The sequence below is a fragment of the Reyranella sp. CPCC 100927 genome (assembly GCF_007859315.1).
GTDB lineage: Bacteria > Pseudomonadota > Alphaproteobacteria > Reyranellales > Reyranellaceae > Vineibacter.
In genome coordinates, this window is the sequence record NZ_VOHA01000017.1 from 1 (window position 1) to 55,922 (window position 55,922).

Sequence of the window (55,922 nt, forward strand, 5' to 3'; positions counted from 1 at the left end):
CGCGCGCCCGCCGGGCCGCGCCCGGCCGGCGGCCCGGCAGCCCAGCCGATCCTGGCCACCGGCATCGACAAGATCATTGCCGTCGCCTCCGGCAAAGGCGGCGTCGGCAAGTCGACGACGGCCGTCAACCTCGCCCTGGGGCTGGCCGCCCTGGGGTGCAAGGTCGGCCTGCTCGATGCCGACATCTACGGCCCCTCCATGCCGCGCATGCTGAAGGTGACCGAAAAACCCGATTCCAAGGACGGCAACAAGCTGCTGCCGATCGAGCGCTTCGGGCTGAAGACCATGTCCATCGGCTATCTCGTCAGCGAGGAAACGCCGATGATCTGGCGCGGCCCCATGGTGCAGAGCGCACTGGAGCAGATGCTGCGCGACGTCGAATGGGGCCAGCTCGACGTGCTGGTGGTCGACATGCCGCCGGGCACCGGCGATGCGCAGCTGACCATGGCGCAGCGCGTGAAACTCACCGGCGCCATCATCGTGTCGACGCCGCAGGACATCGCCCTGATCGACGCCCGCAAGGGCCTGAACATGTTCCGCAAGACGGCCGTGCCGGTGCTCGGCATCGTCGAGAACATGAGCTATTTCCTGTGTCCGCACTGCGGCCAGCAGTCCGACATCTTCGGCCATGGCGGCGCCGAGCACGAGGCCGAGCGGCTGGGCGTACCGTTCCTGGGCGCCGTCCCGCTGCACCTCGACATCCGCATCCATTCCGACGACGGCCACCCGATCGTGGCCGCCCAGCCCGACAGCACCCACGCCCGCATCTACCGCGACATCGCCCAGCGCGTGTGGGGTGCCTTGCAAGGCGGCCCCCAGCGCGCCGCGCCCAGGATCGTGATCAAGTGACCTTTTCACCTCTCCCGCAAGCGGGAGAGGAAGGGGCCCATCGTGCGCAGCACGATGGGAAGGTGAGGGCTTCAGGATTCGGCACCTCGTACTTATCCCCTCACCCGCCGGGCGCTGCGCACCCGTCGACCTCTCCCGCTTGCGGGAGAGGTGAAAAACCATCACCCCTTGCGCTTCACGGCGCGCCGTTTACGCAGTTTGCCCTTGGCGCGGGCCTTGCGGGCCTGATCGCGGGCGCGATCGCGCTTCTTGGCCGGCGGCTTCTTCGGCTCGAGCTTCAGGGGCGCCAACGTCGCCGGGCCGATCATGCCGTGCACGCCGATCATGGCGCCGGCGATGGTCTCCAGCGCCAGGAAGCGGCGCTCCTCGACCCAGCCGGGCAGTTGCAGGTGCAGTGCCAGTTCGCGACGGAAGCCGAAGGGATTGTAGTACTCAGGATCGCCGACCAGGATCACGCGGCTGATGCCCAGCACGCGGCAACGCGCAAGGCCGTGCCACATCAGCGCCTTGCCGTAGCCCAGGCCGCGCAATTCGGGCGCCACCGCCAGTGGCCCCAGCAACACCGCCGGCCATCGCCCGTTGATCAGGATCGGCCAGAAGCGCAGCGACGCCACCAGCTTGCGCTTGTCGTCCAGCGCCACGAAGCTCAGATCGCGCAGCGGCCGCACGCCCTCCCGCAGCTTGTAGACCGTCTTCTGCATGCGGTCGGGGCCGAAGGCGGCGGAGACCATGGCCTCGATTACCGCCGCATCGCTGCGCCGCTCGCGCACGATGCGCATCGGCTTTTGTGCCAGTTCGACCACGGATACCCCCTCCTGGCTGCCCGTCACCCCGAGCACCTGGCTGTCACCCCGAGCGCAGCGAGGGATCTTTCGATGCAGGCGCACCGGTGCGTCACTTGCAGAAGATCCCTCGCTGCGCTCGGGATGACAGTCACTGTGCTCGGGATGACAGAAATCCTAGCGCTCCAGGACCGTCATCAGTTCGCGCCACTCGCGGGCGCTGAGGCCGGAACTCTTCTGGTCGACCGCCTCGCCGGCCAGCAGCTTCTTCACCACCGCCAGCCCCGTGCGCGACAGGTTGGCGCCGCCCATGCGGTACTCGAGGAACGCCTCGTAGCACAGCGGCGTCCAGCGCTTGAGCGTGTCGATCATCACGTCGGCATAGGCGCGGATTTCGTACTGGGCGTGCGCATCGGCGCGCAGCGACAGGAAGTGCATGAGGTTGTGCAGGTCCGTCTTCCAGTACCATTGGGTATAAAAGTTCAGCGACAGGTTCATGCGCGCCAGTTCCCGCGCCAGGCCGGAGCGCTCGGGATCGAGCGGCGCCCCGTCGTCACCCTCGTTGAGCATTTCCATGTAGTGCTCGTAGACCAGCGCCGAATCCTTCTTCAGCATCTCAAAGACGCGTTCGGCTTCGCGGCCGGCGAGCACCGCATCGCGGCCCTGGCGGTTCACCCTGCTCTGTGCCGCCAGATGCTCAGGCCGCGGAATGTAGAACTCGTTGTCGAGGATCGAATAGCGCGCGGAGTACTCGTTGACGTTGGCGGTGCGGTGGCGGATCCACTGGCGCGCCACGAAGATCGGCAGCTTCACGTGGTACTTGATCTCGCACATCTCGAACGGCGTCGTGTGACGATGCCGGATGAGATAGTTGATCAGGCCGCGGTCCTCGCTGACCTTCTTGGTGCCGCGGCCGTAGGAGACGCGCGCCGCCTGCACGACGGCGGCGTCATCGCCCATGTAGTCGACGACCCGGACGAAGCCGTGATCGAGCACCGGCAGGGCCTGATAGAGGATTTCCTCCAGCGCCGGGGCCACGGCACGGCGGGTCGGCGCGGTTTCGCTACGCAGGCGCTCGATGTCGGCGGCCTGGTCAGTCGAGAGGGGCATGGCGGCGTCCGTTGTTCTTTTTGGCGGCGCCGACTGTAGGGATTTGGACCGCGGGCGTCCACGCCCGCCTTCGCTCGCAGCGAAGCGAAGAGCGAATAACGCAGTCGGCGCCAAGGCGCCGATGCGCGCGTGGACGCGCGCGGTCCGAAAGCACCTACGTAATATGCGCGCCGCGTGTTTCCACGTAGACGGCGTAGAGCGACTGGCTGCCGGTCATGAACAGCCGATTGCGCTTGCTGCCGCCGAAGCACACGTTGGAGCAGATCTCCGGCAGCTTGATCTGGCCGATGCGCGCGCCGTCGGGGGCAAAGATGTGCACGCCGTCATAGCCGTCGCCGACCCAGCCGGCGCTCGACCAGATATTGCCGTCCTCATCGCAGCGGATGCCGTCGGCGAAGCCGGTCTTGCCGTTCCACTCCATGTTCACGAACGTCTTGCCGTTGGTGAGCTTGGCGCCGTCGATGTCATAGACCCAGATCACGCTCTTGGCCTTGTCATAGTGCGACACGCCGGTGTCGGCGACGTAGAGCTTCTTGTAGTCGTGGCTGAAGCACAGGCCGTTGGGCTTGAATGGCTCGTCGGCGACCTTGGTGATGGCGCCGCTCTGGCCATCGATGCGATAGACCGCCTCCTTCTGGATCGGGCTTGCCGAGTTGGCGCTGGCCGCCAGCCGGTTGCCTTCATACTCCATCAACGAGCCGTAGCCCGGGTCGGTGAACCAGATCGAGCCGTCGTTGGGATGCACCACGGCATCGTTGGGCGCGTTGAACTCCTTGCCGTCGAACTTCTCGGCCAGCACCGTGGTCTTGCCGTTGTACTCATAGCGCACGACCTTGCGCGTGCCGTGCTCGCAGGCGATTTGCCGCCCCTGGAAATCGAATGTGTTGCCGTTGGAGTTGCCGGAGGGATAGCGGAAGCGGCGCGCGACATGACCGTCTTCCTCGAGCCAACGCAGCTGCTCGTTGTTGGGGATATCGCTCCACAGCAGGTAGCGGCCGACGCCGTTCCAGGCCGGCCCCTCCGCCCACATCGTGCCGGTATACAGCCGCATGATCGGCGTGTTGCCCAACTTGTACTTGAAGCGCTTGTCGAGCGGCACGACGTCGGGCTCCGGGTAGCGCACGGGCGGCGCGTCGGGTCCGAAATTGCGCGCGAAGGCCTGCGGCGCCATGGCGGTCGCCGCCGCCAATGCCGATGCCGCCGCCAGGAATCCGCGGCGATCAACGCCCTTCCTGGGCGCCGGCTTCCTGCCGCCGGTAAGGTCGATGAAGCGATTCGGTTGAACTCTTTCCATCGGACGTTTCTCCCTCTTGTCTGTCGTCGGTGACATCGACGCGACCGCGCAATCGCACACGGAGAAGCTGAACGCCGCAGGACGCGGAAGCATGATTCTTCCGATGACGATGATCGCGGCGGCGGCAGTCTAGGGTGGATCGCGGGCCAGGGCACGCTTCAGTGTTTTTGCAGTCGACCGCGCCCGCGGCATCGGTGATCGAAAGAAGGGAAAACGCGCGTCTTCAAATCTGCCGCCCACTCGCCTATATAGAGCAGGTCGGGAAACCGACTATGGCGATAAACGCCGCGTGACATAGGCGGATCGGACCCGGGGGCGGTACCCGGCGCCTCCACCAGTTTCACCGGTCCCGTTCATCGGGACCGGTTTTACGGGGGCGAAACAGGATCGACGGACGCAGTAAAGGCGCGGTTTTTGCTCGGCATGGTACCGCCGTTACCGGGCCAAACCACAAGTGCCAACGATAACGACGTTGCACTCGCTGCTGCCGCCTAAACAGCGGACGTAAGCGCGGTTCGGGAGGGCACCGGGCAACAGAAGCCCTCCCACTGCTCCTGCCAGCGTCAAATGCCTGCCATGTCCCAGTTGTGAACAATCGCTCATCGCGCTAGTGTGAGCGCAGAGGGATCATGGTGGACAATCCGGGCAGCCGGTCGACGGGCCGCGGCCTCCATTTCGGAGCGCTGCCGGCCGGGTATCCGTTGGGCCAATACCGCTTTCAGAGCGTGCTGGGCGTTGGCGGCTTTGGCATCACCTACCGGGCGATGGACGACCGTCTGCGCCGTCCTGTCGCCATCAAGGAGTTCCTGCCCAGCGATTTCGCCGTCCGCGTCAATGGCGTCCAGGTCCAGCCGCGCTCGCCGTCCGACCAGGAGATGTTTACCTGGGGCCTCAAGCGCTTCCTCGACGAGGCGCGCGTGCTGGCGGCACTCAACGACGCCCCCAACATCGTCCACGTCTACGACTACCTCGAGGCCAACGGCACCGGCTACATGGTGATGGAGCTGGTCGAGGGCGAGCCGCTGGACAAGATGCTGGCCCGCATCAACAAGATCTCGCCGCCGACGTTGCCGCCGTTGCTGCAGTCGCTGCTGCGCGGCCTCGAGGCCGTGCACCGCGCCGGCTATCTGCATCGCGACATCAAGCCGGGCAATGTCCTGGTGCGCCCCAACGGCGAGCCGGTGCTGGTCGATTTCGGTGCCGCGCGCATGTCCATGGGCAAGCGCACGCAGATCATGACCAGCATCTATTCGCCGGGCTATGCGCCGCCCGAGCAGTACGCCTTCGGCACCGCCGAGGCCAACAAGCAGGGACCGTGGAGCGACCTCTACGCACTCGGGGCAACGCTCTACCACGCCATCACCGGCTCGGCGCCGGCCGACTCCGTGCGGCGGCTGGCCAAGGACAACTATGTGCCGCTGACGCAGGCGGCGGCCGGCCAGTACCCGCCGGGGTTTCTCGCCGCCATCGATTCGGCGCTGTCGCTGCCCGTCGAGCGCCGTCCGCAATCGGTGCCGGCCTGGAGCCAGATGCTGTTCGGCGACAGCCGCGCCGCGCCGTATCCGCCCGGCGCCATGTCGGGGCCGGCCAGCCAACGCGGCATGTACGCGCCCGGGCCGGCCAGCGCACCCGGCGCCTTTGCCCCCGCTGGTTCCGCCTGGGGTGGCGCTGGCGGCGCGTACGGCAGCGCGCCACCAGGCCAGGGCTTCGATGCGGCGGTCGCTTCCCGCAGCGGCGCCTACGCACCGCCGACAGGACAGACACCACCGCCCTTTGCACCATCGTCGTTCGCGCCCGCGCCGGCAGCACCGCCGCCGCACAGCCGGCCGCCGGCGGCGCCACCGGCCAAGCGCAGCGGTGGCGCCGGCCTGTGGATCGCGCTTGGCGCGCTGGTCGTGCTGCTGCTCGCCGGCGGCGCCGGTGCCTACTATTACCTCTGCGTGCTGAAGACCTCGTGCGGCAGCACCGACGAGGATCCGTCGGCCTGCTATGAAGACCTCGCGCGCGCTCGTGCCGAGATCCAGCGCATCCTGGCGCGGATGCCGGGCCAGCCGGCCCCGTCATCGACGCCCAACCTCTCGTGCAAGGAAGAGCTGGCGAAGGCCAAGGCCGACCTGGCGCGACTTCAGGACCTGGAACGCAGCAAGCCGACGACGCCTCCGGTCATCACACCCAGGCCGCCGGATCCCAAGCCGACCGTCGACCCGCAGCCGCCGATACCGCCGCTCGAGCCCAAGCCACCCGTGGTGGAACCCAAACCGCCCGTCGTGGAATCCAAGCCACCGGTTGTCGACATACCGCCGCCGGTCGAGCCCAAACCGCCCATCGCCGATCCCAGGCCACCGGTGACACCGCCGGTCGACCCCAGGCCGCCGGCGCCACCGCCTGTCGCCGAACCCAAGCCGCCGCCCGTCGCGCCCAAACCGCCGGTCACGCCGCAACCGCCGCCGCCGACCGAGCCACCGTCACCCTTCGCCGTACATGAAGGTCGCTGGTTCGGCTCCGCCAATCTCATGCGCGAGCAGGCGGCGGGACGTTGCGCGCCGGTGTTCACGCTCAACGGCATGGTGCGGAACAACACCTTCTCGGGGACATCCAGCGCGCACGGCGCCACATCGATTCGCATCCGCTCGCGCACCAAGCGCGTAACCGACATGTCGCTGCCGGGTTTCACGGTAAAGTCGACCAATGGCACGTTCGACTCCTTCACCTTCGAGACGTCAACCGGCTGCATCTACGCCGTGCGCATGTTTCGCCAGTGAGAAGGTTCGCGAACGCGCAGCGACAGCGTGTTGACAGGAAGGGCGGTGCCGTCCGATTGTCACCCGTGCGCCGCGGAGGGCGCGTGTCGACCGGCGAGCAATGACGGATAAATTCCAGTACGAGACCTTGGTGGATGAAGCGCTGCGCGGCGTGGTGCGCCGTGTGTTGACGCACGCCGCCGAGCATGGCCTGCCCGGGACACATCATTTCTACATCAGCTTTCGCACCACCGAGCCGGGCGTCGAGATGCCCGACTATCTGCGCGCCAAGTACGCTGACGAGATGACCATCGTCCTGCAGCATCAGTACTGGGGCCTGGAGGTGACGGAGCAGACCTTCGAGGTGACGGTGAGCTTCAACAAGCGCAACGAGCGCCTGAAGGTGCCGTTCGCCGCGCTTTCCGCCTTCGTCGATCCCTCGGTGCGCTTCGGCCTGCAGTTCGAGAAGCGTGGCGGCGGTGGCGCACAATCATTGCCCGCACCGGACAAGCGGCCGGCGCTGGTGGGACCGGCGGCAGGCGCACCCGGCGATGGCAAGCCGACCGCCGAACCCGCACCGCCGCCCGAAGCCAGTCCCGACGCCGACGCCGACAAACCGGCCGAGGAAAAGGAAAGCGGCGCCAAGGTCGTCACGCTCGACGCCTTCCGCAAGAAGCCCTGAGGCCCGGGAGCGCGGGCGTCTCGCCCGCATCTTTATGAGCGGGCGGGACGCCCGCGCTCCCGGGTACCCTTGACGCTGCGGCGAAATCATAGTCTTACCGCGACCGGCCCGCCCCCGGGGCCCGCAGCAGAGGAAGCCGCCATGGTCGCGTTTGCCTACCAGGACATGTTCCCGCTTGGCGCCGATGCGACGCCGTATCGCAAGCTCACCTCGGATTTCGTCGGCACCACGACGCTGGCCGGCCAGGAGATACTGACAATCGCGCCCGAAGGCCTGACGCAGCTCACCGCCGCGGCCTTCCACGACATCTCCCACCTGCTGCGGCCGGGTCACCTCAAGCAGCTGCGCAACATCCTGGATGACGCCGAGGCCACCACCAACGACAAGTACGTCGCACTGGAGCTGTTGAAGAACGCCAACATCTCGGCCGGCGGCGTGCTGCCGATGTGCCAGGACACCGGCACTGCCATCGTGATGGGCAAGAAGGGCCAGCGCGTGTGGACCGGCGGCGGTGACGAGGCCGCAATCGCGCAAGGCGTGTTCAAGACCTACACCGAGACCAACCTGCGCTATTCGCAGGTGGCGCCGCTCTCGATGTTCAAGGAAGTGCAGACCGGCACCAACCTGCCGGCGCAGATCGAGATCTATGCCACCGACGGCGACGCCTACAAGTTCCTGTTCGTCGCCAAGGGCGGCGGCTCGGCCAACAAGAGCTTCCTCTACCAGCAAACGCCGGCGGTCCTGAACGAAGCATCGCTGCTGAAGTTCCTCGACACCCAGATCCGCACCCTGGGCACCGCGGCCTGCCCGCCCTATCACCTGGCCATCGTCATCGGCGGCACCTCGGCCGAACTCAACCTGAAGACGGTGAAACTCGCCTCGACGCGCTATCTCGATGACCTGCCCAGCGAAGGCAACAAGGACGGCGTTGCCATCCGCGACCGCGAGATGGAGCAGAAGGTGCTGGAGCTCACGCGCAAGATGGGCATCGGCGCGCAGTTCGGCGGCAAGTATTTCTGCCACGACGTGCGCGTGATCCGGCTGGCGCGCCATGGCGCCTCGGTGCCGATCGGGCTCGGCGTCTCGTGCTCGGCCGACCGCCAGGCGCTGGGCAAGATCACCAAGGACGGCATCTACCTCGAGCAGCTCGAAGCCAACCCGGCGCAGTACCTGCCCGAGGTCGAGCCGGCACAGCTGTCGGGCGAGGTCGTGCCGGTCGACCTCGACCAGGGCATGGCCCACACGCTCGCGACTCTCACCCGGCATCCGGTGAAAACGCGCGTCAGCCTCACGGGCACGCTGATCGTGGCGCGCGATTCGGCGCACGCCAAGCTCAAGGAGCGGCTCGACCGCGGCGAAGGCCTGCCCGACTACTTCAAGCAGTTCCCGGTCTACTACGCGGGTCCCGCCAAGACGCCGGCCGGCATGCCGTCGGGCGCGTTCGGCCCCACCACGGCCGGGCGCATGGACTCCTACGTCGATCTGTTCCAGGCCGCCGGCGGCTCGATGGTGATGCTCGCCAAGGGCAACCGCAGCAAGCAGGTGGTCGACGCCTGCAAGAAGCACCGCGGCTTCTATCTCGGCTCGATCGGCGGCCCGGCCGCGATCCTGGCCAAGAACAACATCCGCCATGTCGAGGTGCTGGAGTATCCCGAGCTCGGCATGGAAGCGATCTGGCGCATCAAGGTCGAGAACTTCCCGGCCTTCATCGTCACCGACGACAAGGGCAACGACTTCTTCAGCGAGCTGAAGATCTGAGGCTCCCGACGGGACGGATCATCATCGCGCCGCACGCGTGGCGTAGCGCAGCGCCACGACGATCGCCAGCACCACCAGCGCCGCGACGTCGATCCATGCCACGCGATCGATCTGTGCCGTCGTTGGCGCGTGCGCGCGCCATAGAATGATGAACGACAGCTTGCTGGCAACGGCCGCCACGATCAGTGGCAACCGCACGTCTGCCTGCGCCGCTGCCCACAACAGACCGGCGCCGACCAGCGCCAGCAGCACGGCGCGATGGCGCATCAGCAGCGCCAGGCTGTCGCCGGCGATGTCGATGCCATAGAGCTGATGCAGACGGGCCGTGCCCAGCACACCCAGCAAGGGCAGCAGATTCACCAGTCCGACAATGACGAGCAGTGCCTGCGCAAGACGTTCCATGACGAGTGGGCTCATATGCCACCTCCCGGTGCACCTTGACGGGCGGTATCCACGGTGGACAACTACCCAGGAGGTAAAGGCGGTGCGATGTCCGACTTCGTCGATTACGTGCGCGACCAGCTGCGCGACATCGGACCGTTCACCGTGCGTGCGATGTTCGGCGGCCATGGCCTCTACTGGCGCGGCTTGTTCTTCGGCCTGATCGCCGCCGACACGCTCTATCTGCGCACCGACGCGCGCAATCGCGACGACTACGTCGCGCGCGGCCTGTCGCCGTTCAAGCCGTGGGAGGACCGCAGCGTCACCCTGAAGGCCTACTATCCGGTACCGGAAGACGTCCTGGAGGATCCCGACACGGCGGGCGCCTGGGCGCGCGCGGCCATCGACGCGGCACAGGCCGCCGGTCCGCCGCCGTCAACCGCGCGGCGAACCACTCTGCGGCAGAGCGACGAGGCAGCGCCACGCCGCGGCCGCACGCCGCGACCGAGTGCCAAGCGGTGATCGCGCGCCGCCGCCTGTTGCAGGCGACGGCGGCGGCGGCCACCGCCATGACCGTTCGCCGCGCGATCGCTCGACCGCGCCCGCGCACCTACGTGCTCATCCATGGTGCCTGGCATGGCGGCTGGTGCTGGCAGAAGGTCGCGCCGCGCCTGACCGCGGCGGGCCACCGCGTGCTGGCGCCGTCGCTGCCGGGCCTGGCCGAACGCGCTCACCTGCTATCGGCCCGGATCGACCTCGACGCCCACATCGACGACGTCGTTGGCCTGCTCGATCGCGACGATCTGCGCGACGTCGTGCTGGTTGGTCACAGCTACGGCGGGTTGGTGATCACCGGCGTCGCTGACCGCGCCACGGCGCGCGTGGCGCACCTGGTTTATCTCGATGCCGTGATCGTCAACGATGGCGAAGCCTGGAGCGCGACGCACAGCGCCGCACTCGTGGCGCTGTGGGCCCAGCGCGCCGCGCCGTCGGGTGGGCTCAGCGTGCCGCCGATCGAGGCGGCTGCCTTCGGCATCCGCACCGCTGCCGATCGCGCCTGGGTCAATCGCCACCTCACGCCACATCCCTATCGCACCTACACCCAGCCCTTGCGGCTGGCGCGCCCACCAGGCGCCGGCCTACGCAAGACGCATATCGCCTGCCGTGGTCCCGGCGCTCTGTCGGCAGCGGCCCGGCGCGTGCGCATCGATGCCGCCGACGGCTGGCAGGTCCGCACGCTCGATGCCGCGCACGACGCCATGGTCACCGCACCGGCAGCGCTGGCCGACCTGCTGCTGGCGCTGGGGTAACGTCCCTTGCGCAACCCCCGCCGCGCGGGGAAGATGCGCCATGAACCTCGCCAAGCAGCACATTGACGTCGGCCTGTTCAGCAATCGGCGCGAGGCCCAGCTCGCCTTCTGGCAGGACACGGTCGGCCTGCCCTACGACCATCTCGGCAAGCTGGGCGGCGGCATGCAGCAGCACCGCCACCACATGAACGGCTCGATCCTCAAGATGAACCACGCGCGCGATCCGCTGCCGGCGGCGCCGCCCTCGGCCATCACCGAGTTGCTGATCGCGCGCGACGGCATCGACCGACCGCATCATCTCATCGATCCCGACGGCAACCGGACCACCCTGGTCCACGCCGGCTGCGAGGGCGTGACCGGCATCGGCGTGGTGCTGACGGTCAACGACCGCGAAGCGACGGACCACTTCTATCGCCACGTGATGCAGTTCGAGTCGCCGCGCGACGGTGTCTATCGCTGCGGCGACTCGCTGTTGATCGTGGCGGCGCAGGGCAAGGTCGAGCGCTGCGACGAGTGGCGGGCGCCGGGCTTCCGCTACATCACCGTGCAGGTGTGGGATTGCCTGGCCGAGCACGACGGCATCCTGGCGCGCGGCGGCACCGAGGGTCGCGCGCCCATCGTGCTGGGCGACACCGTGCGCTATTCCTTCGTGCGCGATCCCGATGGCACCTTCATCGAGATCTCGCAGCGCGCCTCGCTCACCGGCGGCACGCTGTGATTCCACGCTGTCATCCCGAGCGCAGCGAGGGATCTTTTGAAGATGGCGTGTGGTGCATCAAAAGATCCCTCGCTGCGCTCGGGATGACAGCTCGTCAGACGTTCTAGATCCGCGCGCCCGTCACACGCCAGGATTCGACACGGTCGTTGACGAACTCGACGGCCACCGGCCCGCGCGGACCCGACCAGGCGCGGTAGCGCGAGTCCTTCGGCTTGCCGTCCGGCGGCGACGTCGTCATGCCGCGGCAGCCGGTCAGTTGGGCAACCTCGTCATTCGTCATGCCGCGCCGCAGCTGCGCGTACGTATTGTCATCGAAGCCGCAGCCGCCCACCCAGGCACAACTGGACAGGACCGTACCGCCCGCGATGAGGATCATTGCGCCTGCCACAGCCCGTACCCCGATGCCCTTGCCGTGTCGACCGAGCGCCGCTCCGGCAGAACGCAAATTTGACATATCGCTCACCTATTTTACCGCCATTGATCGCGACGAGCACCTGGGAGATTGCAGGGCAATGACGCCTTTCCAGAGAGTTTCGGACCGGAGTCTGACACGTATTCTCCCCGGCTTCACCGCGGCATGGAAGATGGTACGGCGCCTGGCGGAAGTCTGCGCGCTGCTGGTGTTCGGTCTGGCCGCGACGAGTGCCGGCGCACGGGCGCAAACGCCTGAGGTCATCTGGTCGGGAACCAGCGCCGGCTTCGACGTGCAGTGGACCGACAGCGACATCACGGTCCGCCGCGGCCAACAGCCCGTCTTCTCGGCGCGCGCCTGGGCGGAAGCTGGCCTCGCCCATTTCATCGCCGTCAACCGTGCCGCCGGCCGCGCGCAGCCACCGGACTGCACCCTGCTGCGCAGCATCCGCCTGCTCGCGGTGGTGGGTCCGATGATGAGCCTGGAGGACCAGTTCGAAATCAACTGCCGCCGCGAGGCGCATCCCGGCGGCATGGTCCGGCTGATCACCGTCAACCTGGCCGCGACGGGATCGCTGGCGCAGGCGGGGCCAGACGCCATCGGCCGCGTCGACACGCGCCAACCCGGACGCGCGGTGTTGCTGAGTGATCTGTTTTCCGAGGCCAGTATTCTGCCGGCGCTGGCGGGCGCGCCGCCGCTGCGCGACGTGCTGCGCCGCGCGAAGCGCGAGCCGGCAACGCTGCCGGCGCTGATCGACGCCGTCGCCCACGCCATGAGCGCGGGCGACGGGTGCTACACCGTTCCGCCCGATCTGCTGGCCAGCTTCGCATTCCATCGGCTGGATGCAGACCGCGTCGTCATGCGCCTGGGCCTGCCCGGCGGCGGACCCTGCCGCCTGAACCTGACCACGGCTGATGTGTCGTTCGCAGCGCCCGAGACGTTGGCATCCGCGCTACGCAAGGCCGCCGATCGGCAGGAAGGCTTCCTGCGCGACCAGGCCGCGCCTGGCCGCAGCGCCGTGATCGAACTGCGTTCCGGTCACGGCGGCCGCTGAGCCCCGAAGCGCGGGTCTCGCGTTGTCTATGACCGCTTGGGGATATCGAGGCCGCGTTGCACGGCCGGCCGCGCCAGGCCGCGCTCCAGCCACACGGGAACGTGCTTGAGGGTATCGTACGCCACCAGCTCGCGCGCGCCATAGAAGCCGACTAGGTTGCGCACCCAGCCCAGCAGGGAGATGTCGGCGATCGTGTAATCGTCGCCCATGATCCACGACCGGCCGTCCAGCCGCGTCTCCAGCACGCCCAGCAGCCGCTTGGACTCGTCGCGGTAGCGCTCGAGCGGCCGCTTGTCCTCGATCTCGCGGCCGGCGAATTTGTGGAAGTAGCCGACCTGGCCGAACATCGGCCCGACCGCGGCCATCTGGAAGAACACCCACTGCAGGGTCTCGTAGCGGCGCGCCGGATCGTTCGGCATGAGCTTGCCGGTCTTGTCGGCAAGGTAGACCAGGATCGCACCCGACTCGAAAAGGCCCAGCGGCTTGCCGCCCGGCCCGTCGGGATCGACGATGGCGGGGATCTTGCCGTTGGGATTGAGCGACAGGAATTCCGGCGTCCAGCTCTCGTTCTTGGTGATGTCGACCAGGTGCGGCTCGTAGGGCAGCCCGATCTCCTCCAGCATGATGGATACCTTCACGCCGTTGGGCGTCGGCAGGGAATAGAGCTGAAGGCGATCGGGATGCGCCGCGGGCCAGCGCTGGGTGATCGCAAATGCGGAGAGATCGGCCATGAAAAGGCTCCGGGATCGCTGAGGGAACGTGCGGCGCGATCTATAGCCCGGTTCGCCAGCCGTCACCATCCTGCGGGCAGGTTGTCTCCTGGCACCCGCGCGATCCCTTGCATTGCCGGGGACAACGCCTCATGCATCGTCATCGGTGGCAACAGGCGCCGGCGGCAGCGCAGGCCTCTGCCGTCCCGGCGGCAGAACCGTGTTGACGAACGCGACGACCGCAGCCATGTCGTCGCACGCCTGCGTGTGCACCCCATCGACAGTCACCACGAAACCACCATCGGTCTGCCGGATGTCGAGGGCGCGGCCTGGTGTCTGGCCCCCCGGTATCTGGTCCATGGTGCCGCTCCGCCTGACGCTGCCGACCCTGCGACGCGCCTGTTCCATCGGTATTCCCCAACATTCAGGATGCGCCAACGCGCTTGTGCCGTTCAGGCTGGTCACCGCCGGCTTTCCTCGAAAATGGCCCAAAGCACCACGCCTGTCGTCAGCCATCTGAACGATGCGCCGTGACCATCGTCATGAATTCGCCACGCTCGCTTCATTGGTGGCGTGACGGTGCCCGCGCAGCACGGAGATTCATCGCGGTGAACATTTCCATCGTCCTGCCCAGCCTCGTTCTGCTGGCCACGCCGTTCACCGCCGGGCTCCTGCACCGGCCGTTCATCGTCATCGCTCCCTTGGCCATCGTGTTCAGCGGCGCGTTCATCGCCGGCAAATCGGGCGCCTGGCGACTGGCGCTGGCCCGCAAACCGGTTGCAGCCATCGCCCTGGATCTGCTGGTCACCCTGATCGTCCAGGCGATCCTGACCGCGGTACTCTATGCCATCGGCTACGGGATTGCGGCCCTTGTCGCCGGCGCCACGCCACCGGCCGGTGTCGACGCTACCGATGCCGCCCTCGTGAGCGTGGCCGTCGTCGCCGCGGTGCTCGGCGGTTTCTTCAAGATGAAAGCCGACGGTATCGCCGCTGCTGCCACGCCCGCCGGGGACGCTGGCGACGGCCCGGACGCATCCGGCATCGGCGACGGCGATCCCTACGCGCCGCTGATCGTCGAGACCGTCGAGCTGGGCGCCGACACCATCGTGATGCCGGTTCGCATCTTCGCGCTTGCCCGGAAGTTCGCCGATATGCCCGATCCGGCGGAAACGATCCGGGTCCTGCAGGCGACGGCATTCGATGACGACAGCATGTTCGTGCGCCGCATGGCGTATACGGCGCTGCGTTTCATCGGCCGCTCCGATGTCGCGACGGTCGATGTGCCCGCCTTGATCCTGCGGGGTCTCGATGACCCGCATCCCTGGGTCCGCTACGATGCCGTATGGGCCGGTGATGTCGCCGGCCTGCGCGACGAGACGTTCCAGGCCAGGCTGGCGGCGCTGGCGGGCGATGCCGATCCGGCCGATACCGCCGCGGTGCCGGCCAGCGACGCCGCGGCGCAGTTGCGGATGCGCGCCGCCAGGACGCTCGCCAAGCTCAAGGCCGGATGACCGCAGCGACGCGCCGATCAGAAATCGAAAGCGCGCTGCGCCGGCGGCGGCGGCGCGAGATGAACGCCCTCCAGTTCGAGCATCTTCATCTTGGTCGCCGCGCCGCCCGGCGCGGAGAACCCGCCGATCTTGCCGCCGGCCGCCAGGACCCGGTGGCACGGGATGATCAGCGGCACCGGGTTGTGCGCCATGGCCTGGCCGACATCGCGCGCGACCTCGGGCCCGGCACCGAGTTCCTTGGTCAGGGCGCCATAGGTGGTGGTGTGACCCCAGCCGACCCGGCGCGCCGCGGCATAGATCTGCGCGAAGAACGCATCCTGGCCGTCGAGATCAAGCGTGACGTCGGCAAAATCCGTCACCGCGCCCGCGAAGTAGCGCTTCACGGCGACCACCACGTCGGCCACCATCGGCGGCGGCGTGCCGGGCTCGGCGTCCGGCGCCCGCCGGCGCACGGCGCGTTCGGTCGCTTCGGCGGTCTTGTCCGGCAGCCGCAGCGACGTGATGCCCGCCTCGCTCCAGGCGATGCCGCAAAAGCCCAGCGCCGTTTCGAAGACGGTGTAGCGCTGCGTATTCCTGTCCATGGCACGGCCTTTCGCTTCGGGCCCGACGCATAAATCGTAACGCCGGCGCATCGATTCAAGCCGGCTGCGGCCGCGCCGGCGGCGGCCTATGATCGGACCGTCGCTGTCGTTGGGGGGGCCGCATGAAGGACCTGATCCCGTATCACGGTTTGCCGGCCGCCGTCGAAGACGCCCTCGCCGCGCTTGAGGCCGCGCCGCAATTTGACGGCCATGACGCACATTATCGGACGCTCCTGCAGGAGCGTGATCGCCGCATCACCGCGTTCCTGCTGCCGGTCCTGCCGGCGGCTGCCCTGGGCCTGCTGCTGATCTGGGCCATCCAGTTCGTCGGATGGCTGCCCGACAGTGCGCCGTGGGCGTATGCGTTCGGTCCGATCCTGTTTGTCGGGCTCGTCATGGCCGTGGTCCGGCCCAATGCCGCCCGCGACGATGCCAGGATCGGCACCGTGATCCGGAAGTGGCGCAAGGCTGCCCGGGCGCAGGGCATCACCCGTTAACACTGCAGATCGGACGCGATGTCCCCAGGCTGCGATCCGCCGGCAACGTTTCCGGTCGTGATGCGTTCATCGTCGTGCCGCAGGCACCTGCACGAACGGACTCCCATGCCGACTTCCGGTCATCGCCTGAACATCGAGCGCTACGACGATCAGTACGTCGTGACCATCGACGGCAGTCGCCGACAGGTCTGCGGCGATATCCAAAGCGTCGTCGCGCTCGTCGACGCCGTGTTGCGTGGCACCGAACCGCAAGGCTCGGCCGAGCCGGTGAGGAACGGTCACACGCGGGACGGCCACGGCTGACAGGCTTCCGGATTCAGCACGGCTTGCTGATCTGTGCTTGGCCTGACCGTGTCGCGCCGCATCGACGCCGACAGGCCCGAAACGCGTGGGATCCCGTTCGCGGCCGCAACCGTCAGCGGCACTATCAGAACGGACAGGGCACGTAGACAAGATCGTTTTCCGAGCGGGCCATGTCGATCAGCCGAGCCCGGGTGAAGGTGCCGTTGTTGTGGTGCCAGAGGCTGGCGACCTCATCAACTGCCCGCTCGTTCACACGGCTGCGCCCCAGGCTCACACAAACATGGGCTGGTGGGTTGCCGCGCACGAACACGAGATCACCCGGTTGCGGGATGAGCCCGTGCCCAAGGCTTACCGGAACGGCGGAGTCATACTTGGTGAGGAGCCGGTCGACCTTCTTGACATGGTGGAGATGGGCCTCGACGCCCCTCAGCCACTGCTGGTCCGGCCAATTCTCACGGGGTGCATGGTGAAATTTGAGCAACACGCTGTCCAGTCTCTTTCTGACATTGGCCTCGGCGACTCCATAGGCGGCGTGAAGCTGGCCTTGGGTGAGCAGCCCGGCCGCGACCGCGGTCACGAGGACGGCATCGCGACAGTTGAGGGCGGTTGTGCCGGCGGGCCGAATGCCACCATCACGTACCCAGCGGTCGAAAGCATTGATATCGGTATGTTGCGCGGTGTCCCCGTGCACATGCCGATAAGGCAGAATCGAGTCGGGTGTGCGTTGAATCCAGCGCCACTGACCGAGCAGCGACTTGGCGGTGCGGGCGAGGATCGCGCCACGTTGCATTGTTCTCGACGTCCGCATGTCCACTATTCGACGGCGGGCCGCCACGATGTACGCTGGTATGGGTTCGGGAAGCGCGGCAACGAAAGGGACGGCCGCCGCAGAGGCCGCAGCAGCCGCTGCTGTCGCAGCCGGAACAGCCGGTGGTCGAAAACGTGTGTTGTCCGCCAACTCCATAATGAACATGGTGCTGATTTGGGCGGGGACGTCACCATCGTTACAGTTGGCAAGCGACAAGGCCATGCCCAAATCGTCGATCTCCGCACCGGCGGCCTCGAAGATGTTGGCGACCTGCGCAAACGCTTTGAGATATTTTTTCAGGTACTCGATGTTGCCTGTGAGCACGTCTCTCCGTGTGTCCCACAGTGCACCCACACGCCCCGCAGTCCATGGCATGATAGCCCCCGCGTGCATCGTCGACGTCGATGACACCACGACAATCGTTGGCGTCCGCCCCGCAGGGTACACTCGGCATTGGCGCCGGACAGGATGAGAAGCCTCCGGAACCGAACCCTTCTCCGCATACAACGCACGCGACAAGGCGGGCAGAGGTTGCGTTGTCGATCGTTGGTGGACCTTCAATCCAGTACGGGCATACGTCGGCAATCGAACGCGGTCGTGAAATCCGGAAGTTCGTTGGCCGCTGATTTCGATTCCATCGACAAGGCAATCGGCCTTGCTGCGGAACGCATCGAGGTGGCGGAGGAGCGCGCAGAGTCGCCGACATACGGCGGATAAATAACCAGGTTCGGGCGCGTTTTATGGGATGGCGGGCAATACTGATCGTTGGGCGCTCAGAACACGGCCTGGCCGATCGCCAGCGCGATGATCACCACGGCGATGGCGATCACCAGGAACAGCACGAAGAGGAACTTCGCGATCCGGCCGGCGACCTCGGAGATGCCCGTGAAGCCCAGCGCGCCGGCGACGAGCGAGATGACGAACGCGATCAGTGCCCACTTGAGCATGCTTTGCCCCGATGAATGTCTGCGGTCTGTGAACGTCGTCGCGCGCAGACGGTTCCACGGGCCAGAAGCCGCTTTCAGGCCGTCACGACACCAGCCGAACGATGTCATCCACGGTGACATGAACCGGCCGCCGCGTATCGATTTCGTGATCCGATGTCTCGCGCAGCAACGGCTCGACGACGGCAACGAGATCGGCGACCTTGGCCCGTTCCGCTGCGGTGTGACCGTAGCCGTCGGCCGATCGCGCGGCCAGCCGCTCCATCAGCGTATCGACGGGTGCTGAGAGAAGGATGACGACATCGATCAACGGCAGCAGTCGACCCATGTTCCCGGCGCAGCCGCTGATGAACAGCAGGCCCTCGCCCGGCGCCGACAACAGCGCACGCACGCGATCCTCGCGCCAGACCCAGTCCTTCCCGCGGCCCGGCGTCAGGTCATCCGAGGGATCCGCGTCGACCCACTCGGACCATTCCGGCGTGTCGAGATCGTGTGCGCGATAGCCGCGCGCGGCCAGCTCCCGGATCACCGCCGTCTTCCCGGTGCCGGACATGCCGGTGATCAGGACGCGCTTCATGCACCCTCGTCGTCGCAGTGAGTACTGTCGTCCTCACGAAGGGTCGCCTACCAGTTCGACACCTTCGGAACGACGCCGATCTTGTCCGGCAGCAGGCTCGCCGGCACGGTCGCGGCACCGAACATCCAGTAGTCGGCGGCACCCCGGGATTTCATCTCGACGAAGGCGGCATGGACGCAGTTGGTCTCCCGCGGCCCATCCTCCAGGTCCTCCTTACACAGCGTATAGAGACCGGGATAATAGGGATGCCACTCGTAACGGTCCATGAACCACACGCGCAGTGTTCCCGCCGTGAAGTTCACCTCGAAGTCGAGCCGATAGATCCCGCCCCAGGCCAGCCGCGCCTCCTCCATGGCATAGGCGCCCTGGTCGAGGAAGAAATTGCCGGCAAAAACGCCGGTCTTCATGCCTTTGGGGATGTTCTCGGCGATGGCGGTCAGGACGCCCTTGTCCTGGCGCAGAACCTTGGCGAGATAGTCGCTCTGATCCATGTCCCTGCCGGTCCCGCCGAGGTAGCGCTGCATGTGCAGGCGGGCACGCGCAAGGCCGGGGCCCACGAGTTTGCCGATCGCGGCGGTGGCGAAACTTGGATAGTCCAGCTTCTTGCAAAGCCATTCGAGGTCGGGGCGGCCAGGACTATTGGGGGCCTTCTGGATCTCGGCCCATTTGCCGCAGGGTTTGTGGTTATGCAGGGGACTGGGATGATATTCGACAAGCATGGGTGCACCTCACCGGGAAGCCGATGCGGGCACCCGCGTGCCCTGTGCATTCCCGCCGTGAAGACACCTGGAAACTGCCGCTATTCCGTACCTGCGCTTCAAAGCGACAGGCAGAACACCGCCTGGCGATCAGTCGCCAGACGTTGCGGCGGCGCGTAGTTCGGACGGCGTCATGCCATAGCGTCGACGAAAGGCGCGGTTGAAGTAGGACAGGTCCCCGAAGCCGATATCGAGCGCGATGGTGCTGATCTTCAGGCCGGCGCAGTCCGGCGCTGTCAGCAGACGGTGCGCACGCGCCAGGCGCTGCTCGACGACATACTCCGTGAACGTCGTCCCCTCGCGTTCGAACAGTCGCTGGACCCACCGCGGCTTGACCCGATGCTGCGCGGCGATCGTCGTCACGGACAGGTCGGGTTGGTCGAGCCCGTTTGCGATGTCCTGCTTGATGGCGCACAGCCGCGCCGCCCGCGCACCCCCGCTCATGGCGATCCTGGCGGCATCCCGGGTCGCCCCGATGGCGAGTGCGATCAGGTCATGAATATGCGTGACCGCCTGCCGGCGCAGGTCAGGGGCCGCGAAGGTCCCGGCCGCCTCGAGGAGGCCGAAGTAGCCGGCCAGAAGCCGCAGCGCCGCGTTGTTTGCCGGAATCACCCGGCCGTAGGCGTCTTCGAGGTCGGCCACGAACGGCGCCAGCATGTGCACCGGCACGCGCAGCAGGTTGATGGAATTCTGATCGGGCCCACCGAAGAAGGCAGGTTCGCCCCCGGTCAGGATGACCGACTCGCCAAGCCCCAGCTCGAGCGTGCGGCCGCGGTGTCGAACCTCGTAACCGGCGGTGAACCCGAAGATCACGATGACATCGTCGTGCTCGAGGAACTCACGGGAGCGGTGATAGATCGCGGCCGAGCGAGAGGCCGTATACAGGGCCAGGCCGGGCATCTGGCGCAGCGTGATGGCAGTATGAAAAGAGTCTCCCGCCAGCGGCTCGACCTGCACCTTCTGCAGATTTCGGCCGAGTATCTCGTGTACGGCCTCACGGCGCTCATGCGGCGCATAGTCCTCGGTTGAGAACCGGACCACGGTGCCGTCGCGGATCTTGGCGGCAGGCGCAACACGACTCGAAGTGCTCATGTCAAGCTCACCTCGATATTGCCTTCCGCCACCCAGATCTTATCAAACTTTGCCGCTCGACGAAAACACGCAGCGCGATGTTCTCGCGAAATCCTATTTGCACATTGCATCAAGATCATAGATGGCCGGCACAGAGCTGGCGGCCGCCTGCGCGAGGGGTAGCCGGCGCGCCATCATCAACACGCTAACGCAACCGACGGCGCGTTATTCCGCACCGACGATGGCGCTGCGCCAGTGGCCGTCCCAGTCCCACTCGATTGTCGCACCAAACCAAGCGCGGACACGCCGGGATCCCTAGAAATGGCGATCCAGCGTGGCCGACGAGACCGGCGAAGGGATCGGTTCGGCGCGCGAGACATCCGCCAGGGAACGATCGATGTCGGCAGGCGACGCAACAGGTTGGCTGGCTGCAGCGCTGACGCTGTTGACCTTCTCGATGCAGTCGATGACCGCCCTGCGTCTCGTGGCGGTGGCCGCCAACATCTCGTTCATCGCCTACGCGCTGGTCACGTCACTGGCACCGGTGCTCGTCCTCCACCTTCTCCTGTTCCCCTGCAATCTCGTCCGTCTCGGCCAGCTGCTCGTCGCGCAAAGGAACCACGATCGCGCGGCGGCTTCGAAGCCCGACAACAAGAGGAAGGCGACATGATCATCTTCGGCGGCGTCGACGGCACCGGCGTCTGGAACAACGACGAGTACGCCAAGACCTTCGAGCACAGTTTCGTGCGAACGCTCTGGAGAAGCTGGAGCCTGGGGCCGCGCAACTACGAGCGCGGGCCGGTAACGTCCGACATGAAGCCGGCCGATTTCACCTACTACCTGGCCTGGCGCACCTACAGGCACGTGCTGTCTCACTGGCAGAACGACGGCGAGACCGCGGTGTTCCTGGCGGGCTACAGCCGCGGCGGCGCCGCCGTCATCGAAACCGCGAAATGGCTCAAGGCCAAGAACATCCCGGTCGAGTGCCTGGTTCTCTTCGACGCCGTGGACCGGACGAACCATGTGGGGTGGCCGTGGCAGGATACGCCGATCGCCGACACGGTCCGCAAGGTCATCTACGCGAAACGATCTCCGGCAGCGAGTTCGCGGGAGGTGACGATGGGCAACTGCGGCCTGCGGATGTGGGATGGACGGCCCACGCCTTACATCGAGTTCTTTGCAACGCACGGCGGCCTCGGCGGCGTGCCCTGGCCGGAACCCAAGGCCGGGGGCTTCATCAACGAGGGGCCTCCGGATGGCATGACGCGCGTCACCGTCGCGATGGATCGCGCCGGTGCCAATGCCGTCCAGCAATGGAGCTTCGGCCTGATCATGGACGCGATCCATGAATGCATGGAGCGGCTGAAAAAGCCGGGAGACCCGGCGACGCCGCCGCAGCCGGCTCCACGGCAGCCGGGTCCGCAGCCGAGGATCCACGTCGTTCAGCCCGGCGACTGGCTGTCGAAGATCGCGATCACCTACTACGGCGACATGAACAAGTGGCGGGTGATCTACGACCACCCGCAGAACCGACAGACCATCGGCCCCGACTACAACCTGATCAAGCCGGGACAGAGACTCGTCATCCCCTGAGCGCGTCGCGGCGGATGATTCTCCCGAACCACAAACAAGCATTCCTTTAACAATGAGAGGCACACGTCATGGATAAGCCGTCATGCATTTCCCGCGAACCGTTGGCGAAACTGGCCGAAAGCGGCAGCGCCGCGATCCTCAACTACAACCTGCCGCAATCGACCACCTATCAGGTGGTGAGCTATATCCGGCTCGACATCGATGAGACCCTGTTCAAGGCGGCCGAGCGCAAGGCACCGCCCGATAACTACTGGGACCGGTTCGATCTGGAGCGCCAGAAGATCGACCTGACGCCGGAACGGGTCGAAAGCGTGCTCACCGGCAAGAGCTACATCGGCGTCACCGAAATCATGAACGTCGGGTTGAACGCGACGGCGAAGGAACAGTCGCTGTCGTCCGGCCTGAAATTCAAGGCGGCGAATATTCCGGTCTCGACCAGGAGCGTCTCTTTCGCCACGAGCTATCTCGCGCACCGGATTGCCGAGGGCGACCGGCCCGTCCTGCACCGCCGGCCGTCGGGCAAACAGGGATTGATCTTCCAGCCGCGGCCCAAGGCGCCGCGGCCCGCCATCTATCTGGTGCTGAAGATGCGCATGGCGAGCTATCTCGGCGACTACGGCGCCGGGCAGACCCTGAGCACCTTCAGCCTGCTGCCCGGCGAGAAGACCACGATCCAGATCCGCGATTTCCGCCATAACGAGACGACGCGGACCACCTCGCAGAGCGTGCTCGACAGCTACAGCGAAAGCGCGATGGAGGATCTGCAGACGACCATCGAGGAGACCAGCTCGACCACGGCCGAGTCCTCCGGCACCGCCACGGCGGGTGGCGGGTCGAGCGGCGGCATGGAGGTGGGCCTCGACCTCGGCATCATCAAGATCGGCGGCGGATTCGATTCGGAAAGCGCCGGCTCCAACACCTTGACCGAGGCGATGAGCGAGCAGGTGAACACGCTCAACAGCGCCGTCAGCCATCATGTCCAGACCGCCGACACCCAGCGCCAGATCGAGATCAACACCGACGTCAGTTCGACCGAGGTCAGTGAGAGTGAGAAGACGGTCACCCGTACGCTGGAGAACATCAATCGCAGCCGGGTGCTAAACTTCGTCTTTCGTCAGCTCCTGCAGGAGTATTTCACGTTGACCTGGCTCGACGAGGTGTCCCTGCTCTACACCAACGGCTATGACACCAGCCGCAAGACCGGCACGCTGTCATCCATGGACAACCTGCTGAACGCCGTCCTGGCGAACGCCAAGGCGGTGGATCAGGTACGCAACGACATCTACGTGCATCTGTGCAACATCACCGACCACACCGGCACGCGCGTGGGCTTCATCGAGCAGGTCAGCGAGAAGCACGCCAACTGCATCGACCCCAAGGCAGGCGACAAGCCGATCACCTATGTGAGAAAGCGGCGCGACCTCAAGCAGAGCTACAAGGACAAGACCGTCAACGGCATCATCCTCAACGTCACCCATCGCGTGTTGCGCACCCCCGCGCTGGTCGTCGACGCGCTGCTGGGACAGGGCGAAGCGCTGGACTGCTACAACCAGCACCTGCAGGAAGCGGCTTTCGCGGGCGCCCACCTGGCCAACCGCAAGCTGGAACAGGCGCTCGCCGTGGTCGACGCCATCGTCGATCCGACCGAGAAGGCACGCCTGTACAACCACGTCTTCGGGACGTGCTGCCCCACGCCGCAAGAAGAACCCGAGGCGGAGGCGTAGGCCGTGCCCCTGCCCTTCTTCGTCAATCTGTGGGCCTGCAATCCCTGGATCGCCGAGCCCGAACGCGATGCCGCCCAGTCACAGCACGCGCTGGCCCCCGACATGCCGCCGATCACGGACGTGGTCGCGCCGGCGCCACAGGCGCCGCCCGCCGAGCCCGAGGCCGAGTTCACGTACAGCACCGAGGACTGGTACCGCAGCCTCAGCGAGACCTGGCCCGCGAAGACGGCGGTCATTGCCGCCGACCAGCACGTCGGCGGATCCATGGCGCAGGACGTCGCGGCCTTCGTCGGCAAGGAAGGCAAGCTGCAATGCTTCGACTACGCGGCGTACCAGATGCACGTCGCCAACTTCCGGACCACGGGCCGGCCGTCGCGTGACGCGCGCAACTTCCAGGTCCTGATCGAGCACCGGCAGCCTGACGGCAGCCTGCTCGACGAGGTTCAGCTTCCCGAGACGATCGAGGCGGTGCAGTACCTCAAGGAGGTGCTGCAACAGGACATCCCGGTCCTGGTCGGCATCTGCCTCAAGTACTATTCGCCGCGTCCCAACAATGTGGAGTCGACGCCTTTCGTCGAACCGACCAACCACTACGTCGTCATCGTCGGCATGGACACGGCCGACCACGGCGAGCCCTACTTCGAATACTACGACTACCGCTTTCGTCCCGGCAGCCCGGGCGGGCAGCGGTGCCGCCTCTACCTGAAGTCCACCATGAAGGTCGAATCGCTTGATGGTGGCGTGGTGCTGGCGGAGGTGCGCCGCACGATGGCGCGCTAGGGCGCCATGCGGATGGATTGAACCCTGAAAACCCGCCGGATTTTTTGTCGTCCTGAGCGCAGCGAAGGACCCTGCGGTTGATCGTTCAAAGAACGCCGGCACGGATCATCACCAGAGCCGACAGCGTCGATGCCAGCACCGCAAGATCCTTCGCTGCGCTCAAGATGTCGGTGGCGGCCAATGCCTGATTGCACCGCCGCTGATCCCGCCAGCCGCTTCAGTCCCACTCAATTGTCACGTGAGGCCAAGCGCGAACACCCGGGATCACCGAGATTGGCGATCCGGTGCAACCGCACCGCCGAGCCTGTGAAGGAGAGATCGATGAGCGACCTGTTGGCCCCGCGTGTCGCGACCAAACCCGGCCAGGCACCGCTTTCCTGCGACAGCAAGGCCGCCGCCGTGGCCATTCTCCAAGCCAGCAAGACACTCGACGCCAACACGCGGATGTCGCTCACGCCCTACCTGGTGGACGGCATCATCCGCGCCGAGGCAAGGCGAATCGGCTGGCGGGAGTGGCTCGGCGAACAGATCCTGCCCACCGACATTCCCGCCGACATGCCCTTGGTGGGCCGCCTCGGTCCCTTGGCGCGCAAGCTGCACGGGTGGACCGGCGGACAGGGCCCGGGTCAACTCTATCTCCCGGCCTACCGCGATGTTGAGACGATGCTGAAGCCGGAGCTCGATCAGTTCTGCGTGCACATGGGCGTGACCTGCCGCGCCGGCCTGCACCGCGGATGCGGCGAGGTTCCCCTGATCCGCAAGGGCTATCCCGGCGACGTCATCGACCCGATCATGGCCGACTTCTTCATCGCCGCGTATCTGGCCCTCAAGGTCAAGGACGCGTTCAAGCCCGGCCGCATCGCCGACGATCAGCTGCAATTCGGCATCGGCCTCTACTTCGGCGCCCGCGGCGCGATCGCCAAGGCGCAAGATGCCATCAGTCCGCAGGACAAGGGCAAAAGCGTGCTGCGCTACCCACCCGTCAGGGCCTGGCTGCTGGCGTCAAGCGATGCGACGGACAGGGACGTGGCGGCCTACATCCAGGAGGTGTTCGGCCGCCGTTGAGAGTCAGTGTCCGGCGTCGCCGCGAGAGTGGCGGACAACGCGAAAGAGAGTCTCGGTCTCTTGCGCACCCTGACGTCCCCAGTAGACCCGCTGGGACTCGTCGTATCCTCGATGCCGATAGCGCCGCCGCATATGCTTCAAAAGGTAGTAGTGGGCTTCCGCCGCAGAATCGAACCGAGGCCCCAACAGGCCTTCGCCGCGATCGGCGGCTTCCTTGATCACGAACATGGAGCACCCTCGGAACACGACCCGCACAAGTCGCGCACTTGTATAGTATCACGACGGGCCGTCAATCCCCCGCTGAGCACTCAGGCTGCGGTTGTCGTGCGCGCATTGCGCCGGATGGTTTGAGGCGGTTTGCCCGAAGGCGCGCAGGAAGGCGCGGCGCATGCGCTCAGGGTCGGCGAATCTGGTTTCGGCGGCGACGACGTCGATCGGGTGTCGGCTCTCTTCCATCACCAACCGGGCTCGGCGCCGAAATCCTTCTCGACCATGCCCAGCACCAGATCGATACCCGCGCTCATGCCCGCGGACGTCCACACCGGGCTGACCGCTCGATCGTCATTTTGCTCCGGTACCCACGTCGTCAGGCCTCAGTATGGTCTTTCCCTGTCTCACAGACCAATGATATATATCATCGATATCTACCAGATGCGCACATGGCCGATATCGCTACCGCAAAACTCTTCAAGCACGGCCGCAGCCAAGCCGTGCGGCTGCCCAAGGAGTTCCGCCTTCCGGGCACGGAAGTGCGCGTACGGCGCGTCGGACGCGGCGTCCTGCTGGAGCCGATCGATTTCGACATTGACGCCTGGTTCGCCGCCCTCGAACGCTACCGGGACATCCCCTTCATGGAGGAAGGACGCGAACAGCCGTCACTGCCGGAAGATGACGATGTGTCGTTCGATCGATGATTTGCCTCGACACAAACGTCGTCATCGCCGTCCTGAGAGGACAGCCCGTGTCCGTCCTCGACCAGTTCAAACGCGAATTACCGCGCGGTGAGTTGGCTCTATCGGTTATCGCCCTATCCGAACTGAGATACGGCGTCGCGAATAATGCCAGGCGCGAAGAGAATGCCGAACGCCTCGAAGTCTTTCTTCACGCCCCGATCACCGTCCTGCCATTCGATACCGATGATGCCGAAGAAGCCGGCGAGATCCGGGCTGCGCTGAAGCAAGCCGGCGCCATGATCGGCGCCTATGACATCCTGATCGCAGCTCAGGCACGGCGTCGCTCGGCCTTGTTGGTGACGGCGAATGTCGGCGAGTTCAGCCGTGTGCCGGGACTGCGACTGGCGGACTGGTCTGCCAGCTGGACTTGGGAACAGCGAACCCGGCGCGACCGTGCGACTGCCCGTCCTGGGGCAGAGACTCGGGATCCTCAGGGCTTTTTCCTGAGATAGAGACCGGCGACCGAGCCGCCCGCGTCACCACAGAAGGGCCAGGGTTGTGGTTCGCCATCGGGCGAGACCTGCTCGACCGACAGCAATGGCCCCACGCGCTTCATCAGCAGCTTCCAGCCCGGCGGAACGTTGCTGGGGGTGAAGTCGATCAGACCATCGCGCGGGACTGTGGGCGTGATCCGCACCAGGCAGAGCCAGCGCCCGATGCCGGGATCCATGGTGCTGGCGTCGATGGCATAGGTGCCCTTGGCGAATTCACCCCGGCTGTGATGGTACCCGTCATCGTCGATGCTGACGTCGCCATAGACATTGCCCCAACGGCCGACCAACCCGGGCTGGTCCTGTTCGGACACCGCATTGAGGAACCGCTCGCGCGCGTCCAACAGGATCGCGAGCGCCTTGTGCCGCTCCCTCGCCGAACGGACCGCGGCGGGAATCGCATCGCGATGCGCCCAATACGCTCTCTGGTCGTTCCTGAGTGCCAGGGCGATATCGTCGGCGAGCCGCACGCGAAGCTCGGCGTAGCGCGCCGCGACCTGATCGTTGAGCGCGACAAGCTCCGGATCGGCACAGATGATCCTCTGGGCTTCGTTTGCAGGTTCTGCGCAACGGAACTCGCTGCCGGACTGGGCACGCGCGCCACTGACCACGATGCAGGCAAAAACCATGGCGCAGAGAGCTGTCCGTGAGATCGACATCCTGTTTCTCTTCCCAACGTGCGAGACCACAAAAATCGTCACAACCACAAGGTGGGTGGTCCACCACGTCAGGGCAGGTCGAAAGCCGTCAGTTCCGAGCGTGTGACGGAGAAATTGCGCAGGACGGCGAATCGCCGGGAACCCGGTGCGACGGCAATCTGCCGACCGACACGCCCGGACACCGTGACCGTGCGAAGATGGGTACCGTCGGCAAGGCGCCACAGCGAGATGCGGCTGTTTGAGTCGTCGAGCCAAACGGCAGCCAACGTCGCCTCATCCGGTGATATTACCAGTTGCACCCGCCTGGAACGCCACGCAGCAAAAGCCGGATCACCGGCGAGATCGGCGATCACCTGGGCGGGTCCACCGGCTCGCATGACCGACAGTTTGAAATTCTTTTTGTGCCATGTTGCCGTAACGGCGCCACTCCAGGTCGTCGCCATGACAATGTCATCGTCATGGTCGAGGTTGAGTTCGGCTGACGGGACGGCGCCATTCCATGGTGTGCCTTCGGGGACCTGCCAGGCGTGACGTTTTGTAAATCCCGTGAACAGGACACGGCCGTCGGCTGAGAAACGCAGCAGAGGCGAGATCGGGTCCGGGATCAAGCTCACCCGGGTGCCGTCCGCCACGCGTATCAGGTGGATCGGCTGGTTTGCCATGTAGTCGAGCACGATTGCAGCCCAGTCACCCTGCGGTGATACCGCCAGGCGGTGTGCCGGTGCGGGCAGGTCGAGTATCCGCCGCGCGATCTCGCGTTGCTGCGCGAGAGAGTAGACGTTGAGGCTGTATTTGACATCGAGAGACACCGACCGATTGCTGACGACGAGCACCGTATCGCCATCGGCGGCAACGGCGAGGGACGTATCGAGGCCGGGGAAAACGTTCACGAGCGGAATGGTGGCAGTGCAGCCGGTGGCCTTGCAGTCACTGCCGGAACCCGAACCGGTACCGAATGAAAAGAAGATCGCCCCCACGATGGCCGCGACAATCAAAGATGCCGCAATCGCCATCACGACCATCCGGCGCCGCGGCCGGGTCGTCGTTCCACTCTCCGATTCCATCAGTTACCCGCAACATGATTGATCGCCGCATGATTCTTTGATGGCGAAGGATTCGTGTGTCAAGTGGCGGCAGGTTCCGTGGACGTCGTCGCTGGTTGGAGCCGAGGCTTGCCGATGACGCGGCTGCGCAGGATCCATTCATTGCCGGAACAAAGGCGACAGGAACGCCATGGCCGTGTGATGTAGCGTGGATCGTTTGCCGTCGCGCTGGACAGGTTACCGGACCGATCTATCGCTTGATGGCACGGGAGACGATGAGCATCGTGCGATCGTCCGGCCCGGGATCCCTGCCGCAGCGCGGATAGCTGCCGCCGATTGCGTGCACGGACAGGACCCGTTCGGTCGCGCCCTCCTTCGCGCCCCGGAAGCGGCTCCCGTCGCTATCCGTCTCGGGCTTGCCGAGGCGGCCCTCGTAGAACGCCGTCACCACCTGCGGCGGGTCGCTTGAGGTGTATGCTGTCCAGTCGATCTCGCCGGTGCTGCCGTGGACCCGCTGGTGGCACAGCTCCCGGCTCCCCGGGTATGCGGGAAACGCCTGCCAGCCCTGGGCCAGCGCAATGGCGCAGAAGCCCGGCGTGAGGACGGCGGCGACGATCGAAATCCTGCGCATGATACATCCGGCATCGAGAGGCGGCGCACCGCCGCTCACCCTGCTGGTGACAGCAAACACCAGCGGACTCACGATGACGACGGATCAGGGCGGAAGCAAGACGTTGCGCCGACCCGCGCGTGCCCTTTTCCGAGCACATTCAATTCAGCCTAAGCAGCCGACCGATGGCATCGAACAGTTTCAGATGAGCAAGAATAGCGAGCTTCGCGCCTTCCGGATTGTTGTAGAGACGATAATAGGCAAAGCCTGGCACAAGCGGGTCTGTCCCGGATGCGCTATAGGTGAATTTGTTATCGTGGATGTGTGCTATCTCTGTCTCGAGAGGCAGCTGAAAATCCCAGGTCAACCTTACACCTGGATCTACTCGATGATGGATAGTTAGAGAGGAACTCAGGGGTTTTTGCCAAACTTTCCCCTTACGCTCGTAGCCGAGCTTCGCTGCGTATTCTCCAAGCCAGTTCCCGATATCCTGCTTCTTCCCTGTCCAACCTCGCGCATCAATACCGAACCGGACAATTTCCGCTTCCTTGGAACGGGTCAGTTCCTGCTGAACTGCCGAACGGAAATCACTTTCTTGCCGGAACTTCCTTGTGAATCGATCGAGGCAAGGATCCAGATTATATCCTTGTCCCGGCCCCTGAAGCTCTTTGAACCTGGGGTTGGAAGCCAACGAATCCAGAAACTCTGAACGATAAGACGTGTCGCCCGCGAAGCTGCGGTAGTCACCGTGCACGCGTCCGGCTGCACCGAAATACTCCCGGGCAATCTCATCCCAGTACCTTGCTAGATTCGCTGCATCGCGGTCATTGCCACACTCCGCGGCAACGATACCCTGATAGGTTGATGGCAACAAAAAACCATCATTGACCAATGCCCTCTGAACCGCATGGCGGCCGGGCCAAAATGCCAAAGCTTCCAGCAACGGTTTCATCGTTCAATGCACGGGCTATCAGTGTTCATACCGTATCGCACGAAAGGCATTCCTGTCAGCGTAGGTCACACCCGACCGAAAGCAAAGTGGACTCGGCCGTACACCTGCAGCGATGGCAGTTCCTCGGCAAGCACGCGCTGACAGAGCACCGTATTTGGCGGAGTTGGTGGCAAGCTCGTGCTGTGATATTGCTGGTCACAGTTGCAATAGCTGTGTTCCCGTACACTCAGAGATGCAACACTTGGAATGGCACTGCCCTGGGGAGGAAACAGATGCCGTTCACGGGACGCCTTCGCATCTTGAACAACAAGGACCACAAAGCGCGAGCTGAGTTTCTCCAAGAGTACGGCGCAGGCATGGGAATCGCCGGAACCAATCTGGCAGAACTGAATGCTTGGATCGGTACGGAAGTGCCGGAGAGAAACGAGCAGACGAGCGTGGCAATACCGCTGCTCGCCTATGCGCGAGCGATGGTTCTCGTTCTAAGGGCACACGCAGGCACTGGCTTGGCCGCGAGAGACGAGGTTGCGTACTGCTGGGTGGAGGTCCTGCGCATCTATACGCAATCGGAGCACGATCCTTTCGTCATGCAGGAGATCTACGACGAACTGATCGCGTGCGCCGTCCCGGTCGCCGGCGATCTGGATGGGTGCAAGGCCGCGAAAGGGTCGGAGATCTCGCTTTCTCACCCCACACTCACGGCGTGCGAATGACCCCCTGATCCGAGCCATGATCGAGGCGAAGCGCGCGGCTGCCGCTTCAGATGCTCAGATCCGCGCGCGGTCGTCAGAAATGTTTATTTTCGTTCCGATTGTTTTTCGAGCGAGAAAATATATATCCCTCGCAGCCGTCACTGCCATCACCCAGGCGCCACGCGGTGCTGCCGTTCAAACAGCGCCACACACGCCCCTTGAGAGAGGTGCCCGCCATGAGCGCACGACTTTCTGGCCGTAACTGGCCGCTTTCTGCCGCCTGCTGGCCGCGTTGAGCGGCCTCGTCCAAGGCCCTGGAACCAGACGCAATCCGGACTTTCTGGCCGTATCTGCCGTTTCTGCCGGGCCTGAACCGACGCCCTGACTCGGGGCACTTTCCGCAATTTCCGCAGGCGGTTTTGACAACCGCCCGCGGGACGCCGCCCCTACTCGCCCGAGGCGGCGGCCATCTTCTTGGCGCGCTTGCGATCCTCGGGGTTGAGGTGGCGCTTGCGGATGCGGATCGACTTGGGCGTCACCTCGACCAGCTCGTCCTCCTCGATGTAGGCGATGGCCTGCTCCAGCGACATGCGCCGCGGCGGCGTCAGCCGGATCGCCTCGTCCTTCGAGGTGGTGCGGATGTTGGTGAGCTGCTTTTCCTTCAGCGGGTTCACGTCGAGATCGCTGTCGCGCGTGTGCTCGCCGATGATCATGCCCTGGTAGACCTGCACGCCGGGGTCGATGAACATCGGCCCGCGGTCCTCCAGGTACCACAGTGCGTAGGTCACCGAGACGCCGGCATCGGTGGCGATCAGCACGCCGTTGCGTCGCCCGGCAATCGGTCCCCGGTAGGCGCCATAGGAGTGGAAGATGCGGTTCATCACGCCGGTGCCGCGCGTGTCGGTCAGGAACTCGCCGTGATAGCCGATCAGGCCGCGCGAAGGCGACAGGAAGGTGAGCCGCGTCTTGCCGCCACCCGAGGGGCGCATATCCTTCAGCTCGGCCTTGCGCAGGCTCAGCTTCTCGATCACGACGCCGGAATAGGCCTCGTCGACGTCGACGACGACTTCCTCGATCGGCTCCTGGCGCTGGCCGGTCTGCTGGTCGGTGCGGAACAGCACGCGCGGGCGGCCCACCGCCAGCTCGAAGCCCTCACGGCGCATGGTCTCGATCAGCACGCCCAGCTGCAACTCGCCACGGCCGGCGACCTCGAAGGCGTCGGCGTTCTCGGTGTCGCGCACGCGGATGGCGACGTTGCCGTCGCCCTCGCGCATCAGCCGGGTGCGGATCATGCGGCTGGTGACCTTGTCGCCCTCGCGGCCGGCAATCGGCGAGTCGTTCACCTGGAACGTCATCGCCAGGGTCGGCGGATCGATCGGCTGCGACGGCAGCGCCCACTGCACGCCCACGTCGCAGATCGTGTCGGCCACGGTCGCGGTCTTGAAGCCGGCGACGGCCACGATGTCGCCCGCCTCGGCGACCTCGACGCCCTGGCGCTCCAGGCCGCGGAAGGCCAGCAGCTTGGTGATGCGCGTCTGCTCGATCAGCTGGCCGTCGCGCGAGATCGCCTTGACGGTGGAATTGGCCTTCACCGAACCCGACTGGATGCGCCCGGTCAGCACGCGGCCCAGGAACGAGTCGTACTCCAGGGTGGTCACCAGCATGCGGAACGGCTCGTCCGGCTGCACCACCGGCGGCGGCACGTGGCGCAGCACCAGGTCGAACAGCGGCGACAGGTCCTTGCGCTCGGCTTCCAGCGAGTCGGCAGCCCAGCCCTGCTTGGCCGAGGCGAACAGGGTCGGGAAGTCGAGCTGCTCGTCGTTGGCTTCCAGCGCCGCGAACAGGTCGAAGATCTCGTCATGCACCTGGTGCGCACGCGCGTCGGGCCGGTCGACCTTGTTGATCAGCACGATCGGCCGCAGGCCCAGGCGCAACGCCTTGCCGACCACGAACTTGGTCTGCGGCAGCGGCCCTTCGGCGGCATCGACCAGCACCACCACGCCGTCGACCATCGACAGGATGCGCTCGACCTCGCCGCCGAAATCGGCGTGGCCCGGGGTGTCGACGATGTTGATGCGCACGTCCTTCCACACGACGGAGGTGCACTTGGCCAGGATGGTGATGCCGCGCTCGCGCTCCAGGTCGTTGGAGTCCATGGCGCGCTCGGCCACCTGCTGGTTCTGGCGGAACGTGCCGCTCTGCTGCAGCAGTTTGTCGACCAGGGTCGTCTTGCCGTGGTCGACGTGGGCAATGATGGCGATGTTACGGATGTCCATGGGGCGGCCAGATGAGGGGATTGGCCGTGCTTATACGGGTCATATTGCACCGCAGCAAGACTGGAGTACCTTCCCCTGCCTGTGGGGGAAGGTGGCGCGCAGCGCCGGATGGGGGATGGCGTAGCGGAATCGACGTCGGACGGGCACACTTTTCGGTATCAAACAGCCCCCATCCGCCGCAGGTACTTCGACGCAAAGCGTCGAAATACCGAAACGGGCACCTCCCCCCGCAAGCGGGGGAAGGTAAGCGTCATGTCCCGTTTAGTACCATTCCGGACGCATCCGAGACATTAAATGTCGCACTTCTGTAACCAATCGTCAGACAATTGCCGGATGTTAATAAAATGTGGCAGCATCGCTGACGAATCGACTCGCATCTCCCGTTGCTTTGCGGCATACAGCTTGCGTGTCTCCGCGGCAGGGTACCGCGTGCGGACATTACAGCACTGCGGTCAGCGTTGAAGGAAGCTCGCCATGGCTCTGCCACCGGCACAGGGTCTTTATGACCCGAGAAACGAACACGATGCATGCGGCGTAGGTTTCGTGGCCAATATCAAAGGCACGAAAACCCATGACATCGTTCGTCAGGGCCTCCAGATCCTGGTGAACCTCGACCACCGCGGCGCCGTCGGCGCCGATCCGCTGGTCGGCGACGGTGCCGGCTGCATGATCCAGATGCCGGACAAGCTGCTGCGCGACTGGGCGCGGCGCGCCGGCGTCGATCTGCCGCCGCTGGGCCACTATGCCGTGGCGATGTGCTTCATGCCGCAGGACGAGAAGGCGCGCGCCTTTGCCGTCAAGCAGTTCGAGCACTTCATCAAGGTCGAGGGCCAGACCTTGATCGGCTGGCGCGACGTGCCGACCGACACCACGGGCCTGGGCGCCCGCGTGATCGAGACGATGCCGGTGATCAAGCAGGCCATCGTCGGCCGCGGCAAGGGCATCAAGGATCAGGACGCCCACGAGCGCAAGATCCTGTCGATCCGCAAGCAGACCCAGAATCCGCTGGCGGTGCTGGAGAAGAAGAAGAAGCTGCCCGGCCTGTCGCAGCTCTACATGCCGTCGTTCTCGACGCGCACGGTGGTCTACAAGGGCCTGCTGCTGGCGCACCAGGTCGAGAGCTTCTACGAGGACCTGCGCAACCCGCTCACCGAGTCGGCGCTGGCGCTGGTGCATCAACGCTTCTCGACCAACACCTTCCCGTCGTGGAAGCTGGCGCACCCCTATCGCTTCATCGCCCACAACGGCGAAATCAACACGGTGCGCGGCAACGTCAACTGGATGTATGCGCGCCGCCGCACCATGGAGTCGGACCTGCTGGGGGCCGACCTCGACAAGATGTGGCCGCTGATCCCGCACGGGCAAAGCGACACGGCCTGCGTCGACAACGCGCTCGAGCTGCTGGTGGCCGGCGGCTACCCGCTGGCGCACGCCATGATGATGCTGATCCCCGAAGCGTGGGCCGGCAACCCGCTGATGGATGCCAAGCGCAAGGCGTTCTACGAGTACCACGCCGCCCTGATGGAGCCGTGGGACGGCCCGGCCTCGATCGCCTTCACCGACGGCCGCCAGATCGGCGCGACGCTCGACCGCAACGGCCTGCGGCCGGCGCGTTTCATCGTCACCGACGATGACATGGTGATCATGGCCTCGGAATCGGGCGTGCTGCCGATTCCCGACGACAAGATCGTGCGCAAGTGGCGCCTGCAGCCCGGCAAGATGCTGCTGATCGACCTCGAGGAAGGCCGCATCATCGACGACGAGGAGCTCAAGCGCACCCTGGCCGAGGCCGAGCCCTACGAGGAGTGGCTGCGCGACACGCAATACAAGCTCGAAGAGCTGGGCGAGCTGCCCGACCAGGTGGCGCCGGCGCCGAGCAACGATCCCGCCACCCTGCTCGATCGCCAGCAGGCCTTCGGCTACACGCAGGAAGACATCCAGTTCTTCCTCGAGCCGATGGCCAAGGACGGCGACGATCCGGTCGGCTCGATGGGCACCGACACGCCGATTGCCGTGCTCTCGCGCAAGCCGAAGCTGCTCTACAACTACTTCAAGCAGAACTTCGCGCAGGTCACCAACCCGCCGATCGATCCGATCCGCGAGGAACTGGTGATGTCGCTGGTGTCGATGATCGGCCCGCGGCCCAACCTGCTGGGCCACCAGGCCGGCACGCACAAGCGGCTGGAAGTCTCGCAACCGGTGCTCACCAACACCGACCTCGAGAAGATCCGCTCGATCTCCGAGCTGCTCGACGGCGCCTTCCGCACCGCCACCATCGACTGCACCTGGCCAGCGGCCGAAGGCGCCGAGGGCCTGGAAGAGGCACTCGACCGCATCTGCCGCGAGGCGACTGATTCGGTGCTGGCCGACAACACCATCCTGATCCTGTCGGATCGCGCGGTGTCGGCCGACAACATCCCGATCCCGGCGCTGCTGGCGACCGCGGCCGTGCATCATCACCTGATCCGCCAGGGCCTGCGCATGCAGACCGGCCTGGTGATCGAGACCGGCGAGGCGCGCGAGGTGCATCACTTCTGCGCACTCGCAGGCTACGGCGCCGAGGCGGTGAACCCCTACCTCGCATTCGAGACCCTGGAGCAGATCCGGGTGCAGAACGGCCTGCCGCTGAAGGCCTACGAGGTTCAGAAGAACTTCATCAAGGCGGTCGGCAAGGGCGTGCTGAAGGTGATGTCCAAGATGGGCATCTCGACCTACCAGTCATACTGCGGCGCCCAGATCTTCGATGCCGTGGGCCTGGCCAGCGGCTTCGTCGAGAAGTACTTCACCGGCACCGCGACCACCATCGAGGGCGCCGGCCTGCAGGCGATCGCCGAGGAAAGCGTGCGCCGGCATCGCGCCGCCTACGGCGATGCGCCGATCTACCGCAAGATGCTCGACGTGGGCGGCGACTATGCCTTCCGCCTGCGCGGCGAGGATCACGCCTGGTCGCCCGAGTCGGTGGCCAAGCTGCAGCATGCCGTGCGCGGCAACCTGCCGGACGAATACAAGGCATTCGCCAAGACCATCAACGAGCAGAACGAACGGCTGCTAACCATCCGCGGCCTGATGGAGTTCAAGTTCGCCGAGACGCCGGTGCCGCTCGACGAGGTCGAACCGGCAGCCGACATCGTCAAGCGCTTCGCCACCGGCGCCATGAGCTTCGGCTCGATCAGCCGCGAGGCGCACACGACCTTGGCCATCGCGATGAACCGCATCGGCGGCAAGTCGAACACCGGCGAGGGTGGCGAGGAAGCCGACCGCTTCAAGCCGCTGCCCAATGGCGACTCCATGCGCTCGGCGATCAAGCAGGTCGCCTCGGGACGCTTTGGCGTCACCACCGAGTACCTGGTCAATGCCGATGACCTGCAGATCAAGATGGCGCAGGGCGCCAAGCCCGGCGAAGGCGGCCAGCTGCCCGGCAAGAAGGTCGACAAGAACATCGCGCGCGTGCGCTACTCGACGCCGGGTGTCGGCCTGATCTCGCCGCCGCCGCACCACGACATCTATTCGATCGAGGATCTGGCGCAGCTGATCCACGATCTGAAGAACGCCAACCCGGTGGCGCGCATCTCGGTGAAGCTGGTGTCCGAGGTCGGCGTCGGCACGGTGGCCGCCGGCGTCAGCAAGGCGCGCGCCGATCACGTCACCATCGCCGGCTTCGAGGGCGGCACGGGCGCCAGCCCGCTGACGTCGCTCACGCACGCCGGCTCGCCGTGGGAAATCGGTCTCGCCGAAACCCAGCAGACCTTGGTGCTCAACGGCCTGCGCGGCCGCATCGCGGTGCAGGTCGACGGCGGCCTGCGCACGGGCCGCGACGTCGCCATCGGTGCCCTGCTGGGCGCCGATGAGTTCGGCTTCGCCACCGCGCCGCTGATCGCCGCCGGCTGCATCATGATGCGCAAGTGCCACCTCAACACCTGTCCCGTGGGCATCGCCACGCAGGACCCGGTGCTGCGCAAGCGCTTCACCGGCGCACCCGAGCACGTGATCAACTACTTCTTCTTCGTGGCCGAGGAACTGCGTGCACTCATGGCGCAGCTCGGCTTCCGCACGCTCAACGAGATGATCGGCCGCGTCGACAAGCTCGACATGCGCCGCGCCATCGACCACTGGAAGGCCTCGGGCGTCGATCTCTCGAAGCTGCTGTACCAGGTGCCGGCCAAGCCGGGCGTGGCGATCTGGAACAGCGAAAGCCAGAACCACGGGCTGGAGAAGGCGCTCGATCACGAGCTGATCGCCGCGGCCCAACCGGCGCTCGATCGGGGCGAGCCGGTGCGCATCGAGAGCACCGTGCGCAACGTCAACCGCACCGTGGGCGCCATGCTCTCGGGCGAGGTGGCCAAGCGCCACGGCCATGCCGGCCTGCCGGAGGACACCATCGCCGTGCGGCTGACCGGCACCGCCGGCCAGAGCTTCGGCGCCTTCCTGGCGCGCGGCGTATCGCTGGAGCTGGTGGGCGACGGCAACGACTATGTCGGCAAGGGCCTGTCGGGCGGCCGCGTGGTCGTGAAGCAGCCGGATGCCAGCGATCGCGACCCGACGAAGAACATCATCGTCGGCAACACGGTGCTCTACGGCGCCATCGCCGGCGAGGCGTATTTCTCCGGCGTCGCCGGCGAGCGCTTCGCGGTGCGCAACTCCGGCACCATCGCCGTGGTCGAGGGCACCGGCGATCACGGCTGCGAATACATGACGGGCGGCGTCGTCTGCGTGCTGGGCGACACCGGCCGCAACTTCGCCGCCGGCATGTCGGGCGGCGTCGCCTATGTCTACGACGCGGGCGGCCAGTTCGACTCCTTGTGTAACAAGGCGATGGTCGAGCTCGGCCCGATCGCGCCGACCGACGACGACGCGGCGGCCGACGACAACGACCGGCCGCGCCAGCGCTCGCTCAGCGTCGACAACAACGGCATGGGCGACCTGCTGCGCTTCGACGCCGAACGCATCCGCGTGCTGGTCGAGAAGCACCTGCTCTACACCGGCAGCGCCCGCGCCCGCGCCATCCTCGACGACTGGGACAACGCGGTGAAGCGCTTCATCAAGGTCATGCCCGTCGACTACAAACGGGCGCTGATCGAACTCAAAGCCGAGCGCGACGCCACCCGCGCCGTGGCAGCGGAATGATGTCTGCGCCAGCACGCCATACCTTCCCCCGCTCGCGGGGGAAGGTGCCCGAAGGGCGGATGGGGGTGGCCTCCACACATCACGTCTGCCGGGGGGCACCCCCATCCGGCGCTACGCGCCACCTTCCCCCGCAGGCGGGGGAAGGTACATCGCCCTAGCCTTCTGGAAGCGGAGTAAGTCCCATGGGAAAGCCGACGGGCTTCCTTGAGATCGAGCGGCGCGAGCGCCCCTACGACAAGGTCGAGACGCGGATCAAGTCGTGGAAAGAATTCGTGCGGCCGCTGCCCGCCGCCGAGGTGCGTCAGCAGGGCGCCCGCTGCATGGATTGCGGCATCCCGTTCTGTCACAACGGCTGTCCGGTCAACAACATGATCCCGGACTGGAACAACCTGGTCTACCGCGACCAGTGGCAGGATGCGCTCGAGGCGCTGCACTCGACCAACAACTTCCCGGAGTTCACCGGCCGCATCTGCCCGGCGCCGTGCGAAGCGGCCTGCGTGCTGAACATCGACGACAACCCGGTGACCATCAAGACCATCGAGTGCGCCATTGTCGATCGCGGCTGGGAAGAAGGCTGGATCACCCCGCAGGTCGCTGCGCGCAAGACAGGCAAGCGCATCGCGGTGGTGGGCTCGGGTCCGGCCGGCATGGCCTGCGCCCAGCAGCTGGCGCGCGCCGGACATTCGGTGACCCTGTTCGAGAAGGCCGACCGCATCGGTGGCCTGCTGCGCTACGGCATCCCCGACTTCAAGATGGAGAAGCACTTCATCGACCGCCGCGTACGGCAGATGGAAGGTGAAGGCGTCGAGTTCCGCACCGGCGTCGAGGTCGGCACCACGATCTCGGTGAAGTCGCTGCTGGAGGGCTACGACGCGGTGGCGCTCACCGGCGGTGCCGAGGCACCGCGCGATCTCGAGGTGCCGGGCCGCGAGCTTCAGGGCATCCATTTCGCGATGGACTTCCTGACGCAGCAGAACAAGCGCGTTGCTGGTGACGAGGAGTCACGCGCCGCCCCCAAGGGCACGCTGTCGGCCAAGGGCAAGCATGTGATCGTGATCGGCGGTGGCGACACCGGCTCCGACTGCATCGGCACGTCGACCCGCCAGGGCGCCGCCTCGATCACCCAGCTCGAGATCCTGCCGCGGCCGCCGGACAAGGAAGACAAGGGCCTGACCTGGCCTGACTGGCCGCTGAAGATGCGCACGTCGTCCTCGCAGGAGGAAGGCACCGAGCGCGACTTCGCCGTGCTGACCAAGCGCGCCGTCGGGTCCAACGGCAAGATCGAGGCGCTGGAGTGCGTGCGTGTCGAGTGGGTCAAGGACGCCGCCGGCCGCATGGGCATGAAGGAAGTCGAGGGCAGCGCCTTCCAGCTCAAGGCCGACCTGGTGCTGCTGGCGATGGGCTTCGTGGGCCCGATGCGCAAGGGCATGATCGAGCAGGCGCAGGTCGAGCTCGACCCGCGCGGCAACGTGAAGGCCAACGTCACCGACTACCAGACCTCGGTGCCCAAGCTGTTCGCCGCCGGCGACATGCGCCGCGGCCAGTCGCTGGTGGTGTGGGCGATCCGCGAGGGACGCCAGTGCGCCCGCGCCATCGACGAGTCCTTGATGGGAACGACGGACCTGCCGCGTTAACGCTGTTATTCCGAGCGCCACCCCGTCATCCCGAGCGCAGCGAGGGATCTTTCCGAGACGACGCACAGTGCGTCATTCGCAAAAGATCCCTCGCTACGCTCGGGATGACGGGTATGCTCATCTTGACCCCCACTCCACCGAACCCGACATGACAGGCCGGAGGTGGTCATGAGCACCGCAGACAGCCGCATCGAAACCGACTCGCTGGGCGAAGTCGCCGTCCCCGCCGCGCGCTACTGGGGCGCCCAGACCCAGCGCAGCCTGCAGAACTTCCGCATCGGCGGCGAGCGCATGCCGGCGGCGCTGGTGACAGCACTCGGCATCCAGAAGAAGGCGTCCGCCCAGGCCAACCGCGAGCTCGGCCTGCTGCCCGCCGATATCGCCGACGCGGTTATCCGCGCTGCCGACGAGGTCATCGACGGCAAGCTGACGGACGAGTTCCCGCTGGTGGTATGGCAGACCGGCTCGGGCACGCAGACCAACATGAACGCCAACGAGGTGATCGCCGGCCGCGCCAACGAGCTGCTGGCCGGCAAGCGCGGCGGCAAGAGCCCCGTGCATCCCAACGACCACGTCAACCGCTGCCAGTCGTCCAACGACTCGTTCCCCACCGCCATGCACATCGCGGCGGCACGCGAGGTGACGCGCCACCTGCAGCCGGCATTGCGCGAGCTGCACGCGGCGCTGGCCGCCAAGGCCACGGCATTCGCGGGCATCGTGAAGATCGGCCGCACGCATCTGCAGGACGCCACGCCGCTCACCCTGGGCCAGGAGTTCGGCGCCTGGGCGCAGCAGGTCAAGAACGGCATCGCGCGGCTGGATGCCGCCCTGCCGCACGTGCTGGAACTGGCGCAAGGCGGCACCGCCGTCGGCACCGGGCTCAACGCCCATCCGCGCTTCGCCGCGCTGTTCGCTCAGAAGGTCGCGGCGCTGACCGGCCTGTCGTTCAAGACCGCGCCCGACACCTTCGAGGCGTTGGGCAGCCACGACGCGCTGGTCGAGCTGTCGGGCGCGCTCAACACCATCGCGGTATCGCTGCACAAGATCGCCAACGACGTGCGCCTGCTGGGCTCGGGCCCGCGCGCCGGGCTGGGCGAGCTGCACCTGCCGGAGAACGAGCCGGGCTCGTCGATCATGCCGGGCAAGGTGAACCCGACGCAGGCCGAGGCACTGACCATGGTGGCGGCGCGGGTGATCGGCAACAACGTCACCGTCACGTTCGCCGGCGCCAACGGGCATCTGCAGCTCAACGTCTACAAGCCGGTGATCGCCGACGCCGTGCTGCAGTCGATCCGCCTGCTGGCCGACGGCGCCGAGAGCTTTGCGCGCAACTGCGTGGTCGGCATCGAGCCCAACCGCGACCGCATCGCCGAGCAGCTCGAGCGCTCGCTGATGCTGGTGACGGCGCTCAACCCGCACATCGGCTACGACAAGGCCGCCAAGATCGCGCGCAAGGCGCACCTCGAAGGCCTGTCGCTGCGCGAGGCGGCGCTGGCGCTGGGCCACGTGACGGCCGAGCAGTTCGATGCCTGGGTGCGGCCCGAGCACATGACGGCACCCGACGAGAGCACCACGTGAGCGCAGCGGATGCGCGCATCCGCAAGCGCTCGGTGACCATCGGCCGACACCGCACCAGCATCTCGCTGGAGGCGGCGTTCTGGGACGAGCTGCAGGCCATCGCCGAACGCCGCGGCCTGTCGCTCAACGCTCTGGTGGCCGACATCGACCGCGAACGCCTGCAGGGCCGCGACCTGCGCGATGCCACCAACCTTTCGAGCGCGCTGCGCCTGCATGTGCTGGAGGCATTGAAACGGCCATGACGTCTCCCGATCAGCAGCAGTGGCACAAGCAGGTGCTGGCCTATGCGGCGGCGGTCAACGCCTACGTGGCCAACGGTCTCGCCAAAGGCTGGAAGAAGGCCGGCAAGGAACCGGCCGTGCCCGACTACACCGCCCTGCTGCCGCAGGCGCTGGCGGCAGTGCGCGAGGCCAACCGTACCGGCCGCATCGAAGAGATGCGTACGCTGTGGCCGCCGGCGCACGAGGCGCTGGCACCCCTGCTGGAGAAGAACGGCCAGGCCATCAGCGCGCTCGCCATTCTCGCGGATGGTTCCATCCTGGCGCGGATCGGCGCCGCCTATGAGGCCGGCAAGGTCGTGCGCATCATCGGCGATGCGGTCGAAGACGTGCCCGGCGTCACCACCTTCGGCCTCGGTCCCGACCGCCGCAAGATCGCGTGGGCGACGGACGCAGGTGTGCGGGTTACCGATGGCTGGCAGGGGCGCACCCTGAGCGTCTACCCGTGGCCACGCGGCGATGAGGACCTGCCGCCGGCGCCGGCCGCGCTCGAGACCAAGCCGGCGACGAAACCGGAGCACCTCGTGCCGTTCCCCGACAGCGACCGCGTCCTCTTGATCGGCACCGACGGCATCTTCGTGCTGGCGCCAGACGGCGCCCGTCGTCTGCTGCCCACGCACGAGCAGATCACCGACCACTGGAACTGGATCCTCAACGAGCATCCCACCGACCTGCCGCTCAGCGTTGCCGGTCTCGCGATGCCGCACGGCGCGGTATCGCCGGATGGCGCCCTGATCGCCGTCGGCTGCCAGGACAGCCACCATCTCGTCTTCGACCGCGACCTGCAGCGCATCGCCAGTATCGGCCCGCACGGCGAATACCCGCACTACGCCCTCTTCAGTCCCGACGGCCGCACCGTCGCCTTCAACGCCTGCCACTTCTACAACGGCGCCACGATTGCGGTACCGGTCGACCTGCTGCCCGGTCACGACTCGGATTTCTATGCCGAGGTCGAGGGCATCACGGTGATCGAGCCTGGCGCGCGCGTCTATGCCGGTGTCGCCCGCGCAGACGCGTTCATTCTCGGCGACGCCAACGGCTATGTGCGGGCGGTCAGTCGTGCGGGCGACGCGCTCTGGCAACACTTCATCGGCTCGACCATCTCGGCCATGGACCTGAGCCCTGACGGCAAGACCCTGGTGGTCGGCACCTATGCCGGCTTCGTGTCGATCATCGACCTCGACGCCGGCCGCCAGCAGCCCTATCAGATCGGCACCGGCGATCACATGGAGCGGCGGCGCTGGCTGTTCTGGAAGACCGAGGAACGCCCGCTGGCGTGGTAGCTCAGCACTTGCACAGCGACGGATCGCTGACGCGCCAGTTGGCGTAGCCGTAGGCCAGTGCCAGGCACAGCCTGCGTTGCCGGCGCAGGTCTAATATCACCGTCTCCGTGGGCGTGCTGCCAAGAAACACGGCCACCCTCACAGGACGATCGACCGGCACATTGTCGATCCGTACCGCCGGCTGACCCGTCTTGATGCGGGCGACCGGACGACCGTCGATCTTGAACGTGTATTCACTGTTGGGGCCGGGCCGCGGCTGCAACATGGGCTCCGCCAGACTCTGGTCCGCAAACGATGCGATGCAGATCGTCCCCGTCGATACCTGAGCGTCGGCCGTCCCTGCCGCCGCGATGCCGGCGACAGTGGCCGCAACGACGCAGCGCACGCCCATCGTCAGAAGATTTTCTTCAGCTTCTTCAGCGGATCGGTGGGCTTGGGCTGCTGTTGTTGCGGCGGCTGCGGCGCCGCGCCCGGCTGCTGGGCATCGGGTTGCCCCTGCGGGCGCACCGAGGCGGCGGCCGGACCGCGATCGACGGATCGGCTCGGGCTATCGACAGGGCCCTTCTGCTTGACGATCACATAGGGCGCCTGCGGCGACTCCTCGACGAACACGTTGGTGATCGCCACCATGGTCCAGGCCGGCAGGTTGATGTCGGCCTCGGTGATGGCCCAGGCGCGGTTGCCGTCGACCCGCAGGTCCTTGGTGTGCAGATTGCCGTTGCGGATCGCGATCGTGCCCGACACCGGTCCGGTACGGTTGGCGAAGCGCTCGTTGGCCACCTTCAGCGCCGCGCGCAGATCGCCCAGTTCATCACCGGCACCCGTGCCGCCGGTGAGCTTGTCGAGGCGCTTGCCCAGGCCCTTGAGCGCACTGCCGGCCAGCTTGCCGCCAAGCTGCTCCTCGACGCTGGCGTTGAAGCGCACGTTGCCGCTGACTTTGCCGTCGCCGTTGAGGCTGGACATGATGTCGGCGGTGCTGGCGAGGCTGCCGTTGAGCGTCAGGTTCACCGTCACGACGCCGTCGACGCGCTTGGTATCACCCAGCGCGCGGGCGGCCGTGCCGACATTGATGTTGCTGGCGGCCAGCCTCGCATCGAAGCTGTTGTTGACCGCGCTTACCGTGCCGCTGAGATCGATCGTGCCGCCATAGACACCGCCGGCCAGCCGCGTGATGGTGAGCACGCCACCCTTCAGCGACGCCTTGAGCACGGCGTTCTCCAGCCGCCACGGTGCCTTGCTGATCACCGGCGATGCGATGTCGACGTCGGCTTCGATGCCCTTCAGGAAGGCGAGGTTGATCGGCGCCTTGGAGTGCCGCCCGCCGCCGCTGCCACCCTGCGGTCCGCCGGCGGCCGCGGGTTGGCCGCCGCCCTGCCCGGTGAGCTGGTCGATGTTCAGTTCGCTGGTCTTCAGGTTGGCCGTGATGCGCGGCACCTGGCCACCCAGCGCCGCCGTCACCGAGCCGTCGCCACGCACGCCCTTGGCGGTGAAGTTGCCGTTGAACGCGACGGTCTTGGTATCGCCCTTCGCAGCCCCGCTGGCGCTGACCGCGCCCATGCCGTTGCCGGCCTTGTCGTTGCCCAGCGCCGACAGCAGCTTGTCGAGGTCGTTGGTCTGGAAGCTGAAGGCCGAGAGGTCGTAGCGCGGATTGCCGGCGGCCGGCGTCACCTTGCCGGTCATCTTCAGGGTCGCACCCAGCGCATGGATGGTGAAGTCCTTGAACACCAGGTCCGCTGCCGTGCCCCCGACACCGCCTTGCAGCGACACCGTGCCCAGCGGGCCCTTGACCGGCGAGCTGGCGCCGGCAAGCTTCAGCAGCCGGTCGGCATCGCTGGTCTGCACGTTCACCGACAGGTCGAAGCTGGGCGTTGCCGTCAGGTTGGCGACCGAGCCCTTCACCGCCACCGACGCACCGGCGACACTGCCGATCCGGGTGTCGCCGAAGGTCAGGCGGCCATCGCGATAGGTGACATCGGCATCGACTCCCTCGATGCGCTCGCCGTTGTAGACGATGCGCGCGACCTTGGCCTTGATCCGCGCGTCCAGCGCCGGCGGCGCGGATGCAGCACTCGGTGCCGCAGGTTTGCCCGCAGGGGGCCCCGCCGCCGGCTTGTTGCCTGTCCCGGCCGCTGCCTTCTTGGGCAGATAGGCGTCGACATCGATGGTGTCGGCCTGGAAATCGGCGGTGATGCGCATCGGCGCGCCGACTGCCACGGTGGCGCCACCGCGCGCCGTCATGCCGTCGAGCTGCACCGTGGCATCGCTGATCGCCAGCGCATTGCCCTGGGCCGACTGCAGTTTGCCCTTGAACGAGAACGCCGCCAGCTTGTCGGCCGGTACCTGCGCCACATCGACCTTGAGCCAGTTCAGCGTCTCGCGCAATTTGGGGCCGGCCAGGGACACGTCGCCGCTGTAGTATTTGCCATCGGCGCCGGCAGCCATGGTGCCGGCGAGCTGCGCATTGCCCGGCAGCAGCGCCTCGATGCGGCGCACGGCGAGTTGGCCGTTCTCCAGCGCAACATCGGCCAGCAGCTTGCGGATCGCAGCGCCGTTGTAGGTGACCTCGGCCGCGTCGAGAACCAGCTTGACCGAGAGGTTTGCGGGGGTGCCCGGTGCTGTCGGCACGGCCGCCGGACGGCCCGTGCCGGGGGCCGGTCGCGCCGGCGTCTGGGCCGGCTCATCGGCCGGGCGCCACTTGTCGAGGTCGAGCTTGGTGAAGGACAGCTTGCCGTCGATCCGCGTCGCCGGTTTGAGCGCCACGGCAAGCGTCCCGCTGCCCTGGTCGTCGCCCATCGCCAGCCTGAAGTCGCGGGCGCTGAAGGCCTCGGCGGACGCTTCGATCGCACCCTCGAACGAGACCTTGCGCGCCAGTGCCGCCGGCAGGTCGGGCCGCGGCATCACCGCGGCCATCGCCAGGCCACGGATGAAGGCCGCCAGATCCCCCGCGGCCAGCTTGGCCGTCCCGGTGAAGCGCGCCGCCGGGGTCAGCTCCGACACCGTCCCGTTCAACCGCGCCTCGCCATCGGCGGTCTTGATCATCAGGTCGACCGACACGCCGTTCGCGGCCTTGGCACCGACCTTGCCGTCCAAGTTGACCAGCACGCCGTTGACCGTGAGCGAGCCTGCCGCCGCGAACGGTCCCTGCTGCAGGGATGCCGCCGACAGGGTGAGATCCATCCGCTCGAGCCGGTACTCGCGCTTGGCGACGGCATCGCTGTAGGTGAGCGCCCCGCGCTCGATCACCACCCGGCTGATCGCGACGCTGAACTTGCTGCCGTCGCTGGCGGTGGTCGTGTTGCCGGGCGTGCTGACGGCAGGCGGTGGCGGCGCCGTGCCGTCGCCGCGCTTGAAGTCGTAGTTCGCGCGGCCGTCGGGCCCGACCTCGATCACGATCCTGGGCTCGACCAGCCGCAGTTCGCTGATCTCGATGCGGCGCGACAGCAGCGGCAGCACCGCGACACCGGCCCGCACCGACTTGAGCTCGACCATCTGGGGCGTTTTGGCGCCCGGCGTATTGGCGAACCGTACGCCCTCGGCCGAGACCGATGGGAAGGGCAGGATGGAGAGCTTCAAGGGGCCGTCGATCACCAGATCCCGGCCGGTCGCCTCCTTGGCGCTGGCGATGATCTGCGGCTTGAAGATGTTGGGGTCGACCAGGAACGGAACAGCGAGCGCCGCCACCACCAGGAAGGCCACCACACCACCGACACCGATCAGGATCTTTTTCATGGTCGCGCCTCGCCAGGCCGGGCGCGGTTGGCGCCTCGCTTTGATTGTAAGATAAATACCTGTGGAATAGCGGCGACTTTATGGTTCCTGAGAGGCTCCCATGGCCGAGATCGTCAACCTGCGGCAGGCGCGCAAGCGCAAAGCGCGAGCGGAGCGGGAACAGTCGGCCGAGGCCAACCGGCTGAAGTTCGGCCGGCCCAAAGCCGAGAAGGCCCATGACCGGCTGGAGAACGAGCGCGCGACGCGTGTCCACGACAGCCATCGCCGCGAGGATGCCGACGACGACTGATCAGCCGCGCGACACCCGCCGCGTGGTGGCGCGATCGAAAGCGAGGCGCTCGAAGAAACGGCGCGTCTCGGGCGTGGCGCCTTCGCCGGCCACGGCCCGCACGCTGCTGAGATCAAGCCGGCGGCCGCTGGCGATATCGACCAGCGCCGGCTCGACGCGGCTGCCGGTGGCGACGTTCTCGAGTTCCATCGGCCGGCCGTCCTGCGCCGCAGTGCCGAAGCGATCGCCCCACTCCTTCAGGCCGACGATGACCGAGAACAACGCCGCACCCTTGTCGCTCAGCCGATACTCATAGCGCACCGGCCGCTGCTGGTAGGCGATGCGCCGAAACACACCGGCCTCGACCAGCGCCTTGAGACGCGCCGTCAGCACGTTACGCGCGATGCCCAGGTTGGCCTGGAACTCATCGAAGCGGCGCACGCCGTACATCGCGTCGCGCAGGATGAGAAGCGTCCACGGGTCGCCCACCACGTCCAGCGCGGCAGCGATCGAGCAGTTCATGTGAGCGAAAGACGTGCGTCGCATGCGCGCGAGTATACGACAGCACAGCGAGTGCGCAATTCAGCCGGGTGCGGTTGTTTTCACGGACGGCAGCCTGCCACGGCAGTCCGAGAATAATCTCATGTCGTCGTAAACATCTCGACCGGGTCGGGCACGCCGCGCAAGCGATGACGGCCCAGCGACCGCATCGGGCGCGGGCAGACACGATTGAAGTCCGCCGACGCCAGGATCGGCACCTTCAGTACCTTGGTCATCGTCTCCAGGCGCGCGCAGCGATTCACCGCCGGCCCGATGACGGTGAAGTCGAGCCGGTCCTCGGTGCCGACATTGCCGAAGGTTACCAGGCCGACATGCAGGCCCACGCCGAAGCGGATCGCATCGCGGCCAGCTTCGACGCGACCGGCGTTGACCTCTTCGATCGCCGACAGCGCCTCGCGGGCGGCATCGACCGCACCGGATGTCGCATCAGGCAGAAACATCGCATCATCGACCGGGAAGATGGCCATCACGCCATCACCGATGAACTTCAGGATCTCGCCGCCATGCTTCTTCAAGGCCACGCCGATGGCTTCGAAGTACATGTTCAGCATGTCGAGCAGCTCGTTGCCCGGCAGCCGCTCGTTCAGGCCGGTAAAGTCGCGCAGGTCCGAGAACCACAGCACGGCGTTGATGCGATCGCCGTCGCCGCGCTTGACCAGGCCATCGAAAATGCGACGTCCTGTCTCCGGGCCGATATAAGTCTGGATGACGGTGCGCGCGACCAGCCGCGTGATATGCATCTCCACCACGGCACCGATGTGATCGATCAGCCGGCGCAGGTCGGCCAGATCAGTGTCACTGAAACCATCCGGGTAATCGGTGCTGAAGGTGATGATGGGAAACAGCCGCCCGCGACTGGTCGGTATGGCTTGGCCGAAATAGTCGGTACCGCCGTCGGCCTTCACTTCGTGCAGCACCATGTGATGCTGGTCGGTGAGGTTCTGGAGCCGGTAGCGGATGGCGCAGCCGCACTCACGGATCTCCTGAACCGGGCTGCCGATATAGGCGCTGGTGTACTGAATGCCCTGGCGGCGCGGGATCTCCGTCACCTGGATCGCCTGGTCGCGCCGCCAGACCACACCCATGGCCTGCAACTGCGGGTGGAGCAGCTCCATGCCGAGATACAAGCGCCACACCGGGATGCCCGACGCGACGGTGCGCTCCATCAGCCGGCCGACGAATGTCGGCAACTCCGGCTCGAGCCGACCCTCCCGCACGATCCAGTCGATGACCGGATCGATCCGGGTTCCGTGGCTCAGGGCAACGTCCATCACTTTGGTCCTCCACGCACCTCCTAGCACAGGATGGCGGCGCGTTCGAGGAAACCGTTAGCGCAATGACGAAGCCCCTTGGGCCAGAAGGGAAATGGCGATCGACTAGCCGGCCAAGGCGGCCTGCGACTCCTCGCCCGCGGTGCGGTAGGCCGTGTTGGTGGTCAGATCGGCGATCTTGTCGATGTTCTGTGCGACGTCCTCGATCGTCGGCTGGCCGGCAACGCGCACGCCGGGGCCCTCGCGGTACTCGACCCGCGAGAAATAGCCTACGCCGGCAGCCCAGATCTCGCCGGTACGCGTGCACTGCTCGCTGCACAGATAGCCGACCATCGGCGATACCAGCTCCGGCTTCATGCGGGCGACGACCTCCGCCGGCATCAGATCCTCGGTCATGCGCGTGCCTGCAACCGGCGCCAGCGAATTCACCATGATGTTGTACTTCTGTCCTTCCAGGCGCAGCGTGTTCATGAAGCCGACCAGGGCCAGCTTGGCCGCCGAGTAGTTGGTCTGGCCGAAATTGCCGTACAGGCCGGAGTTCGACGAGGTCAGCACGACGCGGCCGTAGGCCTTCTGCCGCAGGATCGGCCACGCCGCGTGCGTGACATAGACCGACCCCATGAGATGCACCTGCAGGACGAACAGGAAATCGTCCATCGACATATTGGGGAATGACTTGTCGCGCAGGATGCCGGCATTGTTGACCACGATGTCCACAGTGCCGAACGCATCGACGGCCGTCTTCACGATGTTGGCGGCGGCTTTCTGCTCGGCGACGCTGTCGTAGTTGGCCACCGCCTGGCCGCCGGCTGCCTTGATCTCGGCCACGACCTTGTCGGCGATCGCATTGTCGCCGCCGCGGCCATCGCGCGCGCCGCCGGGATCGTTGACCACCACCTTGGCACCGCGCGAGGCCAACAGCAGCGCATGCGCACGGCCCAGGCCGTTGCCGGCACCGGTCACGATGGCAACGCGATTGTCGAAGCGGATGGTCATGGCGTTCTCCCGATATGAACGAGGGTTCAGAGCGTCGGTTGTTCCATGACCGGCGCCGCCACTCAAGAGTGGATCACTGGTCAAACCGACAGCGCGCCCCTAGGGTTCGTCGATCCCGGGAGGAAATGCCGCATGACCGACACGACCATCACAGCCTTGCGCACGACCTTGCTCAACGTGCCCTGGGCCGGCGAGCCACCAGCCAACGGCATCATGCCGCCGACGCACCGCGCGCTGCTGGTCCTGGAGATCGAGACCAAGGGCGGCCTGACCGGCCTGGGCTACCTGCAGCCGCTGTCGGGTGGCCTGCACACGATCGATGCCTGCCTCAAGGAGATGGTGGCGCCCAAGATCCTGGGACGCGATGCCACCGAGGTCGAGGGCATCTGGCAGACCCTGTGGCGCAGCACCTACTGGGTCGGCCGCGGCGGCATCGCCACGTTCGCCTTGTCGGCCGTCGACATCGCGCTGTGGGACATTGTCGGCCAGCGCGCCGGTCTGCCGCTGCACCGCCTGTGGGGCACATGCCGCACCGAGGTGGAGGCCTACGGCTCGGGCGTCTGGCGTGGCCTGGGGCGTGACGGCATGATCGAGAAGGCGCGGCACTTCACCGCCATGGGCCTGAAGGCGATCAAGATGCAGGCGGCCCACATCCGACCCTGGCGCGAGGATGTGAGGAACGTCCACGCCATGCGCGAGGCACTGGGCCCCGACATCGAGATCATGGTCGACGTCAACATGGGCTGGACCGCCGACACCGCCATCCAGGCCGGCCACCATTTCGACGAGGCCGACATCTACTGGATGGAAGAGCCGGTGGTATGCGAGGACTTCGCCGGCTACCGCCGCGTGGCACAGGCGTTGAAGACGCGCGTGGTGGGCGGTGAAAGCCATTTCACCCGCTTCGACCTGCGCCCCTTCTTCGAGCACCCCTCAACACCCATCCTGCAACCCGACCCCATGCGCGGCGGTCTCACCGAGTTGCGCAAAATCGCCGCCGTCGCCGACACCTGGGGCATCCAGATCGCGCCCCACCTGTTCCACGAACTGCTGGTGCACCTGCTGTGCTCCATCCCCAACGCCAGCTATCTCGAGTACATGGACTGGAATGATGATCTGTGGACCACGCCGGCCATCCCGGTGAACGGCGTGCTGAAACCGAGCGATCGGCCCGGCCACGGCGTGCGCTTCAAGCCGGAGATCCTGAAGGATCACAAGGTCGGCGGCAGCGAAGTCAAACGCTGACTGCCCGCGCGCTGACGCCATCGCGTGCAGCCGGTGCGCCGCCAAGGCATCCCAGTCCCTCCAAGGTGGCGGCGACCGCCCGATCGAGCGGCGTATGCGGCTCGGCACCGAGGGTGGCAATCAGCTTGCCGTTGTCGAGTGTCACGGGCTCTCGCCACAGGTACCGCATCTCCAGCATCTCGCGAAACGTAGTCACGACCGGGGCGAGGAGCCGGATCGCCAACCACGGCAGCGCGCGGATCGGCAGTTGCGGGTTTCCAACGACGCGGCGGATCGCCTCGGCGATCTCGATCCCGCGCACCAGCGAGTGGCCGCGAAAGTGGAACACTTCGAAGGCCGCCAGTGAGTCTTCACGTTCGACCAGCTGTGCCATGGCCTCGGAAAGATCGGGCAGATAGGCCCACGCGTGCCCGACGTCGGGACGACCGGGATAAGTGACCGAGCGGACCGGCTTGCCGGGCTTCACCAGACCCTGCGCGAACCAACTGTTGCCGGCGCGCGGACCGAAGAAGTCACCGGCGCGCACGATGAGCGTGCGAACGCCGCGTGCCGCAGCCGCTTCCAGCCGCCGCTCCATTTCGACGCGAATCGCGCCTTTGCGCGTGTGCGGGTTCTGCGCCGAGGTCTCGTGCAGGATCGGAAAGGCATCAGGTCCGAAGTTGTAGATGGTGCCCGGAAACAGGATGCGGGCACCGACGGCCTCTGCGGCGGCAATCGTGCTGTCCAGCATGGGCAATGCAAGGCCGCGCCAGTTCCGATAACCCGGCGGATTGGCGGCATGAACGATGAGCTGGGTCCCGGCCGCGGCCGCCGCGACGTCGGCAGGGTTCATGGCATCGCCCTGTATCCAGTCCACCAGGCCAAGCGCCGCGAACCGCCGGGCAGCCGAGCCCGCCGTCCGGTGCAACGCCCGCACATGCCAACCGCGCTTGCCAAGATTCAATGCAAGCTCGGCGCCGATGCCACCGGTGGCGCCGATGATGAGGGCCGTCCGCCTACCGCTCATGGTGTTCTCCTGTCGTGCGTAACGACAGGAAGATGGCCCAGGATCGAATAAAAGGAATTGTATGAAACTGTAGACTAACTAACTATAGAAATTTGTATGGAGCCGAGCTGGGAACACTACCGATCGTTTCTGACGGTCCTGCGCCACGGCAGCCTGTCGGCGGCGGCGCGCACGCTGAAGCTGACGCAGCCCACGATCGGCCGCCACATCGACGAGCTGGAGCAAACCTTGCGCCTGGCGCTGTTCACGCGGTCGCGACAAGGCCTTGCACCGACCGATGCCGCGATCGAGTTGCGGCCACACGCCGAGGTCATGGAAGCAGCAGCCGGTGCGCTGGTCCGCGCGGCCTCCGGTGCAGCCGATCAGGCTCGCGGCGTGGTCCGACTGACCGCGAGCGAGATCATCGGCAGCGAGGTACTGCCGACGATCCTCGCGGCGTTCCGCGAACGCCACCCTGAGATCGTGGTGGAGTTGATGCTGTCCAACCGGACCGAGGATCTGCTCAAGCGTGAGGCCGACATCGCCGTACGCATGGTGCGACCGGTGCAAGCGGCCCTGGTGACTCGCCATCTCGGACACGTGACGCTGGGCCTGCATGCGCATCGCCGGTATCTCGAGTTGCATGGCCGGCCGCAAACCATGGACGAACTTGCCCGGCACGCGCTCATCGGTTTCGATCGCGAGAGTCCGGTTGTGCGCCATCTGCAGGAGCTCGGCTTCACGCTGACGCGCGATCTCTTTGCCCTGCGCACAGACAATGATCTCGCGCAATTGGCGGCCATCCGTGCCGGCTTCGGCATCGGCGTGTGCCAGGTCGGCATCGCGCGTCGCGACGTCGACCTTGTGCATCTGTTACCCGATCAGTTCGCTTTCCCACTCGGCATCTGGATTGCCATGCATGGCAATCTGCGCGCCAGCCGGCGCACGCGGCTGATGTTCGACCATCTCGTCGCCGGCCTCTCCGACTACATCGCCTCCGGCCGACTGCGCCGACGCCGCTAACCGCGCCGATCCCGGACGCCAGCCCGTTGCAGACCCGCCTTGCAGCTTCGGCATTGCCTTTGGGGCGCCGCTGACGCACCCTGCGGCCGCATATGAACGACCATTTACCTCGGGGCGCACGCCGCCGCACGAAGCCGCAGGAGAGCCGGCCATGAAGCTGATGTGGTTCCATCTGATGCCGTATACGGAGCTGCCCGACGACTTCAACCAGAAGCACCCGTCGGTGTGGGTCGACATCCACTCGTCGCTGTTCGATCCCAAGCGCGCGCATCACATGTACAACGACTTCATGGACGAGCTCGAGTTCGCGGCCGAGTGCGGCTTCGACGCGGTGTGCGTCAACGAGCATCACTCCAATGGTTACGGGCTGATGCCCTCGCCCAATCTGATCGCCTCGTCGCTGGCGCGGCGTACTACCGACACGGCGCTGTGCGTCATGGGCAACAGCCTGGCGCTCTACAATCCGCCGACACGGGTCGCCGAAGAGTTCGCGATGATCGACTGCATCTCTGGCGGCCGGCTGATTGCCGGCTTCCCGGTCGGCTCGCCGATGGATACCTGCTTCGCCTACGGCCAGAACCCGAGCCTGCTGCGCGAGCGCTACTACGAAGCCCATGACCTGGTGAAGAAGGCGTGGACCGAGAAGGACACCTTCGCGTTCTCCGGCCGCTTCAACCAGCAGCGCTACGTCAACATCTGGCCGCGGCCGATCCAGAATGATCCGCATCCGCCGATCTGGATTCCCGGCGGCGGCTCGGTCGAGACGTGGCGCTGGTGCGCCGAGATGGACTACGTCTACTGCTACCTGTCGTACTACGGCTACAAGGCCGGCCTCTCCACGATGCAGGGCTTCTGGCGCGAGATGGAGAAGCTGGGCAAGGACCGCAACCCCTACCGCGCCGGCTTCCTGCAATTCGTCGGCGTTGCCGAAAGCCGCGAGCAAGCATTGGAGCTCTACACCGAGCCGGCCGAATATTTCTACGGCCGCTGCCTGCACGTCGATGCGCGCTTCGCGATGCCGCCGGGCTACACCACCGAGGCCACGCAGCGTGCCGGCATCCAGGGCATGGTGGCACAGGCGGCCAACGCCGCCAGTTCCGGTGGCGACAAGAAGAAATACCGCGCCCGCACCATGAAAGAGATCGTCGACGACGGCTACGTGATCATCGGCTCGCCCGACGAAGTGGTCGAGCAGATACGCCACATCGCCACCACGCTCAATGTCGGCCACCTGATGCTGCTGCTGCAGTACGGCAACATGAGCAAGCAGTTGACGCAGTACAACACGCGGCTGTTCGCCGAGAAGGTGATGCCGAAGGTCAACGACCTGTTCTCCGAGTGGGAGGACCGCTGGTGGCCCAAGCCGATGGACCGCAACCAGCGCGCCGCGGTGCCGGCTTTCCAGCCGCGCCTGGCCGCGGAGTGATGACGTTGTCCCCTCTCCGCCCGCGCAGCGGGGGGAGAGGGAGGGGCCCGCGCGCAGCGCGGGAGGGTGAGGTGGGTGGCGCGACTGATCGCGCTCCTTCCATCAAGACCTCCTCCGGCCTAACCACCCACCTCACCCTCCCATCGCTGGCGCGATGGGCCCCTCCCTCTCCCCCCACTGCGTGGGCGGAGAGGGCATTTCTCGGAGCATCTCGTGACTGAACCACAGACGCTGACGGTCGACGTCAACGGCTTTCCCTGCCGCGTGTGGCGCAAAGGCAATGGCCCCAAGCTCGGTTTTCTCGCCGGCTTCGGCGGCCTGCCGCGATGGGTGCCCTTCCTCGACGCACTCGCCCAAAAGCACACCGTGATCGTGCCGTCGCTGCCCGGCTTTCCCGGTGCCACCGGCCACACCGTGCTCGACAATCACCTCGACTGGGTGGTCGCGGTGCACCACCTGCTGCGTCACGCCGACCTCGGCGGTGCCGATCTGATCGGCAGCTCGGTGGGCGGCGCCTTCGCCGCCGACCTGGCCGCGATCTTCCCTGGCCTCGTGAAACGGCTGACGCTGATTGCGCCCTTCGGCCTGTTCGACGAAACCGACCCAGCAACCGATCCGTGGGCTCAGCGCGCCGACAATGTCGCCGGCCTCATGTGCGCCGATCCCGCGAACTGGAAGCAACTGGTGGAGATGCCGGCCGGCGCCAACTCCATCGAGTGGCCGATCGAAATGACGCGCGCCAGCGAAGCCGCTGCCCGCGCGCTGTGGCCACTGGGCAACACGCATCTGGTCAAGCGATTGCCGCTGATCGATGTACCGACATTGATCCTGT

General features: G+C 66.2%; 54 protein-coding genes, 1 other RNA gene and 1 pseudogene (1 of these 56 running past the window's edge). 30 read left to right on the forward strand and 26 right to left on the reverse strand.

Features of this window, described 5'->3' with window-relative positions; genetic code table 11:
* Positions 1-849, forward strand: an 849-nt coding sequence (gene apbC, locus FQU96_RS30840; protein WP_146545229.1) for an iron-sulfur cluster carrier protein ApbC, incomplete at its 5' end; no start/stop codon positions are given.
* A 161-nt stretch (positions 850-1,010) separates the two neighbouring features.
* Here apbC and FQU96_RS30845 read toward each other — a convergent pair.
* The 3 genes from FQU96_RS30845 to FQU96_RS30855 all read right to left on the reverse strand — a co-directional run bounded on the left by FQU96_RS30845 (position 1,011) and on the right by FQU96_RS30855 (position 4,035).
* Positions 1,011-1,652: a GNAT family N-acetyltransferase gene (locus FQU96_RS30845; protein WP_255468641.1), complete on the reverse strand. Its 642-nt coding sequence runs from the start codon at positions 1,650-1,652 to the stop codon at positions 1,011-1,013.
* A 156-nt stretch (positions 1,653-1,808) separates the two neighbouring features.
* Positions 1,809-2,741 carry an FAD-dependent thymidylate synthase gene (thyX, locus tag FQU96_RS30850; RefSeq protein WP_146545230.1) on the reverse strand — a complete coding sequence of 311 codons (933 nt, stop codon included), beginning with the start codon at positions 2,739-2,741 and terminating at the stop codon, positions 1,809-1,811.
* 154 nt (positions 2,742-2,895) lie between these two features.
* Complete coding sequence (locus tag FQU96_RS30855; RefSeq protein WP_146545231.1) at positions 2,896-4,035, reverse strand: SMP-30/gluconolactonase/LRE family protein; 1,140 nt, start codon at positions 4,033-4,035, stop codon at positions 2,896-2,898.
* A gap of 218 nt (positions 4,036-4,253) precedes the next feature.
* Between FQU96_RS30855 and ssrA the strand changes: the two genes are divergently transcribed.
* The 4 genes from ssrA to FQU96_RS30875 all read left to right on the forward strand — a co-directional run bounded on the left by ssrA (position 4,254) and on the right by FQU96_RS30875 (position 9,216).
* Positions 4,254-4,585: a transfer-messenger RNA gene (gene ssrA / locus FQU96_RS30860) on the forward strand.
* Positions 4,586-4,664: 79 nt separating this feature from the next.
* Complete coding sequence (locus FQU96_RS30865) at positions 4,665-6,797, forward strand: serine/threonine-protein kinase (RefSeq protein WP_146545232.1); 2,133 nt, start codon at positions 4,665-4,667, stop codon at positions 6,795-6,797.
* 100 nt (positions 6,798-6,897) lie between these two features.
* Positions 6,898-7,458, forward strand: a complete 561-nt coding sequence (locus FQU96_RS30870) for an SspB family protein (protein ID WP_146545233.1) — start codon at positions 6,898-6,900, stop codon at positions 7,456-7,458.
* Positions 7,459-7,599: 141 nt separating this feature from the next.
* Positions 7,600-9,216 carry a fumarate hydratase gene (locus FQU96_RS30875; protein ID WP_146545234.1) on the forward strand — a complete coding sequence of 539 codons (1,617 nt, stop codon included), beginning with the start codon at positions 7,600-7,602 and terminating at the stop codon, positions 9,214-9,216.
* A gap of 21 nt (positions 9,217-9,237) precedes the next feature.
* Here FQU96_RS30875 and FQU96_RS30880 read toward each other — a convergent pair whose 3' ends face one another.
* Complete coding sequence (locus FQU96_RS30880) at positions 9,238-9,633, reverse strand: phosphopantetheine adenylyltransferase (protein WP_146545235.1); 396 nt, start codon at positions 9,631-9,633, stop codon at positions 9,238-9,240.
* Positions 9,634-9,705: 72 nt separating this feature from the next.
* On the opposite strand from FQU96_RS30880, the gene FQU96_RS30885 reads away from it, so the two are divergent.
* From FQU96_RS30885 to FQU96_RS30895, 3 genes are read left to right on the forward strand one after another with little or no spacing between them, the layout of a single operon-like run.
* Complete coding sequence (locus tag FQU96_RS30885; protein ID WP_146545236.1) at positions 9,706-10,119, forward strand: TfoX/Sxy family protein; 414 nt, start codon at positions 9,706-9,708, stop codon at positions 10,117-10,119.
* The gene (locus FQU96_RS30890; RefSeq protein ID WP_255468642.1) at positions 10,116-10,907 is read left to right on the forward strand and encodes an alpha/beta fold hydrolase; all 792 of its coding nucleotides are present in this window, start codon (positions 10,116-10,118) and stop codon (positions 10,905-10,907) included. Before FQU96_RS30885 ends, FQU96_RS30890 begins: the two co-directional genes overlap by 4 nt.
* Positions 10,908-10,947: 40 nt before the next feature.
* Positions 10,948-11,625, forward strand: coding sequence for a VOC family protein (locus FQU96_RS30895; protein WP_146545237.1), 678 nt, complete (start codon positions 10,948-10,950; stop codon positions 11,623-11,625).
* 103 nt (positions 11,626-11,728) lie between these two features.
* On the opposite strand, the gene FQU96_RS30900 is transcribed toward FQU96_RS30895, so the two are convergent.
* Positions 11,729-12,001 carry a hypothetical protein gene (locus tag FQU96_RS30900; protein WP_146545238.1) on the reverse strand — a complete coding sequence of 91 codons (273 nt, stop codon included), beginning with the start codon at positions 11,999-12,001 and terminating at the stop codon, positions 11,729-11,731.
* A 208-nt stretch (positions 12,002-12,209) separates the two neighbouring features.
* Here FQU96_RS30900 and FQU96_RS30905 point away from each other — a divergent pair, with 208 nt between their 5' ends.
* Entirely contained in the window at positions 12,210-13,091 is an 882-nt protein-coding gene (locus tag FQU96_RS30905; RefSeq protein ID WP_146545239.1) for a hypothetical protein, read from the forward strand.
* A 26-nt stretch (positions 13,092-13,117) separates the two neighbouring features.
* Here the strand turns inward: FQU96_RS30905 and FQU96_RS30910 are convergent, their stop codons facing one another.
* Together FQU96_RS30910 and FQU96_RS30915 are read right to left on the reverse strand one after the other, a co-directional pair.
* Positions 13,118-13,822 carry a glutathione S-transferase N-terminal domain-containing protein gene (locus FQU96_RS30910; RefSeq protein WP_146545240.1) on the reverse strand — a complete coding sequence of 235 codons (705 nt, stop codon included), beginning with the start codon at positions 13,820-13,822 and terminating at the stop codon, positions 13,118-13,120.
* A 129-nt stretch (positions 13,823-13,951) separates the two neighbouring features.
* Positions 13,952-14,161 (reverse strand): hypothetical protein, encoded by a 210-nt coding sequence (locus FQU96_RS30915; RefSeq protein WP_146545241.1) that lies wholly within the window; start codon positions 14,159-14,161, stop codon positions 13,952-13,954.
* 248 nt (positions 14,162-14,409) lie between these two features.
* On the opposite strand from FQU96_RS30915, the gene FQU96_RS30920 reads away from it, so the two are divergent.
* Complete coding sequence (locus FQU96_RS30920; protein ID WP_146545242.1) at positions 14,410-15,312, forward strand: hypothetical protein; 903 nt, start codon at positions 14,410-14,412, stop codon at positions 15,310-15,312.
* Positions 15,313-15,329: 17 nt separating this feature from the next.
* On the opposite strand, the gene FQU96_RS30925 is transcribed toward FQU96_RS30920, so the two are convergent.
* Entirely contained in the window at positions 15,330-15,893 is a 564-nt protein-coding gene (locus FQU96_RS30925; protein ID WP_146545243.1) for a methylated-DNA--[protein]-cysteine S-methyltransferase, read from the reverse strand.
* Between the two features lie 122 nt (positions 15,894-16,015).
* On the opposite strand from FQU96_RS30925, the gene FQU96_RS30930 reads away from it, so the two are divergent.
* A complete protein-coding gene (locus FQU96_RS30930) occupies positions 16,016-16,390 on the forward strand; it encodes a hypothetical protein (protein ID WP_146545244.1) in 375 nt (124 codons plus the stop codon).
* Between the two features lie 105 nt (positions 16,391-16,495).
* Positions 16,496-16,693 (forward strand): hypothetical protein, encoded by a 198-nt coding sequence (locus FQU96_RS30935; protein ID WP_146545245.1) that lies wholly within the window; start codon positions 16,496-16,498, stop codon positions 16,691-16,693.
* A 124-nt stretch (positions 16,694-16,817) separates the two neighbouring features.
* Here the strand turns inward: FQU96_RS30935 and FQU96_RS30940 are convergent, their stop codons facing one another.
* From FQU96_RS30940 to FQU96_RS30960, 5 genes are all read right to left on the reverse strand, one after another.
* Positions 16,818-17,825, reverse strand: a complete 1,008-nt coding sequence (locus FQU96_RS30940) for a hypothetical protein (RefSeq protein ID WP_146545246.1) — start codon at positions 17,823-17,825, stop codon at positions 16,818-16,820.
* A 449-nt stretch (positions 17,826-18,274) separates the two neighbouring features.
* Positions 18,275-18,448 carry a DUF1328 domain-containing protein gene (locus FQU96_RS30945; protein WP_146545247.1) on the reverse strand — a complete coding sequence of 58 codons (174 nt, stop codon included), beginning with the start codon at positions 18,446-18,448 and terminating at the stop codon, positions 18,275-18,277.
* A gap of 82 nt (positions 18,449-18,530) precedes the next feature.
* Positions 18,531-19,022: an AAA family ATPase gene (locus FQU96_RS30950; protein WP_146545248.1), complete on the reverse strand. Its 492-nt coding sequence runs from the start codon at positions 19,020-19,022 to the stop codon at positions 18,531-18,533.
* 47 nt (positions 19,023-19,069) lie between these two features.
* On the reverse strand, positions 19,070-19,741 hold the full coding sequence (locus FQU96_RS30955; RefSeq protein ID WP_146545249.1) for a hypothetical protein: 672 nt from the start codon (positions 19,739-19,741) through the stop codon (positions 19,070-19,072).
* 129 nt (positions 19,742-19,870) lie between these two features.
* Positions 19,871-20,872 carry an AraC family transcriptional regulator gene (locus FQU96_RS30960; RefSeq protein WP_146545250.1) on the reverse strand — a complete coding sequence of 334 codons (1,002 nt, stop codon included), beginning with the start codon at positions 20,870-20,872 and terminating at the stop codon, positions 19,871-19,873.
* Positions 20,873-21,185: 313 nt separating this feature from the next.
* Here FQU96_RS30960 and FQU96_RS30965 point away from each other — a divergent pair, with 313 nt between their 5' ends.
* The 5 genes from FQU96_RS30965 (at position 21,186) to FQU96_RS30985 (ending at position 26,013) form a co-directional block, all read left to right on the forward strand.
* Positions 21,186-21,521 (forward strand): hypothetical protein, encoded by a 336-nt coding sequence (locus tag FQU96_RS30965; protein WP_146545251.1) that lies wholly within the window; start codon positions 21,186-21,188, stop codon positions 21,519-21,521.
* Positions 21,518-22,444, forward strand: a complete 927-nt coding sequence (locus FQU96_RS30970; protein ID WP_146545252.1) for a LysM peptidoglycan-binding domain-containing protein — start codon at positions 21,518-21,520, stop codon at positions 22,442-22,444. Before FQU96_RS30965 ends, FQU96_RS30970 begins: the two co-directional genes overlap by 4 nt.
* Positions 22,445-22,512: 68 nt before the next feature.
* A complete protein-coding gene (locus FQU96_RS30975; protein WP_146545253.1) occupies positions 22,513-24,168 on the forward strand; it encodes a hypothetical protein in 1,656 nt (551 codons plus the stop codon).
* A gap of 3 nt (positions 24,169-24,171) precedes the next feature.
* On the forward strand, positions 24,172-24,948 hold the full coding sequence (locus tag FQU96_RS30980) for a hypothetical protein (RefSeq protein ID WP_146545254.1): 777 nt from the start codon (positions 24,172-24,174) through the stop codon (positions 24,946-24,948).
* Between the two features lie 321 nt (positions 24,949-25,269).
* A complete protein-coding gene (locus FQU96_RS30985) occupies positions 25,270-26,013 on the forward strand; it encodes a hypothetical protein (protein ID WP_146545255.1) in 744 nt (247 codons plus the stop codon).
* Positions 26,014-26,016: 3 nt separating this feature from the next.
* Here FQU96_RS30985 and FQU96_RS30990 read toward each other — a convergent pair whose 3' ends face one another.
* Together FQU96_RS30990 and FQU96_RS30995 are read right to left on the reverse strand one after the other, a co-directional pair.
* Complete coding sequence (locus tag FQU96_RS30990) at positions 26,017-26,241, reverse strand: hypothetical protein (protein ID WP_146545256.1); 225 nt, start codon at positions 26,239-26,241, stop codon at positions 26,017-26,019.
* Between the two features lie 80 nt (positions 26,242-26,321).
* Positions 26,322-26,481 (reverse strand): annotated as a pseudogene (locus FQU96_RS30995) (GlxA family transcriptional regulator); the annotation flags it as partial.
* 191 nt (positions 26,482-26,672) lie between these two features.
* On the opposite strand from FQU96_RS30995, the gene FQU96_RS31000 reads away from it, so the two are divergent.
* Together FQU96_RS31000 and FQU96_RS31005 are read left to right on the forward strand one after the other, a co-directional pair.
* Positions 26,673-26,927 (forward strand): antitoxin, encoded by a 255-nt coding sequence (locus FQU96_RS31000; RefSeq protein ID WP_146545257.1) that lies wholly within the window; start codon positions 26,673-26,675, stop codon positions 26,925-26,927.
* Positions 26,924-27,418, forward strand: a complete 495-nt coding sequence (locus FQU96_RS31005; protein ID WP_146545258.1) for a type II toxin-antitoxin system VapC family toxin — start codon at positions 26,924-26,926, stop codon at positions 27,416-27,418. The genes FQU96_RS31000 and FQU96_RS31005 overlap by 4 nt, the downstream gene beginning before the upstream one ends.
* On the opposite strand, the gene FQU96_RS31010 is transcribed toward FQU96_RS31005, so the two are convergent.
* From FQU96_RS31010 to FQU96_RS31025, 4 genes are all read right to left on the reverse strand, one after another.
* Positions 27,397-28,116 carry a DUF1311 domain-containing protein gene (locus FQU96_RS31010; RefSeq protein ID WP_146545259.1) on the reverse strand — a complete coding sequence of 240 codons (720 nt, stop codon included), beginning with the start codon at positions 28,114-28,116 and terminating at the stop codon, positions 27,397-27,399. The genes FQU96_RS31005 and FQU96_RS31010 overlap by 22 nt on opposite strands.
* A gap of 68 nt (positions 28,117-28,184) precedes the next feature.
* Positions 28,185-29,129, reverse strand: coding sequence for a hypothetical protein (locus FQU96_RS31015; RefSeq protein ID WP_146545260.1), 945 nt, complete (start codon positions 29,127-29,129; stop codon positions 28,185-28,187).
* 280 nt (positions 29,130-29,409) lie between these two features.
* Entirely contained in the window at positions 29,410-29,790 is a 381-nt protein-coding gene (locus FQU96_RS31020) for a hypothetical protein (RefSeq protein ID WP_146545261.1), read from the reverse strand.
* Positions 29,791-29,929: 139 nt separating this feature from the next.
* A complete protein-coding gene (locus FQU96_RS31025) occupies positions 29,930-30,721 on the reverse strand; it encodes a hypothetical protein (protein WP_146545262.1) in 792 nt (263 codons plus the stop codon).
* A gap of 272 nt (positions 30,722-30,993) precedes the next feature.
* On the opposite strand from FQU96_RS31025, the gene FQU96_RS31030 reads away from it, so the two are divergent.
* Positions 30,994-31,434: a hypothetical protein gene (locus tag FQU96_RS31030; RefSeq protein WP_146545263.1), complete on the forward strand. Its 441-nt coding sequence runs from the start codon at positions 30,994-30,996 to the stop codon at positions 31,432-31,434.
* 425 nt (positions 31,435-31,859) lie between these two features.
* Here the strand turns inward: FQU96_RS31030 and typA are convergent, their stop codons facing one another.
* Complete coding sequence (typA, locus tag FQU96_RS31035) at positions 31,860-33,689, reverse strand: translational GTPase TypA (RefSeq protein WP_146545264.1); 1,830 nt, start codon at positions 33,687-33,689, stop codon at positions 31,860-31,862.
* A gap of 474 nt (positions 33,690-34,163) precedes the next feature.
* Between typA and gltB the strand changes: the two genes are divergently transcribed.
* The 5 genes from gltB to FQU96_RS31060 all read left to right on the forward strand — a co-directional run bounded on the left by gltB (position 34,164) and on the right by FQU96_RS31060 (position 43,586).
* Positions 34,164-38,813, forward strand: coding sequence for a glutamate synthase large subunit (gene gltB / locus FQU96_RS31040; RefSeq protein ID WP_146545265.1), 4,650 nt, complete (start codon positions 34,164-34,166; stop codon positions 38,811-38,813).
* Between the two features lie 182 nt (positions 38,814-38,995).
* On the forward strand, positions 38,996-40,447 hold the full coding sequence (locus FQU96_RS31045) for a glutamate synthase subunit beta (protein WP_146545266.1): 1,452 nt from the start codon (positions 38,996-38,998) through the stop codon (positions 40,445-40,447).
* Between the two features lie 168 nt (positions 40,448-40,615).
* Complete coding sequence (gene fumC / locus FQU96_RS31050; protein ID WP_146545267.1) at positions 40,616-42,025, forward strand: class II fumarate hydratase; 1,410 nt, start codon at positions 40,616-40,618, stop codon at positions 42,023-42,025.
* On the forward strand, positions 42,022-42,267 hold the full coding sequence (locus tag FQU96_RS31055) for a ribbon-helix-helix domain-containing protein (protein WP_146545268.1): 246 nt from the start codon (positions 42,022-42,024) through the stop codon (positions 42,265-42,267). The genes fumC and FQU96_RS31055 overlap by 4 nt, the downstream gene beginning before the upstream one ends.
* Positions 42,264-43,586, forward strand: a complete 1,323-nt coding sequence (locus tag FQU96_RS31060) for a WD40 repeat domain-containing protein (protein WP_146545269.1) — start codon at positions 42,264-42,266, stop codon at positions 43,584-43,586. Before FQU96_RS31055 ends, FQU96_RS31060 begins: the two co-directional genes overlap by 4 nt.
* A gap of 1 nt (position 43,587) precedes the next feature.
* Here FQU96_RS31060 and FQU96_RS31065 read toward each other — a convergent pair whose 3' ends face one another.
* Together FQU96_RS31065 and FQU96_RS31070 are read right to left on the reverse strand one after the other, a co-directional pair.
* Positions 43,588-43,977, reverse strand: coding sequence for a hypothetical protein (locus tag FQU96_RS31065; protein WP_146545270.1), 390 nt, complete (start codon positions 43,975-43,977; stop codon positions 43,588-43,590).
* A 2-nt stretch (positions 43,978-43,979) separates the two neighbouring features.
* Positions 43,980-47,315: an AsmA family protein gene (locus FQU96_RS31070; protein ID WP_146545271.1), complete on the reverse strand. Its 3,336-nt coding sequence runs from the start codon at positions 47,313-47,315 to the stop codon at positions 43,980-43,982.
* Positions 47,316-47,415: 100 nt separating this feature from the next.
* On the opposite strand from FQU96_RS31070, the gene FQU96_RS31075 reads away from it, so the two are divergent.
* Complete coding sequence (locus tag FQU96_RS31075; RefSeq protein ID WP_146545272.1) at positions 47,416-47,604, forward strand: DUF4169 family protein; 189 nt, start codon at positions 47,416-47,418, stop codon at positions 47,602-47,604.
* Here FQU96_RS31075 and FQU96_RS31080 read toward each other — a convergent pair whose 3' ends face one another.
* The 3 genes from FQU96_RS31080 to FQU96_RS31090 form a co-directional block, all read right to left on the reverse strand.
* A complete protein-coding gene (locus tag FQU96_RS31080; RefSeq protein WP_146545273.1) occupies positions 47,605-48,129 on the reverse strand; it encodes a helix-turn-helix domain-containing protein in 525 nt (174 codons plus the stop codon).
* Between the two features lie 95 nt (positions 48,130-48,224).
* Positions 48,225-49,415 (reverse strand): adenylate/guanylate cyclase domain-containing protein, encoded by a 1,191-nt coding sequence (locus tag FQU96_RS31085; RefSeq protein ID WP_146545274.1) that lies wholly within the window; start codon positions 49,413-49,415, stop codon positions 48,225-48,227.
* Between the two features lie 105 nt (positions 49,416-49,520).
* Complete coding sequence (locus tag FQU96_RS31090) at positions 49,521-50,411, reverse strand: SDR family oxidoreductase (protein ID WP_146545275.1); 891 nt, start codon at positions 50,409-50,411, stop codon at positions 49,521-49,523.
* 132 nt (positions 50,412-50,543) lie between these two features.
* Here FQU96_RS31090 and FQU96_RS31095 point away from each other — a divergent pair, with 132 nt between their 5' ends.
* A complete protein-coding gene (locus FQU96_RS31095; RefSeq protein WP_178130808.1) occupies positions 50,544-51,656 on the forward strand; it encodes a mandelate racemase/muconate lactonizing enzyme family protein in 1,113 nt (370 codons plus the stop codon).
* On the opposite strand, the gene FQU96_RS31100 is transcribed toward FQU96_RS31095, so the two are convergent.
* The gene (locus tag FQU96_RS31100) at positions 51,646-52,662 is read right to left on the reverse strand and encodes an NAD-dependent epimerase/dehydratase family protein (protein WP_146545277.1); all 1,017 of its coding nucleotides are present in this window, start codon (positions 52,660-52,662) and stop codon (positions 51,646-51,648) included. The two genes, FQU96_RS31095 and FQU96_RS31100, sit on opposite strands and share 11 nt — an antisense overlap.
* Positions 52,663-52,752: 90 nt before the next feature.
* On the opposite strand from FQU96_RS31100, the gene FQU96_RS31105 reads away from it, so the two are divergent.
* The 3 genes from FQU96_RS31105 to FQU96_RS31115 all read left to right on the forward strand — a co-directional run.
* On the forward strand, positions 52,753-53,664 hold the full coding sequence (locus FQU96_RS31105) for a LysR family transcriptional regulator (RefSeq protein ID WP_218574954.1): 912 nt from the start codon (positions 52,753-52,755) through the stop codon (positions 53,662-53,664).
* 151 nt (positions 53,665-53,815) lie between these two features.
* On the forward strand, positions 53,816-55,090 hold the full coding sequence (locus FQU96_RS31110; RefSeq protein WP_146545279.1) for an LLM class flavin-dependent oxidoreductase: 1,275 nt from the start codon (positions 53,816-53,818) through the stop codon (positions 55,088-55,090).
* A gap of 213 nt (positions 55,091-55,303) precedes the next feature.
* Positions 55,304-55,922, forward strand: partial view of an alpha/beta fold hydrolase gene (locus FQU96_RS31115; RefSeq protein WP_178130809.1) — the 5' portion only. It continues 161 nt past the right edge of the window; only the first 619 of its 780 coding nucleotides appear in the window; it begins with the start codon at positions 55,304-55,306; its stop codon lies beyond the right edge, outside the window.

Excerpts from the sequence above, each read along its gene's own strand:
- FQU96_RS31005 (WP_146545258.1), top strand. The coding sequence starts at position 26,924 with ATGATTTGCCTCGACACAAACGTCGTCATCGCCGTCCTGAGAGGACAG.
- FQU96_RS30865 (WP_146545232.1), top strand. The coding sequence starts at position 4,665 with ATGGTGGACAATCCGGGCAGCCGGTCGACGGGCCGCGGCCTCCATTTC.
- FQU96_RS30915 (WP_146545241.1), bottom strand. The coding sequence starts at position 14,161 with ATGGACCAGATACCGGGGGGCCAGACACCAGGCCGCGCCCTCGACATC.
- FQU96_RS30970 (WP_146545252.1), top strand. The coding sequence starts at position 21,518 with ATGATCATCTTCGGCGGCGTCGACGGCACCGGCGTCTGGAACAACGAC.
- FQU96_RS31070 (WP_146545271.1), bottom strand. The coding sequence starts at position 47,315 with ATGAAAAAGATCCTGATCGGTGTCGGTGGTGTGGTGGCCTTCCTGGTG.
- FQU96_RS30895 (WP_146545237.1), top strand. The coding sequence starts at position 10,948 with ATGAACCTCGCCAAGCAGCACATTGACGTCGGCCTGTTCAGCAATCGG.
- FQU96_RS30900 (WP_146545238.1), bottom strand. The coding sequence starts at position 12,001 with ATGATCCTCATCGCGGGCGGTACGGTCCTGTCCAGTTGTGCCTGGGTG.
- FQU96_RS30880 (WP_146545235.1), bottom strand. The coding sequence starts at position 9,633 with ATGAGCCCACTCGTCATGGAACGTCTTGCGCAGGCACTGCTCGTCATT.
- FQU96_RS31060 (WP_146545269.1), top strand. The coding sequence starts at position 42,264 with ATGACGTCTCCCGATCAGCAGCAGTGGCACAAGCAGGTGCTGGCCTAT.
- FQU96_RS31080 (WP_146545273.1), bottom strand. The coding sequence starts at position 48,129 with ATGCGACGCACGTCTTTCGCTCACATGAACTGCTCGATCGCTGCCGCG.
- FQU96_RS31000 (WP_146545257.1), top strand. The coding sequence starts at position 26,673 with ATGGCCGATATCGCTACCGCAAAACTCTTCAAGCACGGCCGCAGCCAA.
- FQU96_RS30885 (WP_146545236.1), top strand. The coding sequence starts at position 9,706 with ATGTCCGACTTCGTCGATTACGTGCGCGACCAGCTGCGCGACATCGGA.
- FQU96_RS31015 (WP_146545260.1), bottom strand. The coding sequence starts at position 29,129 with ATGGCGATTGCGGCATCTTTGATTGTCGCGGCCATCGTGGGGGCGATC.
- FQU96_RS30870 (WP_146545233.1), top strand. The coding sequence starts at position 6,898 with ATGACGGATAAATTCCAGTACGAGACCTTGGTGGATGAAGCGCTGCGC.
- FQU96_RS30910 (WP_146545240.1), bottom strand. The coding sequence starts at position 13,822 with ATGGCCGATCTCTCCGCATTTGCGATCACCCAGCGCTGGCCCGCGGCG.
- FQU96_RS31075 (WP_146545272.1), top strand. The coding sequence starts at position 47,416 with ATGGCCGAGATCGTCAACCTGCGGCAGGCGCGCAAGCGCAAAGCGCGA.
- FQU96_RS31095 (WP_178130808.1), top strand. The coding sequence starts at position 50,544 with ATGACCGACACGACCATCACAGCCTTGCGCACGACCTTGCTCAACGTG.
- FQU96_RS30875 (WP_146545234.1), top strand. The coding sequence starts at position 7,600 with ATGGTCGCGTTTGCCTACCAGGACATGTTCCCGCTTGGCGCCGATGCG.
- FQU96_RS30960 (WP_146545250.1), bottom strand. The coding sequence starts at position 20,872 with ATGAGCACTTCGAGTCGTGTTGCGCCTGCCGCCAAGATCCGCGACGGC.
- FQU96_RS31065 (WP_146545270.1), bottom strand. The coding sequence starts at position 43,977 with ATGGGCGTGCGCTGCGTCGTTGCGGCCACTGTCGCCGGCATCGCGGCG.
- FQU96_RS30990 (WP_146545256.1), bottom strand. The coding sequence starts at position 26,241 with ATGTTCGTGATCAAGGAAGCCGCCGATCGCGGCGAAGGCCTGTTGGGG.
- FQU96_RS31020 (WP_146545261.1), bottom strand. The coding sequence starts at position 29,790 with ATGCGCAGGATTTCGATCGTCGCCGCCGTCCTCACGCCGGGCTTCTGC.
- gltB (WP_146545265.1), top strand. The coding sequence starts at position 34,164 with ATGGCTCTGCCACCGGCACAGGGTCTTTATGACCCGAGAAACGAACAC.
- FQU96_RS31110 (WP_146545279.1), top strand. The coding sequence starts at position 53,816 with ATGAAGCTGATGTGGTTCCATCTGATGCCGTATACGGAGCTGCCCGAC.
- FQU96_RS30935 (WP_146545245.1), top strand. The coding sequence starts at position 16,496 with ATGCCGACTTCCGGTCATCGCCTGAACATCGAGCGCTACGACGATCAG.
- FQU96_RS30925 (WP_146545243.1), bottom strand. The coding sequence starts at position 15,893 with ATGGACAGGAATACGCAGCGCTACACCGTCTTCGAAACGGCGCTGGGC.
- FQU96_RS31085 (WP_146545274.1), bottom strand. The coding sequence starts at position 49,415 with ATGGACGTTGCCCTGAGCCACGGAACCCGGATCGATCCGGTCATCGAC.
- FQU96_RS30975 (WP_146545253.1), top strand. The coding sequence starts at position 22,513 with ATGGATAAGCCGTCATGCATTTCCCGCGAACCGTTGGCGAAACTGGCC.
- FQU96_RS30985 (WP_146545255.1), top strand. The coding sequence starts at position 25,270 with ATGAGCGACCTGTTGGCCCCGCGTGTCGCGACCAAACCCGGCCAGGCA.
- FQU96_RS30930 (WP_146545244.1), top strand. The coding sequence starts at position 16,016 with ATGAAGGACCTGATCCCGTATCACGGTTTGCCGGCCGCCGTCGAAGAC.
- fumC (WP_146545267.1), top strand. The coding sequence starts at position 40,616 with ATGAGCACCGCAGACAGCCGCATCGAAACCGACTCGCTGGGCGAAGTC.
- FQU96_RS30945 (WP_146545247.1), bottom strand. The coding sequence starts at position 18,448 with ATGCTCAAGTGGGCACTGATCGCGTTCGTCATCTCGCTCGTCGCCGGC.
- FQU96_RS31100 (WP_146545277.1), bottom strand. The coding sequence starts at position 52,662 with ATGAGCGGTAGGCGGACGGCCCTCATCATCGGCGCCACCGGTGGCATC.
- thyX (WP_146545230.1), bottom strand. The coding sequence starts at position 2,741 with ATGCCCCTCTCGACTGACCAGGCCGCCGACATCGAGCGCCTGCGTAGC.
- FQU96_RS31025 (WP_146545262.1), bottom strand. The coding sequence starts at position 30,721 with ATGAAACCGTTGCTGGAAGCTTTGGCATTTTGGCCCGGCCGCCATGCG.
- FQU96_RS30950 (WP_146545248.1), bottom strand. The coding sequence starts at position 19,022 with ATGAAGCGCGTCCTGATCACCGGCATGTCCGGCACCGGGAAGACGGCG.
- FQU96_RS30855 (WP_146545231.1), bottom strand. The coding sequence starts at position 4,035 with ATGGAAAGAGTTCAACCGAATCGCTTCATCGACCTTACCGGCGGCAGG.
- FQU96_RS31045 (WP_146545266.1), top strand. The coding sequence starts at position 38,996 with ATGGGAAAGCCGACGGGCTTCCTTGAGATCGAGCGGCGCGAGCGCCCC.
- typA (WP_146545264.1), bottom strand. The coding sequence starts at position 33,689 with ATGGACATCCGTAACATCGCCATCATTGCCCACGTCGACCACGGCAAG.
- FQU96_RS30905 (WP_146545239.1), top strand. The coding sequence starts at position 12,210 with ATGGTACGGCGCCTGGCGGAAGTCTGCGCGCTGCTGGTGTTCGGTCTG.
- FQU96_RS31010 (WP_146545259.1), bottom strand. The coding sequence starts at position 28,116 with ATGTCGATCTCACGGACAGCTCTCTGCGCCATGGTTTTTGCCTGCATC.
- FQU96_RS31030 (WP_146545263.1), top strand. The coding sequence starts at position 30,994 with ATGCCGTTCACGGGACGCCTTCGCATCTTGAACAACAAGGACCACAAA.
- FQU96_RS31090 (WP_146545275.1), bottom strand. The coding sequence starts at position 50,411 with ATGACCATCCGCTTCGACAATCGCGTTGCCATCGTGACCGGTGCCGGC.
- FQU96_RS30955 (WP_146545249.1), bottom strand. The coding sequence starts at position 19,741 with ATGCTTGTCGAATATCATCCCAGTCCCCTGCATAACCACAAACCCTGC.